This window comes from Pseudomonas sp. PKS (assembly GCF_051913525.1).
In the GTDB taxonomy this organism is placed as follows: domain Bacteria; phylum Pseudomonadota; class Gammaproteobacteria; order Pseudomonadales; family Pseudomonadaceae; genus Aquipseudomonas; species Aquipseudomonas guariconensis_D.
Genome location: NZ_JBEGDO010000029.1, coordinates 1 through 57671, shown reverse-complemented (window position 1 = coordinate 57671; position 57671 = coordinate 1). Strand labels below are relative to the sequence as shown.

At 61.1% G+C, this 57671-nt stretch carries 50 protein-coding genes (1 of these 50 running past the window's edge); 34 read left to right on the top strand and 16 right to left on the bottom strand.

What is annotated here, in order from left to right:
* Nucleotides 1–1359: the 3' portion of a GMC family oxidoreductase gene (locus tag ABOA88_RS21945; protein WP_196168945.1), read on the top strand. The gene continues 429 nt to the left of window position 1, outside the view; 1359 of the gene's 1788 nt are visible here — the last part of the coding sequence; its start codon lies off the left edge, out of view; it ends in the stop codon at nucleotides 1357–1359.
* A gap of 10 nt (nucleotides 1360–1369) precedes the next feature.
* Nucleotides 1370–2683 (top strand): cytochrome c, encoded by a 1314-nt coding sequence (locus ABOA88_RS21940; RefSeq protein ID WP_196168946.1) that lies wholly within the window; start codon nucleotides 1370–1372, stop codon nucleotides 2681–2683.
* A gap of 86 nt (nucleotides 2684–2769) precedes the next feature.
* On the opposite strand, the gene ABOA88_RS21935 is transcribed toward ABOA88_RS21940, so the two are convergent.
* On the bottom strand, nucleotides 2770–3255 hold the full coding sequence (locus tag ABOA88_RS21935) for a hypothetical protein (RefSeq protein WP_367851222.1): 486 nt from the start codon (nucleotides 3253–3255) through the stop codon (nucleotides 2770–2772).
* Nucleotides 3256–3473: 218 nt separating this feature from the next.
* Between ABOA88_RS21935 and ABOA88_RS21930 the strand changes: the two genes are divergently transcribed.
* A complete protein-coding gene (locus ABOA88_RS21930; RefSeq protein WP_196168947.1) occupies nucleotides 3474–4472 on the top strand; it encodes a diguanylate cyclase in 999 nt (332 codons plus the stop codon).
* Nucleotides 4473–4599: 127 nt separating this feature from the next.
* On the opposite strand, the gene lpdA is transcribed toward ABOA88_RS21930, so the two are convergent.
* The 4 genes from lpdA to ABOA88_RS21910 are packed head-to-tail and all read right to left on the bottom strand — an operon-like array spanning nucleotide 4600 to nucleotide 9552.
* A complete protein-coding gene (gene lpdA, locus ABOA88_RS21925) occupies nucleotides 4600–5979 on the bottom strand; it encodes a dihydrolipoyl dehydrogenase (protein WP_367851223.1) in 1380 nt (459 codons plus the stop codon).
* 2 nt (nucleotides 5980–5981) lie between these two features.
* Nucleotides 5982–7259 carry a dihydrolipoamide acetyltransferase family protein gene (locus ABOA88_RS21920; RefSeq protein ID WP_196168949.1) on the bottom strand — a complete coding sequence of 426 codons (1278 nt, stop codon included), beginning with the start codon at nucleotides 7257–7259 and terminating at the stop codon, nucleotides 5982–5984.
* Nucleotides 7260–8318 carry an alpha-ketoacid dehydrogenase subunit beta gene (locus tag ABOA88_RS21915; protein WP_196168950.1) on the bottom strand — a complete coding sequence of 353 codons (1059 nt, stop codon included), beginning with the start codon at nucleotides 8316–8318 and terminating at the stop codon, nucleotides 7260–7262. It lies immediately after the preceding gene.
* A 1-nt stretch (nucleotide 8319) separates the two neighbouring features.
* Complete coding sequence (locus ABOA88_RS21910) at nucleotides 8320–9552, bottom strand: 3-methyl-2-oxobutanoate dehydrogenase (2-methylpropanoyl-transferring) subunit alpha (protein WP_196168951.1); 1233 nt, start codon at nucleotides 9550–9552, stop codon at nucleotides 8320–8322.
* A 197-nt stretch (nucleotides 9553–9749) separates the two neighbouring features.
* Here ABOA88_RS21910 and bkdR point away from each other — a divergent pair, with 197 nt between their 5' ends.
* From bkdR to ABOA88_RS21895, 3 genes are all read left to right on the top strand, one after another.
* A complete protein-coding gene (gene bkdR, locus ABOA88_RS21905; RefSeq protein WP_043210945.1) occupies nucleotides 9750–10235 on the top strand; it encodes a Bkd operon transcriptional regulator BkdR in 486 nt (161 codons plus the stop codon).
* Nucleotides 10236–10618: 383 nt separating this feature from the next.
* Nucleotides 10619–11860 (top strand): glutamine synthetase family protein, encoded by a 1242-nt coding sequence (locus ABOA88_RS21900; RefSeq protein WP_196169150.1) that lies wholly within the window; start codon nucleotides 10619–10621, stop codon nucleotides 11858–11860.
* A gap of 131 nt (nucleotides 11861–11991) precedes the next feature.
* Nucleotides 11992–13335 (top strand): MFS transporter, encoded by a 1344-nt coding sequence (locus tag ABOA88_RS21895; protein ID WP_196168952.1) that lies wholly within the window; start codon nucleotides 11992–11994, stop codon nucleotides 13333–13335.
* A gap of 78 nt (nucleotides 13336–13413) precedes the next feature.
* Here the strand turns inward: ABOA88_RS21895 and ABOA88_RS21890 are convergent, their stop codons facing one another.
* The 4 genes from ABOA88_RS21890 to flgA all read right to left on the bottom strand — a co-directional run bounded on the left by ABOA88_RS21890 (nucleotide 13414) and on the right by flgA (nucleotide 15999).
* On the bottom strand, nucleotides 13414–14157 hold the full coding sequence (locus ABOA88_RS21890; RefSeq protein WP_367851224.1) for a flagellar brake protein: 744 nt from the start codon (nucleotides 14155–14157) through the stop codon (nucleotides 13414–13416).
* A gap of 80 nt (nucleotides 14158–14237) precedes the next feature.
* The gene (locus ABOA88_RS21885; RefSeq protein WP_367851225.1) at nucleotides 14238–14705 is read right to left on the bottom strand and encodes a flagella synthesis protein FlgN; all 468 of its coding nucleotides are present in this window, start codon (nucleotides 14703–14705) and stop codon (nucleotides 14238–14240) included.
* Nucleotides 14706–14751: 46 nt separating this feature from the next.
* Nucleotides 14752–15060 carry a flagellar biosynthesis anti-sigma factor FlgM gene (gene flgM, locus ABOA88_RS21880; protein ID WP_196168954.1) on the bottom strand — a complete coding sequence of 103 codons (309 nt, stop codon included), beginning with the start codon at nucleotides 15058–15060 and terminating at the stop codon, nucleotides 14752–14754.
* Between the two features lie 186 nt (nucleotides 15061–15246).
* Nucleotides 15247–15999, bottom strand: a complete 753-nt coding sequence (gene flgA, locus ABOA88_RS21875; RefSeq protein ID WP_196168955.1) for a flagellar basal body P-ring formation chaperone FlgA — start codon at nucleotides 15997–15999, stop codon at nucleotides 15247–15249.
* Nucleotides 16000–16062: 63 nt separating this feature from the next.
* Here flgA and ABOA88_RS21870 point away from each other — a divergent pair, with 63 nt between their 5' ends.
* The 16 genes from ABOA88_RS21870 to ABOA88_RS21795 all read left to right on the top strand — a co-directional run bounded on the left by ABOA88_RS21870 (nucleotide 16063) and on the right by ABOA88_RS21795 (nucleotide 36246).
* Entirely contained in the window at nucleotides 16063–16992 is a 930-nt protein-coding gene (locus ABOA88_RS21870; protein ID WP_196168956.1) for a chemotaxis protein CheV, read from the top strand.
* Nucleotides 16993–17043: 51 nt separating this feature from the next.
* Nucleotides 17044–17871, top strand: a complete 828-nt coding sequence (gene cheR / locus ABOA88_RS21865; protein ID WP_043210928.1) for a protein-glutamate O-methyltransferase CheR — start codon at nucleotides 17044–17046, stop codon at nucleotides 17869–17871.
* Between the two features lie 212 nt (nucleotides 17872–18083).
* Entirely contained in the window at nucleotides 18084–18491 is a 408-nt protein-coding gene (gene flgB, locus ABOA88_RS21860; RefSeq protein ID WP_367851226.1) for a flagellar basal body rod protein FlgB, read from the top strand.
* A gap of 2 nt (nucleotides 18492–18493) precedes the next feature.
* The gene (gene flgC / locus ABOA88_RS21855) at nucleotides 18494–18937 is read left to right on the top strand and encodes a flagellar basal body rod protein FlgC (RefSeq protein ID WP_043210925.1); all 444 of its coding nucleotides are present in this window, start codon (nucleotides 18494–18496) and stop codon (nucleotides 18935–18937) included.
* 15 nt (nucleotides 18938–18952) lie between these two features.
* On the top strand, nucleotides 18953–19657 hold the full coding sequence (gene flgD, locus ABOA88_RS21850) for a flagellar hook assembly protein FlgD (RefSeq protein WP_070092466.1): 705 nt from the start codon (nucleotides 18953–18955) through the stop codon (nucleotides 19655–19657).
* A 31-nt stretch (nucleotides 19658–19688) separates the two neighbouring features.
* The gene (gene flgE / locus ABOA88_RS21845) at nucleotides 19689–21044 is read left to right on the top strand and encodes a flagellar hook protein FlgE (RefSeq protein WP_367851227.1); all 1356 of its coding nucleotides are present in this window, start codon (nucleotides 19689–19691) and stop codon (nucleotides 21042–21044) included.
* A 73-nt stretch (nucleotides 21045–21117) separates the two neighbouring features.
* Nucleotides 21118–21303: a hypothetical protein gene (locus ABOA88_RS21840; RefSeq protein WP_367851228.1), complete on the top strand. Its 186-nt coding sequence runs from the start codon at nucleotides 21118–21120 to the stop codon at nucleotides 21301–21303.
* Between the two features lie 179 nt (nucleotides 21304–21482).
* Nucleotides 21483–22223 (top strand): flagellar basal-body rod protein FlgF, encoded by a 741-nt coding sequence (gene flgF / locus ABOA88_RS21835; protein ID WP_367851229.1) that lies wholly within the window; start codon nucleotides 21483–21485, stop codon nucleotides 22221–22223.
* 48 nt (nucleotides 22224–22271) lie between these two features.
* Nucleotides 22272–23057, top strand: a complete 786-nt coding sequence (gene flgG, locus ABOA88_RS21830; RefSeq protein WP_090345426.1) for a flagellar basal-body rod protein FlgG — start codon at nucleotides 22272–22274, stop codon at nucleotides 23055–23057.
* 32 nt (nucleotides 23058–23089) lie between these two features.
* Nucleotides 23090–23785, top strand: coding sequence for a flagellar basal body L-ring protein FlgH (flgH, locus tag ABOA88_RS21825; protein ID WP_090345428.1), 696 nt, complete (start codon nucleotides 23090–23092; stop codon nucleotides 23783–23785).
* A gap of 11 nt (nucleotides 23786–23796) precedes the next feature.
* A complete protein-coding gene (locus ABOA88_RS21820; protein ID WP_090345531.1) occupies nucleotides 23797–24906 on the top strand; it encodes a flagellar basal body P-ring protein FlgI in 1110 nt (369 codons plus the stop codon).
* 12 nt (nucleotides 24907–24918) lie between these two features.
* Nucleotides 24919–26079 (top strand): flagellar assembly peptidoglycan hydrolase FlgJ, encoded by a 1161-nt coding sequence (gene flgJ, locus ABOA88_RS21815; RefSeq protein WP_367851230.1) that lies wholly within the window; start codon nucleotides 24919–24921, stop codon nucleotides 26077–26079.
* A gap of 12 nt (nucleotides 26080–26091) precedes the next feature.
* On the top strand, nucleotides 26092–28137 hold the full coding sequence (gene flgK, locus ABOA88_RS21810) for a flagellar hook-associated protein FlgK (protein ID WP_367851231.1): 2046 nt from the start codon (nucleotides 26092–26094) through the stop codon (nucleotides 28135–28137).
* Between the two features lie 13 nt (nucleotides 28138–28150).
* A complete protein-coding gene (locus tag ABOA88_RS21805; RefSeq protein ID WP_367851232.1) occupies nucleotides 28151–29719 on the top strand; it encodes a flagellar hook-associated protein 3 in 1569 nt (522 codons plus the stop codon).
* 180 nt (nucleotides 29720–29899) lie between these two features.
* Complete coding sequence (locus ABOA88_RS21800; RefSeq protein ID WP_367851233.1) at nucleotides 29900–33472, top strand: glycosyltransferase; 3573 nt, start codon at nucleotides 29900–29902, stop codon at nucleotides 33470–33472.
* A 53-nt stretch (nucleotides 33473–33525) separates the two neighbouring features.
* Complete coding sequence (locus ABOA88_RS21795; protein ID WP_367851234.1) at nucleotides 33526–36246, top strand: glycosyltransferase; 2721 nt, start codon at nucleotides 33526–33528, stop codon at nucleotides 36244–36246.
* Nucleotides 36247–36353: 107 nt separating this feature from the next.
* Here the strand turns inward: ABOA88_RS21795 and ABOA88_RS21790 are convergent, their stop codons facing one another.
* Genes ABOA88_RS21790 through ABOA88_RS21760 form a run of 7 tightly spaced genes read right to left on the bottom strand, consistent with a single transcriptional unit; the run spans nucleotide 36354 to nucleotide 44781 of the window.
* Nucleotides 36354–39869 (bottom strand): glycosyltransferase, encoded by a 3516-nt coding sequence (locus ABOA88_RS21790; RefSeq protein ID WP_367851235.1) that lies wholly within the window; start codon nucleotides 39867–39869, stop codon nucleotides 36354–36356.
* A gap of 2 nt (nucleotides 39870–39871) precedes the next feature.
* Entirely contained in the window at nucleotides 39872–40618 is a 747-nt protein-coding gene (locus ABOA88_RS21785) for a class I SAM-dependent methyltransferase (protein ID WP_367851236.1), read from the bottom strand.
* Nucleotides 40619–40622: 4 nt separating this feature from the next.
* Complete coding sequence (locus ABOA88_RS21780) at nucleotides 40623–41402, bottom strand: phytanoyl-CoA dioxygenase family protein (RefSeq protein WP_367851237.1); 780 nt, start codon at nucleotides 41400–41402, stop codon at nucleotides 40623–40625.
* The gene (locus tag ABOA88_RS21775; protein WP_367851238.1) at nucleotides 41399–41956 is read right to left on the bottom strand and encodes a GNAT family N-acetyltransferase; all 558 of its coding nucleotides are present in this window, start codon (nucleotides 41954–41956) and stop codon (nucleotides 41399–41401) included. Before ABOA88_RS21775 ends, ABOA88_RS21780 begins: the two co-directional genes overlap by 4 nt.
* Complete coding sequence (locus ABOA88_RS21770; RefSeq protein ID WP_367851239.1) at nucleotides 41953–42933, bottom strand: hypothetical protein; 981 nt, start codon at nucleotides 42931–42933, stop codon at nucleotides 41953–41955. Before ABOA88_RS21770 ends, ABOA88_RS21775 begins: the two co-directional genes overlap by 4 nt.
* Nucleotides 42926–43618 carry a WbqC family protein gene (locus ABOA88_RS21765; protein WP_367851240.1) on the bottom strand — a complete coding sequence of 231 codons (693 nt, stop codon included), beginning with the start codon at nucleotides 43616–43618 and terminating at the stop codon, nucleotides 42926–42928. The genes ABOA88_RS21770 and ABOA88_RS21765 overlap by 8 nt, the downstream gene beginning before the upstream one ends.
* 44 nt (nucleotides 43619–43662) lie before the next feature.
* The gene (locus ABOA88_RS21760) at nucleotides 43663–44781 is read right to left on the bottom strand and encodes a DegT/DnrJ/EryC1/StrS family aminotransferase (RefSeq protein ID WP_367851241.1); all 1119 of its coding nucleotides are present in this window, start codon (nucleotides 44779–44781) and stop codon (nucleotides 43663–43665) included.
* Nucleotides 44782–45088: 307 nt separating this feature from the next.
* Here ABOA88_RS21760 and ABOA88_RS21755 point away from each other — a divergent pair, with 307 nt between their 5' ends.
* The 12 genes from ABOA88_RS21755 to fliG all read left to right on the top strand — a co-directional run bounded on the left by ABOA88_RS21755 (nucleotide 45089) and on the right by fliG (nucleotide 57600).
* Nucleotides 45089–46024, top strand: a complete 936-nt coding sequence (locus ABOA88_RS21755) for a ketoacyl-ACP synthase III (RefSeq protein WP_367851242.1) — start codon at nucleotides 45089–45091, stop codon at nucleotides 46022–46024.
* Nucleotides 46025–46313: 289 nt separating this feature from the next.
* A complete protein-coding gene (locus ABOA88_RS21750; RefSeq protein ID WP_367851243.1) occupies nucleotides 46314–47180 on the top strand; it encodes a flagellin domain-containing protein in 867 nt (288 codons plus the stop codon).
* Nucleotides 47181–47250: 70 nt separating this feature from the next.
* Entirely contained in the window at nucleotides 47251–47610 is a 360-nt protein-coding gene (locus tag ABOA88_RS21745; protein WP_367851244.1) for a flagellar protein FlaG, read from the top strand.
* 78 nt (nucleotides 47611–47688) lie between these two features.
* The gene (gene fliD, locus ABOA88_RS21740) at nucleotides 47689–49107 is read left to right on the top strand and encodes a flagellar filament capping protein FliD (protein WP_367851245.1); all 1419 of its coding nucleotides are present in this window, start codon (nucleotides 47689–47691) and stop codon (nucleotides 49105–49107) included.
* Between the two features lie 136 nt (nucleotides 49108–49243).
* A complete protein-coding gene (gene fliS, locus ABOA88_RS21735) occupies nucleotides 49244–49639 on the top strand; it encodes a flagellar export chaperone FliS (RefSeq protein WP_367851246.1) in 396 nt (131 codons plus the stop codon).
* Nucleotides 49640–49654: 15 nt separating this feature from the next.
* Nucleotides 49655–49951 (top strand): flagellar protein FliT, encoded by a 297-nt coding sequence (locus ABOA88_RS21730; protein WP_043210877.1) that lies wholly within the window; start codon nucleotides 49655–49657, stop codon nucleotides 49949–49951.
* A gap of 168 nt (nucleotides 49952–50119) precedes the next feature.
* Nucleotides 50120–51595, top strand: coding sequence for a transcriptional regulator FleQ (fleQ, locus tag ABOA88_RS21725; RefSeq protein ID WP_367851247.1), 1476 nt, complete (start codon nucleotides 50120–50122; stop codon nucleotides 51593–51595).
* Between the two features lie 183 nt (nucleotides 51596–51778).
* A complete protein-coding gene (locus tag ABOA88_RS21720; RefSeq protein ID WP_367851320.1) occupies nucleotides 51779–52996 on the top strand; it encodes a sensor histidine kinase in 1218 nt (405 codons plus the stop codon).
* The gene (locus tag ABOA88_RS21715; protein ID WP_367851248.1) at nucleotides 52996–54357 is read left to right on the top strand and encodes a sigma-54-dependent transcriptional regulator; all 1362 of its coding nucleotides are present in this window, start codon (nucleotides 52996–52998) and stop codon (nucleotides 54355–54357) included. Before ABOA88_RS21720 ends, ABOA88_RS21715 begins: the two co-directional genes overlap by 1 nt.
* 105 nt (nucleotides 54358–54462) lie before the next feature.
* Complete coding sequence (fliE, locus tag ABOA88_RS21710; protein ID WP_196168971.1) at nucleotides 54463–54795, top strand: flagellar hook-basal body complex protein FliE; 333 nt, start codon at nucleotides 54463–54465, stop codon at nucleotides 54793–54795.
* 14 nt (nucleotides 54796–54809) lie between these two features.
* The gene (fliF, locus tag ABOA88_RS21705) at nucleotides 54810–56588 is read left to right on the top strand and encodes a flagellar basal-body MS-ring/collar protein FliF (RefSeq protein WP_367851249.1); all 1779 of its coding nucleotides are present in this window, start codon (nucleotides 54810–54812) and stop codon (nucleotides 56586–56588) included.
* Nucleotides 56581–57600 (top strand): flagellar motor switch protein FliG, encoded by a 1020-nt coding sequence (gene fliG, locus ABOA88_RS21700; RefSeq protein WP_043212764.1) that lies wholly within the window; start codon nucleotides 56581–56583, stop codon nucleotides 57598–57600. The genes fliF and fliG overlap by 8 nt, the downstream gene beginning before the upstream one ends.
* Nucleotides 57601–57671: the final 71 nt, after the last annotated feature.

The window sequence follows — 57671 nt, the reverse complement described above, 5'->3', positions numbered from 1 at the left end:
GTCAGCTACGAAGAGCTCGAGCCGTACTTCGATTTCGCCGAAAAGGTCTTCGGCACTTCCGGCACCGCCTGGTCGATCAAGGGCCAGGTGGTGGGCCGTGACAGAGGCGGCAACCCGTTCGCTGCGGACCGCTCCGATGACTTCCCGCTGCCGGCGCAGAAGAACACCGTGTCGGCGCAACTGTTCGAGAAGGCTGCCCGGGAAGTGGGCTACCACCCTTACAACCTGCCCTCGGCCAACACCTCCGGGCCTTACACCAACCCTTACGGAGCGCAGATGGGGCCGTGCAACTTCTGCGGATTCTGCAGTGGCTACGCCTGCTACATGTACTCCAAGGCATCGCCCAACGTGAACATTCTGCCGGCCCTGCGCCAGGTGCCGAACTTCGAGCTGCGCAACAATGCCCATGTGCTGCGGGTGAATCTCAATGCCGAGAAGAACCTCGCCACCGGCGTGACCTACGTCGATGCCCAGGGCCGTGAAGTGGAGCAACCGGCAGACCTGGTGATCCTCGGTGCGTTCCAGTTCAACAATGTGCGCCTGATGCTGCTCTCGGGCATCGGCAAGCCCTACGATCCGATCCGCAATGAAGGCGTCGTGGGGCGCAACTTCGCCTTCCAGAACCTCTCCACCGTGACGGCGTTCTTCGACAAGAACAGCCACCACACCAACCCATTCATCGGCGCCGGGGGCAATGGCGTGGCGGTGGACGATTTCAATGCCGACAACTTCGACCACGGCCCTGAAGGGTTCGTGGGCGGCTCGCCGTTCTGGGTCAACCAGGCCGGGACCAAACCCATCTCCGGTACCAAGGTGCCGCCGGGCACGCCCAAATGGGGCAGCGCCTGGAAAGCCGCAGTGGCCGATAGCTACAGCCACATGCTGTCGATGGATGCCCATGGTGCGCATCAGTCCTACCGCGACAACTACCTGGATCTGGACCCGGTGTACAAGGACGCCTACGGCCAGCCGCTGTTGCGCATGACCTTCGACTGGAAGGACAACGACGTGAAGATGAACCGCTTCATGGTCGAGCGCATGCGCAAGATCGCCGAGGCCATGGGGCCCAAGGCGATCACTGCGTCGATGAAGGCGTTCGGTCAGCATTTCGACGCCACGGTGTACCAGACCACTCATTTGAATGGCGGGGCGATCATGGGCACCGATCCGAAGACCAGCGCGATCAATCGGTACCTGCAAAGCTGGGATGTCCACAACGTGTTTGTCCCAGGCGCTTCGGCCTTCCCACAAGGGCTGGGCTACAACCCCACCGGGCTGGTAGCGGCGCTGACGTACTGGTCGGCGCGGGCGATTCGCGAGCAGTACCTGAAAAACCCCGGCCCGCTGGTGCAGGCATAGGAGGCCGACCATGAAACGTATTCTGATCGCCGCCCTGAGCCTGGGCGCCAGCACTCTGTTGCACGCCGCCGACATGAGCGACCCGGCCTTGGTCAAGCAGGGCGAATACCTTGCCCGGGCCGGGGATTGCGTGGCCTGCCACACCGCCAAGGGTGGCAAACCCTTCGCCGGTGGGCTGCCCATGCAGACGCCCATCGGCACGATCTATTCGACCAACATCACCCCGGACCCGACCGGCATTGGCGACTACAGCCTCGAGGACTTCGAGCGTGCCGTGCGCCAGGGCATCGGCCTGAACGGCAGCACGTTGTATCCGGCCATGCCCTATCCGTCCTATGCGCGGGTCAGCGACGACGACATCAAGGCCCTGTATGCCTACTTCATGAGCGGCGTGCAGCCAGTGGAGCAGGCAAACAAAGAGAGCGATATTCCCTGGCCGCTGAGCATGCGCTGGCCGCTGGCGTTCTGGCGCGGCGTGTTCGCGCCCGAGGTCAAACCGTTCGACGCAGCAGGGCGTGACCCGGTACTGGCCCGTGGCGCCTACCTGGTCGAAGGCCTGGGCCACTGCGGCGCCTGCCACACCCCCCGGGCTTTGACCATGCAGGAAAAAGCCCTGGATGCCGCCGGTGGGGACGCCTACCTGTCCGGCAGCGCACCGCTGGAAGGCTGGATTGCCAAGAACCTGCGAGGGGATCACAAGGATGGCCTGGGCAGTTGGAGCGAGGCGCAGATTGTCGCCTTCCTCAAGACCGGGCGAAACGAGCGTACCGCGGTGTTCGGTGGCATGAGCGATGTGGTCGAGCACAGCATGCAGTACATGACCGAGGCCGACCTGACGGCCATTGCCCGCTACCTGAAGTCCTTGCCGCCGGTGAATCCGGACGACCAGCCATTCCAGGAGGATCGCCAGGTCGCCGAGGCATTGTGGAAAGGGGACGATACCAAGCCCGGCGCGGCCCTCTACGTGGACAACTGCGCTGCCTGTCATCGCACCGACGGCAAGGGCTACGCGCGGGTGTTCCCGGCGTTGGCTGGCAACCCGGTGCTGCAGAGCGCTGATGCCACCTCGTTGATCCACATCGTGCTCGACGGCTATACCCTGCCGGCCACGGCCACTGCGCCATCGACTTTCACCATGCCGGGCTTCGCCTGGCGTATGAAGGACCAGGAGGTGGCCGATGTGGTCAACTTCATTCGCAGCAGTTGGGGTAACCAGGCGGCGTCGGTGACGGCGAGCCAGGTGGCTGAGGTGCGCACCACGCCACGGCCTGTGCTGAAGGCGGAGTCGCTGGTCGGTGATACGACGGGGATGAAGGAACCGTGAGGTGACAGGGGCCGCGTTGCGGCCCATCGCAGGCGTGGTCAGCTCCCACAAGAGCAGCGCTAGCCTTGTGGGAGGTGGCTGCGCGCTTACAGCTCCACGTCCTGGCGTCCGGCCATCTTCGCCTGGGTCTTGAGCTCCACGTCTTCTTGCATGCGCTGGGCGATCTGCTGGTCGATCTTTTCCTTCTGCTCAGGCGGCAAGGCGTTGTATTCCTCCTCGGTCAGTCCCAGCTCGGCGAGGTACTTTTCCTTGATTTTCTCTTCCGGTGACTTGGCCATGTAGTCGCGGAATGCCTCCAGGGCACCGCTGGTGTCCTGCTCGTTGACGCTGGCTTGCTGGCGCGCGGCGGCGTCGGGGTTCTGCAACATCACCATGAGCTTGGCGAAGGCCTCCTTGCGTCCGTCCTCGGCGTTTTGTCCCGAAGTGCTGCTCTGGCCGTTCTGCTGTGGCGTGGCTGTGGCTGGGGCGACGGGCAGGCGCATCGGCAGCACGGCGGCCAATGGCTGATCGGCGCCGGCGCGGTTGTACTGCTGAACGGCAGTCTGCCAGCCCAGGCCATTAAGAGTGATCATCAGGTTTGCTCCTTGCGAATCAATGACGCCACCGGAGGGGCAAGACCTGTGCCAACGGCCTGAAAAGGCATGAAAACGGCCGTCCTGGCTATCTGGATCCAAGGGGGGTTGCGGCTAAGCTTGCTCTCCAGAGGAACGAGTTTGCCGCTTGGCGGCAATCCACAAGACTGTCAGCAGCCCAGTGCGGCGCAGTTGCTGGACACCAGGAGAGAGCGTCCATGAGTCAGCAGTCCAGGCCGGTGCCTGCCGGCTTCAGTGAGCAGCAACTGCATACCTTGTTCAACCTGATCAGCGACGGTATCTGGGATTGGGATGCCAACTCCGGCTACGTCTACCGCAACCCTGGCTGGTACGCCATGCTCGGGTACGAAAGCCACTCGATGGCCAACACCGTGCTGACCTGGGAGAGCGTGATCCACCCGGAGGACTACCCGCGGGTGATGGCCCACTTCGAGGCATACATCAACCAGCGCAACGAGCGCTATCGCATCGAATACCGCTGTCGCTGCCAGGACGGCAGCTACCTGTGGATCGAGGACAGCGGCCACATAATCGCCCGCAACGAGGATGGGTCGGTGGCGCGCATGCTCGGCGCCCACCGCAACATCGACGCGGGCAAGCGCCTGGTGATCGAGCTGCAGCAGAGGAACCAGTCGCTGGAAACCCAGGTCGCCGAGCGCACCCGCGAGCTGTCCTGGGTCAATCAGCAGCTGCAGCGCCAGCTCGATGAGAATCTCGAGCTGGCTGAGCGCGACGCCCTGACCCGCACCGCCAATCGCTATCGGCTGGAAAAGACCCTACGCCAGGAGTGCGAGCGTGCCCGGCGCTTCCGCCAGCCGTTATCGCTGATCGTCATGGACGTGGACGATTTCAAGCCGATCAACGACCGCTACGGCCATGCCCGAGGCGATGCAGCGCTGGTCGAGGCGGTGGAGCGCGTCCGGGTGTGCCTGCGCAAGCAGGACCTGCTGGCGCGCTGGGGAGGCGATGAGTTTGTCGCAGTCTTACCCCAGACCCCGGTGGAGCAGGCCCTGGAGCTGGCCAGGCAGATCCGCCAAGCGCTGGACGACATGGAGCCGATCGGCGATTGCCGCCTGACCATGAGTTTTGGCGTGGTGCGCTGGCAGGACGATGAAGACCAGCACGGCTTGCTGGCGCGGGCCGACCAGGCGCTGTACCGGGCCAAGGCGGCGGGCAAGAACACCATCTTCGAGTGAGGGGCACCCCTGTTCTTGAGCGTCGTGCGCTCCTACAGGGATCGGCGAAACTCGGGGATTGAGGACAAAAAAAATGCCCGCGGCGCCTGGGGCGCAGCGGGCCAAATCGGCTGTCGCCGCTTCAGTGTCAGATATGCAGTGCGTGGCCCAGGGCCCGCAATGCCGCTTCCTGGACCGTCTCGCCCAGGGTCGGGTGGGCGTGGATGGTGCCGGCGATGTCTTCCAGGCGGGCACCCATTTCCAGGGATTGGGCAAAGGCGGTGGACAGTTCCGAGACCGCCACGCCCACGGCCTGCCAGCCGAGGATCAGGTGGTTGTCACGGCGGGCGACCACGCGCACGAAGCCACTTTTCGATTCCAGGGTCATGGCCCGGCCGTTGGCGGCGAAGGGGAACTGCGCGACGATGCAATCCAGGCCTTGCTGGCTGGCTTGCTCGGGCGTCTTGCCGACCACCACTACTTCCGGGTCGGTGAAGCACACCGCTGCGATGGCGCTAGGCTCGAAGCGCCGCGCCTTGCCCGCGATGATTTCCGCGACCATCTCGCCCTGGGCCATGGCCCGGTGGGCCAGCATTGGTTCGCCCGCCACATCGCCGATGGCCCAGACGTTGCGCATGCTGGTCTGGCAGCGCTCGTCGATGGCCACCGCCGCGCCGTTCATCTTCAGGTCCAGGGACTCGAGGTTGAAGCCTTGGGTGCGTGGGCGCCGTCCTACAGCGACCAGCACCTGGTCGGCTTCCAGGCGTAATTGCCCACCTTGACCGTCCTTGGCCAGCAGGCAGCCGTTTTCGTAACCTTCGACGCTGTGGTCCAGGTACAGGGCGATGCCCAGTTTCTTCACCGAGTCGGCCACCGGCTGGGTCAGTTCGGCGTCATAGGTCGGCAGGATGCGCGCGCGCGCTTCCACCACGCTGACCTGAACGCCCAGTTTGCGGTAAGCAATGCCGAGCTCCAGGCCGATGTAGCCACCACCGACCACCACCAGATGACGGGGCAGGGCTTTGGGGGCCAGGGCCTCGGTGGAGGAAATCACCGCGCCGCCCAGCGGCAGCATGGGTAGTTCCACGCTGGTGGAACCGGTTGCCAGCAGCAGGTGCTCGCATTGGATCTTCTGGCCGTCGACCTCGACGCTCTTGCCGTCGAGGATCTTCGCCCAGCCATGGATCACCTTGACCCCGTTCTTCTTGAGCAAGGCGGCAACGCCGGAGGTCAGGCGATCGACGATGCCGTCCTTCCAGGCGATGCTGCGGGTGATGTCCAGGCGCGGCGAGGACACGCTGATGCCCAGCGCCGATCGTTCATCGTGGTGGCAGGCCTGGTGGAACTGCTCGGCCACATGGATCAGTGCCTTGGATGGAATGCAGCCGATGTTCAGGCAAGTGCCGCCCAGGGCCTGGCCTTCGACCAGCACCGTAGGGATGCCCAGTTGGCCGGCGCGAATAGCGGCGATGTAGCCGCCAGGGCCGCCACCGATGATCAGCAGGGTCGTGTTGAGGATCGGTTGCATGCTTACTCCACGAACAGGCAGGCGGGTTGTTCCAGCAGGCCGCGCACGGCCTGAATGAACAAGGCGGCATCCATGCCATCGACCACCCGGTGGTCGAAGGAGCTGGACAGGTTCATCATCTTGCGCACGACGATCTGGCCATCGACCACGACCGGCCGTTCGACCATGCGGTTGACGCCCACGATGGCCACTTCCGGCGTGTTGACCACCGGCGTGCTGGCGATGCCGCCCAGTGCGCCGAGGCTGGTCAAGGTGATGGTCGAGCCGGAGAGTTCCTCGCGGCTGGCCTTGTTGCTGCGCGCGGCATTGGCCAGACGAGCGATTTCGCTGGCGTTGCTCCACAGGCTGCCGGCTTCGGCATGGCGCAGCACCGGCACCATCAGGCCGTTGTCGCCTTGGGTGGCGATACCCACGTGCACCGCGCCGTGGCGGGTGATGACCTGGGCTTCGTCGTCATAGGTGGCGTTGATCTGCGGGAAGTCGCGCAGGGCCACGACCATGGCGCGCACGATGAACGGCAGCAGGGTCAGCTTGCCGCGGTCTTGGCCGTGCTTGGCGTTCAGTTGCTGGCGCAAGGCCTCGAGGGCCGTGACGTCGATTTCCTCGACATAGCTGAAGTGCGCGACGCGACGCTTGGCGTCCTGCATGCGCTGGGCGATCTTGCGGCGCAGACCGATCACCGGAATCTGCTCGCTGTCGGTGCGCTTGCCGTAGCCACTCGGCGCCTGGCCGGCCGCGCTGTGCGGTTTGCTGATGAAGGCGTCGAGGTCTTCGTGCAGGATGCGCCCGGCCGGGCCGCTGCCATGCACGTAGCGCAGCTCGATACCGGCATCCAGGGCGCGTTTGCGCACCGCCGGGGAGGCCAGGGGCTTGTCGCCCGCCTGGCGTGGCACGATCGGTGCGGCGACGCTGGCGCTGGACACGGGGCTTGCGGCCGGCTGCGGTTCGAGGCGGGGCTCGGCAGCGACCGGGGCGGGTGCGGCTGGCGCGACGGCCTCGACCGGCTTGGCGTGGGGTTCGTCCACGTGGTTGCCGCTGCCTTCGACTTCGATGCGGATCAGCTCGCTGCCGACCGCCATCACCTCACCGGGCTGGCCGCCCAGGGCCAATACCTTGCCGCTGACCGGCGAGGGGATCTCCACGGTGGCCTTGTCGGTCATGACATCGGCCACCACCTGGTCTTCGGCGATCACATCGCCGACCTTGACGAACCACTCCACCAACTCGACCTGTGCGATGCCTTCGCCGATGTCCGGCATCTTGATGACGTGCGTGCCCATTCAGACCTCCATGACCCGTTTCAATGCCGCACCTACCCGCGAAGGACCTGGGAAGTAGGCCCATTCCTGTGCATGGGGATAGGGGGTGTCCCAACCGGTGACGCGCTCGATCGGCGCTTCGAGGTGATGGAAGCAGTGCTCCTGCACCAGCGACACCAGCTCGGCACCGAAGCCGCAGGTACGGGTCGCCTCGTGGACCACCACGCAGCGGCCGGTCTTCTTCACCGATTCGACGATGGTCTCCAGGTCCAGCGGCCACAGGCTGCGCAGGTCGATGACTTCGGCATCGACGCCGGTCTCTTCGGCGGCCACTTGGGACACGTATACCGTGGTGCCATAGGTCAGTACGGTGACATCGTTACCTGGACGGGCGATGGCGGCCTTGTCCAGCGGTACCTGGTAGTAACCATCGGGCACTGCACTTTGCGGATGCTTGGACCACGGCGTCACCGGGCGGTCGTGGTGGCCGTCGAACGGGCCGTTGTACAGGCGCTTGGGCTCGAGGAAGATCACCGGATCGTCGCATTCGATCGAGGCGATCAGCAGGCCTTTGGCGTCATAGGGGTTGGAGGGCATCACGGTGCGCAGGCCGCACACCTGGGTGAACATCGCCTCAGGGCTCTGGCTGTGGGTCTGGCCGCCATAGATGCCACCGCCGCACGGCATACGCAGGGTCAGTGGAGAGATGAACTGGCCGGCCGAGCGATAGCGCAGGCGGGCCATCTCCGAAACGATCTGGTCGGAGGCGGGGTAGAAGTAGTCGGCGAACTGGATCTCCACCACCGGGCGCAGACCGTAGGCGCCCATGCCCACGGCAGTGCCGACGATGCCGCTTTCGGAGATCGGGGCGTCGAACACGCGGGACTTGCCGTATTTGTTCTGCAGGCCTTCGGTGCAACGGAACACGCCGCCGAAGTAACCGACGTCCTGGCCGTAGATCACCACGTTGTCGTCGCGCTCGAGCATGATGTCCATGGCCGAGCGCAGGGCCTGGATCATGGTCATGGTGGTGGTGGACATGGCGGATTCCAGATGGATGCTGTTGTTGTGATCGTTCATCTCAGACCCCCAGTTCCTGGCGCTGGCGGCGCAGGTGGTCGGGCATTTCCTTGTACACGTCCTCGAACATCGAGGCGGCGCTTGGAATGTGGCCATTGCCCAGGGTGCCGTACTGCTCGGCTTCTTTCTGCGCCTTGATGACCTCGGCCTCGAGCTCGGCGGTGACGGCTTGGTGTTCTTCTTCGGACCAGTGGCCGGTAGCGATCAGGTGCTGCTTGAGGCGAGCGATCGGGTCGCCCAGCGGGAAGTGGCTCCAGTCATCGGCCGGGCGGTACTTGGATGGATCGTCCGAGGTGGAGTGTGGACCTGCGCGGTAGGTGACCCATTCGATCAAGGTCGGGCCCATGCCGCGGCGGGCACGTTCGGCGGCCCAGCGCGAGGCGGCGTAGACCGCGATGAAGTCGTTGCCGTCGACCCGCAGGGAGGCGATGCCGCAGCCCACGCCACGGCCTGCGAAGGTGGTGGACTCACCGCCAGCGATGGCCTGGAAGGTCGAGATCGCCCACTGGTTGTTGACCACGTTGAGGATCACCGGGGCACGGTAGACGTGGGCGAAGGTCAGGGCGGTGTGGAAGTCCGACTCGGCCGTGGCGCCGTCGCCGATCCAGGCCGAGGCGATCTTGGTATCGCCCTTGATGGCCGAGGCCATGGCCCAGCCGACGGCCTGGACGAACTGGGTGGCCAGGTTGCCGCTGATGGTGAAGAAACCTGCCTCGCGCACCGAGTACATGATCGGCAGTTGGCGACCCTTGAGCGGATCGCGCTCGTTGGACAGCAACTGGCAGATCATCTCGACCAAGGACACGTCCCGGGCCATCAGGATGCTTTGCTGGCGGTAGGTCGGGAAGCACATGTCGGTGTATTGCAAGGCCAGCGCCTGGGCGCTGCCGATGGCTTCCTCGCCCAGGCTCTGCATGTAGAAGGACATCTTCTTCTGGCGCTGGGCAACGACCATGCGGTTGTCGAAGATCCGCGTCTTGAGCATGGCGCGCATGCCTTGGCGCAGGACCTGCGGGTCGATGTCTTCGGCCCATGGGCCGACGGCATTGCCCTGTTCGTCCAGCACACGGATGAGGCTGTAGGACAGATCCGCAGTGTCGGCGGGCTCTACATCGATCGGGGGTTTACGGACTAGACCGGCGTCGTTCAGACGCAGGTAGGAGAAATCGGTCTGGCAGCCTGGCCGGCCGGTAGGCTCGGGCACATGCAGACGCAGGGGGGCGTACTCGTTCATGCTTTTTACGCTCGCTCGAATGTTGTTTTTGTGAGCTTTGAAGCGGTCGCCGCTGAGTACCGGCTTGTGACTGGTAGGTCAGCGCTAACTACATCATAGGGGGACCGCTGAAGAATTTTTCTCTCAAGTTGATTGCCTTTGCCTGACGGCGCAGATAAACATTCCGCATAAACACAAAAAACCGGTGAATTTGTCTCATGCGCAAACTCGATCGCACCGATATCGGCATTCTCAATAGCCTTCAGGAAAATGCCCGCATCACCAACGCAGAGCTGGCCCGCTCGGTGAACCTGTCGCCTACGCCCTGTTTCAACCGGGTCAAGGCGATGGAAGAGCTGGGCGTCATCCGTCAGCAGGTGACGTTGCTCGCACCCGAGGTGCTGGGGCTGGACGTCAATGTGTTCATCCACGTCAGCCTGGAGAAGCAGGTGGAGCAGGCGTTGCACCGCTTCGAGGAGGAAATCGCCGAGCGGCCTGAGGTGATGGAGTGCTACCTGATGACGGGCGATCCGGACTACCTGCTGCGCGTGCTGTTGCCCAGCATTCAGGCGCTGGAGCGCTTCCTCGACTACCTGACTCGCCTGCCCGGAGTGGCCAACATCCGTTCGAGTTTTGCCCTCAAGCAGGTGCGTTACAAGACCGCGCTGCCGTTGCCGGCCAATGGCATGACCTTGCGTGAATAGGCTGTGTGTGGGCGCTGAGTGCCCCATGAACGCGGGCGGGGCTTTCATCGACGCTTTCGCGGGTGAACCCGCTCCCACAGGCACGGCGTCGGCCCCCAGATGTGCGGGAAATCTGTGGGAGCGGGTTTACCCGCGAAGGCGGTGGCGGGTTCAACGACGCGTTGCGGGTGTTAATAAATTTCCACACTGCTGCCCACTCCGCTTGATATTTTCAACAGCGGACGCCTATGTTGTGCCTATCGCCATTCCCGGCCTGCAAAAACAACAAGAAGGACAGCGTCATGACGACCGAAGCCCCGCGTTCTCTCTGTGAACGTTTGACCGGCATCGACGAGATCGAATGCGTCACCCCCGACCTCAATGGTGTACCCCGCGGCAAGGTGATGACCGCCGAGGGCTTCCTGGAAGGGCGCCGCTTGCAGATGGCTCGGGGGGTGTTGCTGCAATGCATCATGGGCGGTTACCCGCCAGCCCGTTTCTACGGCAGCGATGATGGCGACCTGGCTCTGGTCGCCGAACCTGCCCAGATCCATCGCCTGCCCTGGAGCGACGAGCCGCGGGCGCTGGCCATTTGCGATGCGGTCGAACTCGACGGCGTGGCGTCAGGACTTTCCACCCGGGGCCAGCTCAAGGCCGTGATCGCGCGCTATGCCGCGCTTGGCCTGGCGCCGGTGGTCGCGACGGAGCTGGAGTTCTTCGTCTTCGCGCCGAATACCGATCCGCACCAGCCGTTCCTGCCGCCGGTGGGCAAGGATGGCCGTCGCGAGCTCGGTCACTCGGCGTTCAGCGTCAGCTCCAACAATGGCCTGCGGCCATTTTTCAACGAGGTGTATCAGTGCATGGCCGCCCTAGGCTTGCCCCGTGACACCTTCATGCACGAGATGGGCGTCAGCCAGTTCGAGATCAATTTGCTTCACGGCGATCCGTTGCTGCTGGCCGACCAGACTTTCCTGTTCAAGCACCTGCTCAAGGAAGTCGCACTCAAGCATGGCCTGACCGTGGTATGCATGGCCAAGCCCTTGGCCAGAACACCGGGCAGCTCGATGCACATCCACCAGAGCCTGGTGCGCATCGACAGTGGCCGCAACGTCTTCAGCGACGAGGCTGGGCAGCCGACCGATACCTTCCATCACTTCATCGGCGGCCTGCAGGCCTGCATGGCTGACTTCACCGCGCTGTTCGCGCCTAACGTCAACTCGTACCAACGCCTATGCCATCCGTACGCCTCGCCTAACAATGCCTGCTGGTCCCATGACAACCGTGCCGCTGGCTTGCGCATTCCGGCCAGTTCGCCCGTGGCGCGACGGGTCGAGAACCGTCTACCAGGGGCCGACGCCAACCCGTACCTGGCCATCGCTGCGAGCCTGGCCGCTGGTCTGCACGGCATCGAGCAGCGCCTGCAACCTACGACCGCGATCCAGGGCGAGTTCGAAGTGCCGGAACACCTGAGCCTGCCTTGCACCCTGCATGGCGCATTGGAGCGCCTCAAGCGCAGCGCATTGGCGCGGGAGATGTTCGGGAACGAATTCATCGATGGCTATGTCGCAACCAAGACCTTGGAGCTGACGGATTTCCTCGACGAAATCACGCCCTGGGAGCGACGGGTGCTGGCCGCACAGGCCTGATCGCGACACAACCGACACTGGACACGCCCCCTGGCCGGCTATTTAGCCAATGGGGGCCTGCGCTGCGGCGAATTTGCTTTTATGCTTGCCTGCAAGCCAACGCCACCTGACCAGGGAGCCCGACGGGACGTATGCGAAACATCTGGAAGCCGTTTCAGTCGCTGTATTTCGCTGCCTTGATGATGCTGATCGGCTCGGGCCTGCTCAGCACCTATCTGGCCTTGCGCCTGGCCGCCGATCATGTGGACAGCCTTTGGGTCGGTGCCTTGATGGCAGCCAACTATTTTGGCCTGGCCGTGGGCGGCAAGGTCGGCCACCGGCTGATCGGCCGGGTCGGGCACATCCGCGCCTACGCCACGTGCGCGGGCATCGTCTGCGCGGCGGTGCTCGGCCACGGCATGACCAGCTGGCTCCCAGTGTGGGTAGGGCTGCGGATGATCGTGGGTCTCGGGATGATGTGCCAGTACATGGTCATTGAAAGCTGGCTCAACGAGCAGGCCGATGTGAAGCACCGCGGGGCAGTGTTCAGCGGATACATGATCGCCTCGTACCTGGGCCTGGTGCTTGGCCAGTTGATCCTGGTGGTGCATCCAGAGCTCGGCCCTGAACTGCTGATGCTGGTTGCCATGTGCTTTGCCCTGTGCCTGGTGCCGGTGGCAATGACCCGGCGCATCCACCCGGCACCGTTACGCCCGGCGCCGATGGAGCCGAAGTTCTTCCTCAAACGGGTACCACAGTCGTTGTCCACGGTTCTGGGCTCGGGCCTGATCGTAGGCTCCTTCTATGGTCTGGCGCCGCTGTATGCGGCCAACCAGGGGCTTACCACCGAGCAGATCGGTCTGTTCATGGGTAGCTGCATCTTTGCGGGGTTGGTGGTGCAGTGGCCGCTGGGTTGGCTGTCGGACCGCTACGATCGTGCGGTGCTGATCCGTAGCGTCTCGATCGGTCTGGCGCTGGCTGCATTGCCGCTGGCGGTGCTGCCCAGCGTGCCGCTGGAGTTGCTGTTCGCCATCGGCTTTGTGATTTCGCTGCTGCAGTTCTGCCTGTACCCGCTGGCGGTCGCGTTTTCCAACGACCATGTCGAAAGCGAGCGACGTGTCTCGCTGACGGCCATGTTGCTGGTGACCTACGGCGTGGGGGCCTGTATCGGTCCGCTGGCGGCGGGTGTGCTGATGAAGGTTCTGGGGCCGCAAATGCTCTATGCCTTCTTCCTGTTCTTCGCCTTGGTGCTGGTGTGGCGGATCCGGCCGAAGGCGGTCACCGGCCTGCATCAAGTGCAGGACGCGCCGCTGGGCCACGTGGCCATGCCAGCGGCGGGCTCGCCCTTGTCGGCAGCGCTGGACCCTCGGGTCGATGAGCAGACCGTGCAGGATATGATGCAAGCGCCGGTGGCGGCCGAAGACACCGAAGCCGAGGAGCAAAAGCCCCGGGAAGATACGGGAGTGCCCCACGCCGAGGTCGACAAGTCGGTGTGAGCACTGGTCTTCAAGCAGGCTGCAATGCAATGAAAAACGCCACCCGATAGGTGGCGTTTCTCATGGGGCGTTCGACACTCAATAGTCGTCTTTGTCGAAGCGTCGTGCCTCGCGCTGCAATTGGTAGACGAAGCTCTCGATCTTGCGCTGCATCTGGCCATTGAGGTTGTGGAAGCGCACGCCAGCGAAGGTGGTGTTCAGGCGCTCTTCGAAGTGCAGGTGACGCAGTTCTACCATCGCCTGCGACATGCCCAGCGGATTGCTGGCGGCGAAGCGCTCGTACACCTCACCCAGTTGCAGGCGCTCTTCGATGTTGCCTTCAAAACGCAGCTTGCAGCCTGTGGCGGAGATGTCCAGCAATTTGCCGCGCAGGGCGCCCTTGCCCTTGAGTCGTTCACCGTCGAGCACGATATCGACCAGTTGCGACAGCTTGAGCGCGGCCCGGAAGGCGTTGCGGCGCTGGTGGTAGGTCATCTCGGTTGGCAGGGGAGCACGGTAGCAGCGATGGCCATCGATCTCGGTGATGGTGGTCGCGGTGTTGCATTCCCAGGCGATGCGCACGCCATCATGGAAACCTTCGATGCGGAAGGGTTCGCCATTCTCGATGTACTTTTCACCGTCGCGAGGGATCATTTCGTCCAGCGCCACGGTGTTGGCGTCACGGTCCACATGCACGACGTAGCTCTGGAACCGCTGGCTGCGCTCAGGGAAGGTAATGATCAGCGGATCGTGGCTATCCAGCAATTGGCGCAGATTGGCTGCGATTTCCAAAGGCGTGGTGAGCACCTTGGGTGGCTGGGGAGCATCGGATGCATTGAACACGGGTAATCAATCTCCAGGCAAAAACGACACACGCAAGTAACGGCATTTTGCCAGTATGTACCGTGCCTTGATAGAAATAATCACACTTGGCTGATGGCGCGGGCCTTGGCCATAGGCGAGGTGGCGCCACGGCTGTCATAGAGCGACGGAGAATCGCCACCCATGAGGATTCTGATCTGATTGGCCGTGGCGTGTTGTTGCAACTGGATGATCCGGCCGTTGGTCTCGTTGACCTTCTGGCAGGCGTCCATCAACTGGGTGAGTACTTCGAGTTGTTGCAGCATGACCTCGCCCAGGGAGGATTGCGCGGCCAGGGCCTGCACGCCGGCCCGGTCGGCAGAGAAGCCCAGGCCGACCAGCAGTTGGTTGCGCCGCATACCTTGCTGCTCGAGCAGGACGATCAGGGACTGCTTGCGTGCCAGGATGTTCTCCAGCACCTGCATGTCCCGGCCATGCAGGGCGACGGCTTCTTTCTGAAGCAGTTCGAGCAGTTCCTGCGTGGGCGCGATGTCGTCTTCGATCAGTTGCAGCAAAGTGGTGTCGTGCATGGCTGGCTCTTGGCTCTTGCGTCCTTGAAGTCAGCGCCCCGGAGGGTTAGCGCTGGGCTTCGAAATCAAGCAGTTTGCTGGCGACCCGGCCGGCATCGACCTGATAGCTGCCGTCGGCGATCGCCTGTTTCAACTGGGCCACGCGGGCGCTGTTGACTTCCGGCTGGTCGCGCAGCTTATCGCTGATCTTCTGCAACTGCTGGGCCTCTTGGCTGAGGTGTACCGCTTCTCCGCTGGCAGGCTGTGGCGCTTCGTTGGTTTCGCCGGCTTTCGGGGCGTTACCGGTCGCGGTATTGCTGCGAACGCCGCCCGTGACGGACGGAGAATTATTCAAACGACTGAAGTCGATGACCATGATCAGAAACCTCTGGGAATTTGGACGCTTGCCCTGTTTTCGGCCAACCCGAAAAAAACTTTAGGCACGAATGTATCGCCACCTGTCGGCAAGCGCGCATGACCCGTTTTCTGACACAGTTTAGGAAAACCCGTTCCCCGTCGCTAGTTTTTATCCTGTCCTGCTTGGCAGGGCGCCGCAAATGCCTTACATGGCCACCTCTACCTGTCCAGGCCCAATCACCCGTGCCTTGACCACGCGCTTGGAGTTCAGGTTGCGCACGCGAATCTGCTCGGAGAGCCCGCCTTTGCTCAAGGCCTCGCCAGGCATGCGCACGCTCAGGCTGCCGCTGCGGGCCGTGATCACCACATGATCGCCCTTGCGTACCACCTCGGCCTGCTCCAGATGCTGGGGCGTCAGGACCTGGTCGAGCACCGTCGGGCGCAGCAGCTTCATGCCCACGGCCTGTTCCAGGCTTGTGAGAAAGCCCTGGTTGAGCGTGCCTACGTCGCGCTCGCGCAGGTTGACATCGCCTTCGCCGATCACGCTCTCGCGCCTGAGCGGGCGGGTCATCACCACCACCTCGCGAAACAGCTTTACCTGAGCCGGGACGAACACGGTCCAGGGCGCGCTGCCGTTGCAGCGTACCCGCACCGTGACCCTGCCCAGGGGCTGTGCCGGACTTTCAAGCGAAGCGTCCAGTTGCTGACTGCACAGCGGCATGCGCAGGCGCGGGTCGAGCGGGTTGACCTGGATCTCGTAGCGACCAGTAGTCTGGCTGGTGGCCAGATAATCCTCCACGGTGAATTCAAGAAACCCCTGGGTGACGCCGATAAGTTGTTCAGGCAAGGTAACCGCATCGGCCAGCACGCGTGTGCCGGAGGTCAGCAGGCATAGCGCCATCAGCGAGCCGGTCATCAGGCGCGTCAGGCGTCGGTAAACTGTCGTTTTCGTGTACATGGCGCTCAAAAAAGCAAAGCCCGTGCCGACTCGGTTCACGGGCGAAAACTAGAGGAGTCTGGCATGGCTGGAGTCATGGATTCGGTCAACCAGCGCACGCAACTGGTGGGGCAGAATCGTCTGGAGCTGTTGCTGTTCCGCCTCAATGGCGAGCAGCTCTATGGCATTAACGTGTTCAAGGTTCGGGAAGTATTGCAGTGCCCGGAGCTGACGTTGTTGCCCAAGTCCCACCCGGTGGTGCGTGGGGTGGCCAACATTCGCGGTGCGACCATCCCCATCCTCGACCTGTCGATGGCGACCGGCTTGCCGGGTCTGCAGGAAGAGACGCGCAACAGTTTCGTGATCATCACCGAGTACAACACCAAGACCCAAGGCTTCCTGGTGCATTCGGTCGAGCGCATCGTCAACATGAACTGGGAGGAGATTCATCCGCCACCCAAGGGGACCGGTCGTGATCACTACCTGACCGCTGTCACCCGTGTGGACGGGCGGATGGTGGAGGTCATCGACGTAGAGAAAGTCCTTGCCGAAGTGTCGCCATCGTCAGAGGAAGTGTCCGTGGGTGTGGTCGATGCCGAGGTGCAGGACAAGGCGATGATGCTGCGAGTGCTGACCGTCGATGATTCATCGGTGGCGCGCAAGCAGGTCAGTCGTTGCCTGCAGTCGGTGGGGGTGGAGGTAGTGGCCCTCAACGATGGTCGCCAGGCCTTGGACTACCTGAACAAACTGGTGGAAGAGGGCAAGCGTCCGGAAGAGGAGTTCCTGATGATGATCTCCGACATCGAAATGCCGGAGATGGATGGCTATACCCTGACCGCGGAGATTCGCAGCGATCCTCGCATGCAAAAGTTGCACATCCTCCTGCATACTTCGCTGTCCGGGGTCTTCAACCAGGCCATGGTCAAGAAGGTCGGCGCCGACGACTTCCTGGCCAAGTTCAAGCCGGACGACCTGGCTCAGCGGGTGGTCGATCGGATCAAGGCAACGCATTGAAACGGCCGGGGGGCAACCCCTGGCACCAGGGATTTGAAAGAGGCGGCAGCATTGTCTACGGGTAATTTGGATTTTGAACAGTTCCGGGTCTTCCTGGAGAAAGCCTGTGGCATCTTGCTGGGCGAGAATAAGCAATACCTGGTCTCCAGCCGTCTCAACAAGCTGATGGAGCAGCAGGGCATCAAGTCGCTCGGTGAGCTGGTGCAGCGAATTCAGAGCCAGCCGCGCAGCGGGTTGCGTGAGCAGGTGGTCGATGCGATGACGACCAACGAAACCCTGTGGTTCCGCGACACCTATCCGTTCGAGGTGCTCAAGAACAAGGTGATTCCGGAGTTCATCAAGAACAACCCGGGTCAGCGTCTGCGGATCTGGTCAGCGGCATGCTCCTCGGGGCAAGAGCCGTATTCGATCTCCATGGCCATCGACGAGTTCGAGCGTAGCAACCTGGGGCAGTTGAAGATGGGCGCGCAGATCGTTGCCACCGACTTGTCCGGGTCGATGCTGACCAACTGCAAGACCGGCGAATACGACAGCCTGGCCATTGGTCGTGGCTTGTCCCAGGAGCGCCTGCAGCGCTACTTCGACACCAAGGGGCCGGGCCGTTGGGCGGTCAAGGCGCCGATCCGCAGTCGGGTCGAGTTCCGATCCTTCAACCTGCTCGACAGCTACGCGGCGCTGGGCAAGTTCGACATCGTGTTCTGCCGCAACGTGCTGATCTACTTCTCGGCCCAGGTCAAGAAAGACATCCTCATGCGCATCCACAGCACGCTCAAGCCGGGCGGGTACCTGTTCCTTGGGGCTTCCGAGGCGCTCAACGGGTTGCCGGACCACTACCAGATGGTCCAGTGCAGCCCGGGGATCATCTACCAGGCTAAATAAACCCAGACAGGGGCCGCATCGCGGCCCCTTTTTTTGCCGGTACCCATTGCCGCTTTGCTGACGCCAAGCGGTAAACCATTGCCGCTTTTCTGGCATTGCCGCCGGCAAGCAGGGCCTCAATGCCCGGTTTTACTGGGGCTTTATCGCTTGGCACAAACCTTGCTCTAGCTTGCTCACGATTCTTCCGGTCAACCTTCGAAGGTTTCCCAGACATGAGCATCAGCTTCGACAAGGCGCTCGGCATCCATGAGCAGGCATTGAGCTTCCGCGCCCAGCGCGCCGAGGTTCTGGCCAACAACATCGCCAACGCCGACACGCCTAACTACAAGGCGCGTGACATGGATTTCTCGGCGGTGCTCGCCGCCGAAGCCGACAAGCAGCAGAAGGGGCGCATTGCCCTGGATCGCACCAATAGCCGCCACATCGAGGCCGAAGGCCTGGCCATGGGCGACGATACCCTCAAGTACCGCACGCCGATGCAGCCGTCGATCGACCAGAACACCGTGGACGCCCAGATCGAGCAGTCCAACTACGCAGAGAACGCCATCGGCTTCCAGGCCAGCTTCACCCTGCTCAACAGCAAATTCAAAGGGCTGGTTTCGGCCCTGCGTGGAGAGTGACCATGTCCCTTGCCAGTGTCTTCAATATCGCCGGTAGCGGCATGAGCGCGCAGAACACTCGCCTCAATACCGTCGCTTCCAACATCGCCAACGCCGAGACCGTTTCCTCGAGCATCGACCAGACCTATCGCGCGCGCCATCCGGTATTCGCCACCACATTCCAGCAGGCCCAGAACGGCGCTGGCCAGTCGCTGTTCCAGGATCAGGGCGAAGCGGGGCAGGGTGTGCAGGTGATGGGCATCGTCGAGGACCAGAGCAACCTTGAGGCGCGCTACGAGCCCAATCATCCGGCGGCGAACAAGGACGGCTACGTCTACTACCCCAATGTCAATGTGGTGGAGGAGATGGCTGACATGATCTCCGCCAGCCGTGCGTTCCAGACCAACGCCGAGCTGATGAACACCGCCAAGACCATGATGCAGAAGGTGCTGACCCTCGGTCAGTGATAAGGAGTCAGGATCATGGCAGTCAACAGCACCGGCGGTGTGAACCTCAACGACGTTCTGTCGGCGTCGGGTGTCAGCACAGGCACCACCAAGAAGCCTACGACCGAGAACACCGACAAGAACGCCCTGGGCAAGGATGCGTTCCTGCAGTTGCTGGTCACCCAGATGCAGCACCAGAACCCGCTCGATCCTCAGGACAACAGCGAGTTCGTCGCCCAGTTGGCGCAGTTCAGCAGCCTGGAAGGCATCACCACGCTCAACAGCACGGTCAATTCCATTGCCGGTGCCATGGGGTCGTCCCAGGCCCTGCAGGCCTCGTCGTTGGTGGGGCGTTCGGTGATCGTGCAGAACGACAAGGCGGTGGTCGACACCACCCAGAGCTTCAATGGCCAGTTCATCGTCCCGCAGGGTATCAGCGAGGCGAAGATCACCATCAAGGATAAAGACGGCAACACCATCAAGACCATCGAGTTGGGCCAGCAGAAAGCCGGTTACGCCGACTTCATCTGGGATGGCACCAACGACAAGGGTGAAAAGGTCGACCCGGGCACCTACAGCTTCTCGGCGACCACCATGGTCGATGGCAAGTCGACGCAGATGTACACCCTGCTGCCGGCCAAGGTCACCAGCGTCAGCATCAACCCCAATGGCGAGATGATGCTCAACCTTGCAGGGCTCGGGAAAGTTTCTCTGTCCAGCGTGCAAACCATTGGTATCTAAGGCCGGCTAGAGCGGCACAAGGAGCGAATTCATGTCTTTCAACATCGGTCTTAGTGGTCTGTACGCTGCCAACAAGCAGCTGGATGTCACCGGTAACAACATCGCCAACGTCAACACCGTTGGCTTCAAGTCGTCGCGCGCCGAGTTCGCGGACGTCTATGCAGGTGCCAACCGCCTGGGTGTCGGCAAGAACCAAGTGGGCAACGGTGTGCGTCTGGCTGCCGTCTCCCAGCAATTCAGCCAGGGTGACATCAACAACACCGGCAACGTACTGGACATGGGTATCCAGGGGCAGGGCTTCTTTGTGCTGTCCGATAACGGCTCGATGGTCTACACCCGTGCCGGTGCCTTCCAGACCAACAAGGACAACTATGTGGTCACCTCGGACGGCCTGCGCCTGCAAGGCTATGCCGCTGACTCGACCGGCAAGATCCAGAAGGGCGTGCTGACCGACCTGAAGATCGACACCTCCGCTCTGGCGCCTAAGGCTACTTCCCTGATCGACCAGGGCATCAACCTGAATTCCTCGGCCACCGACATTCCGCTGATGGTCGACGACGGTACCGGTACCATGGTGCCGAACAAGCCGTTCGACCCTGCTGACGAAACCACCTACACCAAGTCGTTCCCGACCAAGGTGTACGACAGTCAGGGCAACGAACACACCATGGAGCAGTTCTATCGCAAGACCGGCACCAACCAGTGGACCATGTACACCTTGGTCGATGGTCGCAACCCGTTCAATCCGGCCAGCACCACGCCGCTGAGCGGCACCATCTCGTTCAACAGTGATGGTTCGGTCAATGCGATGACGGCCAACAACACCGGTCTGCCGGCCGGCTCCTCGTTCACCGTCAGCAACAATACCTTCACTATGACCGGCTGGATTCCGGCGGCGAAGAATGCGGCCGGTAACTGGGCGGCCAATGGCGCGGCGGGCAACCCTGGTGGCATGCGTCTGGCGATGAACAGCACTACCTCCTACAACACCGAGACCGCGCGTATGTCGCAGTCCCAGGACGGTTATGCCACCGGCATCCTGTCGAGCCTGAGCATCGACTCCACTGGTGTGATGTTCGCCAGCTTCAGCAACCAGCAGTCCCGCGCCATCGGCCAGGTGGCCATTGCCAGCTTCGCCAACGAGCAGGGTCTGCAACAGGTCGGCGGCACTCGCTGGACCGAAACCTTCTCCTCCGGCATTCCGGGCATCGACGCACCCAAGACCGGTACCCTGGGTAGCGTGGAGTCCAACTCGCTGGAAGCTTCCAACGTCAACCTGACCCAGGAGTTGGTCGAGCTGATCAAGGCGCAGAGCAACTACCAGGCCAACGCCAAGACCATCTCCACCGAAAGCACCATCATGCAGACCATCATCCAGATGACCTGATGGTCGCTGGCCGGTCGAGTGCGTGCGAACCCCTTTCCTGGTAAAGGGGTTCGTCGTTTTCGAGGTAAGGCTCATGAAGAAATGGATCGTCACGCTCGCCGCAGCGCTGTGCCTGCTCCAGGCCCAGGCGGCTACGGCGCCCTGGTGGCGCTGGGAGAGCCAGGCCGACGGGCGCCTGGTGTGTTCGCAGTGGTCGCCGGGGGAGGGGTGGAAGCGCTTCGCCGGGCCCTACTACAACGCCGGTTGCCGCGAGCCATAGCTAATTGCCGTCAGCGGCAAGATGGCGCCGGATATCCGGCGTTGCCCAATCCAAAGGCTTCCCTCAAAGCCCGTATTCACGGGCTTTTTCATACTTTTCAAAAGTTGGTTCGGAACTTGCTTTAGTGCCTGCACAGCAACGTCGGCGGCAATCGCTCGTCAGTGCAGTGGAGAATGACTGTGGACAAAATGCTTTACGTGGCCATGACCGGTGCCAGCCAGAATGCGCTGGCCCAGCGGGCCCATGCCAACAACCTGGCGAACGTTTCCACCAACGGTTTTCAGCGCGATCTGGAGCAGGCGCGCTCGATGCCGGTGTTCGGTGACAGCTTTCCGGCGCGCGCCTTCGCCATGAGCGAACGCCCGGCCACCGATTTCACTGCTGGCGCGATGATCGAAACCGGTCGCGAACTGGACGTGGCGGTCACTGGTGATGGCTTTATCGCCGTGCAGGCGCCGGACGGCAGAGAAGCCTATGTGCGCACCGGTAGTCTCAATATCGATGCCTTGGGCGTACTGCGTGCCGGCAACGGAATGCCGGTGATGGGCAACGGTGGCCCGATCGCGATTCCACCGGAGCAGAAGGTGGAGATCGGCGAAGACGGCACCATCAGTATTCGTGCCATGGGCGAGGACCCGCGGGTCATGGCCGAGGTCGACCGTATCAAGTTGGTCAATCCGGACACCAAGAACCTGACCAAGGGCCTGGACGGCATGATCCACACCAAGAACGGCCAGCCCGCCGATGCCGACGTCAACGTGCGGGTGGCGTCGGGCTTTTTGGAGTCGAGCAACGTCAATGCCGTCGAGGAAATGACCTCGGTGCTGGCGCTGTCCCGTCAATTCGAACTGCACGTCAAGATGATGACCGCGGCCAAGGAAGGCGATGAAGCCATGGCGCGTGTTTTGCAAATCGGCTAATCACTTTTGAACGGGTGCCGTAAAACAGGCGCACGAGGAGAACACTGAATGCTTCCGGCTCTTTGGGTCGCTAAGACCGGCCTGTCCGCCCAGGACACCAACCTGACCGTCATCTCCAACAACCTGGCGAACGTCTCGACCACCGGCTTCAAGCGTGATCGCGCCGAGTTCCAGGACCTTTTGTATCAGATCAAGCGTCAGCCGGGTGCCCAGTCGACCCAGGACAGCGAGCTGCCTTCGGGCCTTCAGGTCGGTACCGGTGTGCGCATTGTCGGTACCCAGAAGAACTTCCAGACCGGCAGCCTGCAGACCACTGAGAACCCGCTGGACATGGCCGTCAACGGTCGCGGTTTCTTCCAGGTGCTGCAGCCTGATGGCACTGTTTCCTACACCCGTGACGGCACCTTCCACCTGAACTCCGACGGCCAGATCGTCACTGCCAACGGCTTCGCCCTGGAGCCTGCGATCGTCGTGCCGCCGGATGCCCAGACCTTCACTGTTGGCCAGGACGGCACCGTGTCGATCACCACCGCCGGCAACCCGGCCGCGCAGATCATCGGCAACATCCAGACCGCCGACTTCATCAACCCGGCAGGCCTGCAAGCCGTCGGCAATAACCTGTTCCTCGAGACTGCAGCCAGCGGTGCGCCACAGATCGGCACCCCGGGCCTGAACGGCTTCGGCACCACCCTGCAGCAGACTCTGGAAAACTCCAACGTCAGCACCGTGGAAGAGTTGGTGAACATGATCACCACCCAGCGCGCCTACGAGATGAACTCCAAGGTCATCTCCACCGCCGACCAGATGCTGTCGTTCGTCACCCAGCAGCTGTAAGACCCAAGCCCGTTACACGTGAGGTAAGCGTCATGAATCGTCTGTTGTCCGTCTTCGCCCTGGGGGGCGCGGTGTTGTTGGCCGGTTGCGTCGGGCCGACGCCAAAGCCAAACGACCCGTACTATGCGCCGGTCGTGCCGCGTACCCCGCTGCCGGCGTCGGCGGCCAATGGCTCGATCTATCAGGCTGGCTTCGAGCAGAACCTGTACACCGATCGCAAAGCGTTCCGCGTGGGTGACATCATCACCATCACCCTCAACGAGCGCACCTCAGCGAGCAAGAACGCAGGTTCCCAGATCCAGAAGAACAGCAAAGCCAACATCGGCCTGAGTTCACTGTTCGGTACGGTGCCGAACACCAACAACCCGTTCGGCAGTGGCGACCTCACGCTGGAGGCGGGGTACAGCGGCGATCGCGCCACCAAGGGCGACAGCAAGGCTACCCAGGGCAACACCCTGACAGGTTCGATCACCGTCACCGTAGCTGAAGTGTTGCCAAACGGCATCATCGCCGTGCGCGGTGAAAAGTGGATGACCCTGAACACCGGCGAAGAGCTGGTGCGCATCGCAGGTCTTGTCCGTGCCGATGACATCGCTACCGACAACACCGTGCCATCCACCCGCGTGGCTGATGCACGTATTACCTATTCGGGCACAGGTTCCTTCGCCGATGCCAGCCAGCCTGGTTGGCTGGACCGCTTCTTCACGAGCCCGCTTTGGCCCTTCTGAGTCGGATGACCATGTTCAACGTAAGGCAGCTGATTGCCGCGACCCTGCTCCTGTCCTGCGCGTTCGGTGCTCACGCCGAACGCCTGAAGGACATCGCCAGCATTTCTGGCGTGCGTACCAACCAGTTGATCGGCTATGGCCTGGTGGTGGGGTTGAACGGTACGGGTGACCAGACCACCCAAACCCCGTTCACCCTGCAGACCTTCAACAACATGCTGTCCCAGTTCGGCATCAAGGTGCCGCCGGGGTCGGGCAACGTGCAGCTCAAGAACGTCGCCGCGGTATCGGTGCACGCTGATCTGCCGGCCTTCGCCAAGCCCGGCCAAGTGGTGGACATCACCGTTTCGTCGATCGGCAACTCCAAGAGCCTGCGCGGCGGCAGCCTGCTGATGACCCCGCTCAAGGGGATTGATGGCAACGTCTATGCCATCGCCCAGGGCAACCTGGTAGTGGGTGGCTTTGACGCAGAGGGGCGAGACGGCTCCAAGATCACCGTCAACGTTCCGTCGGCTGGTCGTATCCCAGGTGGGGCCACCGTCGAGCGCGCCGTGCCGAGCGGCTTCAACCAGGGCAACAGCCTGACGCTGAACCTCAATCGCCCGGATTTCACCACCGCCAAGCACATTGTCGACAAGATCAACGACATGCTCGGCCCAGGTGTGGCCCAGGCCGTCGATGGCGGCTCGGTGCGTGTCACTGCGCCCATGGACCCGAGCCAGCGTGTGGACTACCTGTCGATCCTCGAGAACCTGGAGATCGACCCAGGCCAGGCCGTGGCCAAGGTCATCATCAACTCGCGCACCGGCACCATCGTCATTGGCCAGAACGTCAAGGTCTCGCCGGCGGCAGTCACCCATGGCAGCCTGACCGTGACCATCACCGAAGACCCGATCGTCAGCCAGCCTGGACCGTTCTCCAATGGCCAGACCGCTGTAGTGCCGCGCTCGAAGGTCAATGCCCAGCAGGAAGCCAAGCCAATGTTCAAGTTCGGCCCGGGCACCACCCTGGACGAGATCGTGCGTGCGGTGAACCAGGTGGGCGCGGCGCCCAGCGACCTGATGGCGATCCTCGAAGCCCTGAAGCAGGCCGGCGCCTTGCAAGCCGACCTGATCGTGATCTGAGGACGCCAGCCCATGAATTCCAAGAGCCTGGTTTCCGGACACGCCGACAGCGGTGCCTACACCGACCTCAACCGCTTAAGCTCGCTCAAGCACGGTGATCGCGACAGCGATGCCAACGTGCGCAAGGTGGCCCAGGAGTTCGAGTCGTTGTTCATCAGCGAGATGCTCAAGGCCTCGCGCAAGGCCAGTGACGTGCTGGCCGACGACAACCCGATGAACAGCGAGACGGTCAAGCAGTACCGCGACATGTACGACCAGCAGTTGGCCGTGAGTATGTCCCGCGAAGGCGGCGGTATCGGCCTGCAGGATGTGCTGGTGCGTCAGCTGTCCAAGAACAAGCCTGCGCCGGTCAACACCAGCCCGTTCCCGCGTGTCGAAGGGCATGCCCCGGCGCTGTGGGGCAGCAAAGTGGCCGAACCCATGCATTTCAGTGAAACGGCCGGCACCCGCAACGACGTGGCTGCGCTCAACTCGCGGCGCCTGGCCCTGCCGGGCAAGCTGACGGATCGTTTGCTGGCCGGCATCGTGCCGTCGGCGAGCACCACCAATACCGCTGCCGTGCCGGCCCGCGAAGGACAGCAGGTGGCCAGCGCCGCCCGCGCCTTCGCTGCGCCGGATGGGACGCGCATTCTTGGCCGCGCCGTGGCTCAGCCACCGCTGGCGCCGAAGAAGGCCTTCACCGACAGCGACCAGTTCGTCGCCACCATGCTGCCGATGGCCGAGCAGGCCGCCAAGCGTATCGGTATCGACCCCCGTTACCTGGTAGCCCAGGCTGCCCTGGAAACCGGTTGGGGCAAGTCGGTCATGCGCAATGCCGATGGCAGCAGCAGCCACAACCTGTTCGGCATCAAGGCCACCGGTAACTGGCAAGGTGGGCAGGCGAGGGCGATCACCAGTGAGTTTCGTGGCGGGCAGTTCGTCAAGGAGACTGCGGCGTTCCGTTCCTACGATTCCTACCAGGACAGCTTCCATGACCTGGTCAGCCTGTTGCAGAACAACGCGCGCTATCAAGATGCGGTGAAGTCGGCCGATAACCCGGAACAGTTCGTGCGAGAGCTGCAGAAGGCCGGGTACGCCACCGACCCGAACTACGCCAGCAAGATCTCGCAGATCGCAAGACAGATGAAGTCGTACGAGAGCTACGCGATGCTCGGTACCACAACGAAACTTTAAGGGTTTGGAACCATGGCGAGTTTGATCAATATTGGCATGTCGGGGCTGGGCGCCGCGCAGTCGGGGATGTACACCCTGGGTAACAACATCGCCAACGCCGATGTCGACAGTTATTCTCGCCAGCAGATCGTGCAGAAGACCAAGGGCTCGCAGCAGTATGGCCAGGTCTTCATCGGCAGTGGTACCACCCTGGCCGATGTGCGTCGGGTGTACAACGCCTTCCTGGAAAACCAGCTGCGCACCACCACGTCGCTGTCCAGCGACGCCACTTCCTACCTGAACCAGATCACCCCGCTGGACACCGCCCTGTCGAGCGCCGATACCGGCATCACCGCTGCGCTCAAGAGCTTCTTCGGCGCCATGCAGGACGCCTCGGCCAAGCCCAACGAGGACGCCTCACGCCAGTTGTTGCTGACCAGCGCCCAGACCTTGGCCAAGCGCTTCAACACCCTGTCGGCGCAGTTGAACCAGCAGAACACCAACATCAACACCAACATGGCCTCGATCGCCGACCAGGTGAACAAGCTCACCTCGACGATCGCCGAGTACAACGACCAGATCTCACGGATCTCGGCGGTACAGGGCCAGCCCAACGACCTGCTCGACCAGCGCGATGGCGCCGTGCGCGAGCTGACCGCGTTGATCGGTGCCGAGGTGGTGGAGCGCGAAGGCAACTACGACATCTACCTGAAGAACGGCCAGGCCCTGGTGTTGGGCAAGACCACCCAGACCCTGGGTGTCGAGCCGAGCCAGACCGACCCGACCCGCATGAACCTGGTGCTCAATCGCGGCACCACCAAGATGGACATCACCAACAGCACCACCGGCGGTGAGCTCGGTGGCCTGCTGCGTTACCGCCGCGAGACCCTCGACCCTGCGCTCAACGAGCTGGGCCGTGTGGCGCTGGTGGTGGCCGATGCCATCAACAGCCAGCTGGCCCAGGGCATCGACAAGAACGGCGAATTCGGCGCGATCCTGTTCGGTGACATCAACAGCGCCAAGGCCATGAGCGAGCGCAGCGTGCCCAAGCTGGGCAACAGTGCTGGCTCCGGCAACCTCGATGTGAACATCAAGGACACTGGCAAGCTGAGCACCAGCGACTACCAGGTGACCTTCACCAGCGCCACCGCCTACACCGTGCGCAAGCTGCCCGAAGGCACCGAGATGGGCTCGTACGACCTTGCTGACGATCCAGCCCCGGTAATCGATGGCTTCACCCTGTCGCTCAAGGGCGGTGCGGTGAGCGCCGGTGACAGCTTCAAGATCACCCCCACCCGTAATGCTGCCGCGGGCATGGAATCGGTGCTGACCGACCCCAACCGCCTGGCCATGGCTGCCCCGCTGACCAGCACCAACGGTGCCGGCAACAAGGGCACAGGCGCGGTCACCCCGCCGACCCTGACCTCCGAGCTGGACATCTACGATGCAGCCCAGCGCGCCGACCTGCAGACGGGCCTTAAGTACTCCACCCCGGTCAAACTGGTGTTCGGCGACGACAGCACCTCGCCCCAGGCCTACACGATGTACGACGCCAAAGGCAACAACATCGGTAGCGGCACCATCATTCCGGGCCAGGAAAACAAGCTGCAGCTGTCGGTGCCGATGGTCGATGGCAGCGGCAACCCGATCATGGACGGCGCCACTCAGAAGACCTTCACTTTCGAGATGAGCGTTTCCGGTGCGCCGAAAAGCGGTGACAACTTCACCGTGTCGCTGACCGGCGCGGGCTCTGCCGATAACCGCAATGCCCAGTCGGTGCTCGGCCTGCAGACCAAGGGCACCGTGGGTGTTGGTGCCGACGGCAAGGGCATCAGCTTCACCGACGCTTATGCCAAGCTGGTGTCCAACGTCGGCGGCAAGACCGCCCAGGCCACCATGGACGGCAATGCCACCAACGCCCTGCAGCAGTCCGCGTTGGACGGCCGCAACTCGGTGTCGGGCGTGTCGGTCGACGAAGAGGTCGGCAACCTGGTCAAGTTCCAGCAGTACTACACCGCGTCGTCGCAGATCATCAAGGCGGCCCAGGAAACCTTCGCCACCTTGATCAACAGTCTTTAAGGAGCCGTAGACCGTGCGCATCTCCACTTCGCAGTTCTACAACACCAGCAGCGCCAACTACCAGCGCACCTTCTCCAACGTCAACAAGACGAGCCAGGAGGCCAGCGACTTCCTGCGCATCCGCACCGCCGCCGACGATCCGGTGGGTGCTGCACGCCTGCTGCAGTTGGAGCAGCAGCAGAACATGCTGGAGCAGTACAGCGACAACATCGTCAACGTGCGCAATGCGTTGGGGACTGCTGAGAGCACGCTCAACGCCATTGGTACCATCCTGCAGCGCGTCAACGAGCTGGCGGTGAGCTCCGGTAACGGTGGTTTCACAGATGCTGACCGCAAAGCAAACGCCGATGAACTGGCGTCGCTTGAGGAGCAACTGTTCTCGCTGATGAACAGCAAGGATGAGAACGGCAAGTACCTGTTCTCCGGCTCCAAGGGCGACACCCCGCCCTATGTGCGCAATTCTGACGGCACCTACACCTACCAGGGCGACCAGGGCAAATTGAATCTGCAAGTGGGCGACATGCTCAGCCTGGCGGCCAACGAGACCGGCTACGACGCGTTCGAGCAGGCGCTGAACACCAGCCGTAGCGAGACCCACTTGACAGTTCCTGCGATCGACGATGGCCGTATCAGCCTGTCCAATGGTCAAGTCTCCGGTAGCGCGACCTACAACGACCGTTTCCGCAGTGGCGAGCCGTACAGCATCGAGTTCACCAGCAGCACTCAGTTCAAGATTCTCGATGCCAATGGCACCGATGTGACCCTGGAGGCCAGCCAGGGTGGAACCTTCAACCCTAATGGCGATAACAGCAGCATCAGCTTCCGTGGTGTCGACCTGCGCTTGAAGGTCACCTTCCAGCCAGGTGATGAGGCGAACCCGGATGCTGCCTTGGCCGGTCATACGTTCAGCCTGAGTTCCAAGGCTGACTCCATTGCCGGCACCCGTAGCCCGGGTAATACCTCTACTGCACAGATCACCGGCGCCAGCGTCAGCAATGACACTGCCTACAAAGCGGCGTTCCCGGGTGGTGGTGCAGTGCTCAAATTCACCAGCGCCACGGACTTCGAACTTTATGCGGCGCCTGTTACAGCCGATAGCCGACCAATCTCCAACGGCACGCTGAGCGGCACCACCGCGACAGCTGCCGGGGTGGACTTCGAACTCTCCGGCACGCCGAATGCCGGTGATTCGTTCGCAGTGAAGGTTGATACCCACCAGACCCAGAACGTGCTCGAGACCATCGGGCAACTGCGCAAGGCATTGTCCACGCCGCAGGATGGCGATCCGGTGGCGCGGCAGAATTTCCTCGCCTCGCTGGATTCGGCGATCGGCAACATTGCCAGTGCGACCAATCAGGTGTCCTCGTCGATTTCCTCGATCGGTGGACGCGGGCAAGCGCTCGATGTCCAGGCTGAGACCAACGAGGCGCTCGGTACCGAGAACAAGAAAACCCAGAGCTCGATTCGCGAAAGCGATCCGGGTGAAGTGATGCTTCGGTTGGAGATGCAGAAGAACATGCTGCAGGCTTCGATGCAGTCGTATGCCAAGATCGCTGGGTTGTCGCTGGTCAATTACATCTGATCGGTACTCAATAACATGCAAGGCGGTCCATGTATGCGCACCGCCTTGTCATCCAGGGCGGCGCAGGAGGCACCTGTGTCGTACGCCAGGTTCGTGACGCTGGACTTGTGACGGGGGCACCCCCTGCTATAGGGTTCGGGCGCGCATGAATAGAACGCCTCTTCGTGTAAGTGAGCATCCGTGAGTACACCACCCCTCGTCAGTATCGCTATTCCTGCGTTCAACCCGGACTTTTTCCGTCGTACGTTGGCCAGTGCGCTAATGCAGGATTATCCGAACCTGGAGGTTGTCATCTGTGATGACAGTGCCACTGGCGAGATTGAGGCGATCTGTGAAGAACTGCGCAGTACCACCCTTCATAACCTTCGATACCTGCGTAATCCCCAGCGATTGGGTTTTGCCCGCAACTTGATGGCATGCCTCACTCACTCCTCGGGTGCGCTGATCAAATTCTTGTGTGATGACGATACGCTGCTTGGCCACTGTGTCGGTCTTCAAGCCAAGATCCTGAACGAGTGGCCGCAGGTCAGCATGGTTATTAACCAGCGTCTGGTTTGCGCCGCCGATGACGTGCTGCTGCCGTCACGGCCATTGAATTTTGTGATCTCTCCCGGAAGTGCAGTGCTCAAGGGCACGGACCTGCTCGACAGCATCGCAGACAACGCGCCGAACTTGTTCGGTGGCATCAGTCATGCCTTGTTCCGTCGAGCCCAGGTTGAGGAGTACCTCAGCTCACTGGTACAGGACGGTCACGGTTTTGTTGCGCGCCTGGACCTGGCGTTGTACGCATGCTTGCTGCGCCGAGGTGACTTGTGCAGCCTGCAAGAAGTTCTGAGTCTGGAGCGCGTGTATCCGGGAAGGCTAAGCCATCAGTCCTTTATGACCGAAGCGTTCAAGATCGAGACCGAGTGGCTGCTGCAAATGCTGGCAGCACGCACGGGGGAGGCAGCGCCCTCGGCTGGCTGGGTGCGTTATCTGCCCCTGTCAGAATATTTCGGCGGGGAAGGGCAAGTCTGGGAAGAGATGGACATGCGCTCCGCGTTCTCCAAACAGATTGCCAATTTCTACCAACAAGTAGGCACACACAGCCTCGATTTCGCAGAGTTGTATGCCCAGTGGCTGGATTGCCGGGAGCTAGCACCTGGTCAGTTGCGTCTATTGCCCAAGCGTATCGAGCAATGGCCACGTTTGCCGCGCATCGTGCCGGCGATCGTCTGTGACGAAGGCGATGAGCGAGCCTTGCGTGTCACATTGGACAGTTTGGCCGTGCAGTCCTATGCGGCCAGCCAAGTCTTGATCGTGGGGCCGGCTTCTCTACGCAGTTGCGCGAGAGAATCGCAGTTCATCCTTCGTGATGAAGATGAGTTCACTACGCTCAATCATTGGCTGAGCAACGATGAGCAGGCCGATTGGGTGTTCCTGCTGCGTGCCGGTGATCGCTTGCATGCGCATGCACTGGTGATCATGGCCGAGCGCATGGCGTTGCGCGACGATTGCATGTGTCTTTACAGCGATGAAGGCACCCACGATACCCTGGCGCCGTCTCGTCCGATCTTCAAGCCAGATTTCAATCTGGATCTGATGCGCAGCATGCCCTATGTGGGCCGCCTGCTCGTATTCCGGAGGGATGCGCTACATAGTCTGGGCGGTTTCGATACGACGTTCGGAATGCTGGCTCCGCACGATGCGCTCTGGCGGTTGGTCGAGGCTTGTGGATTGCAGGCGGTGGAGCATATTGCCGAAGTATTGGTGCATTGCGAGCAGACCTATGCCGATTGGCAGGAGGATCCACGGGGTCATGTCCAGGCCGCACGTGTGGTGCAGGCTCACCTCCGGCGCTTGGGCGTGGATGCTCAGGTAGAGGGGCTGCAGGGTAGTCAGGTGTCCCGCATCACCTACTTGCATGAACGTGCTGCAAGTGTCTCGATTTTGATTCATGTCGGGACGCAGTTGAATGCGTTGATGCGTTGTGTCCAATCGCTGTTGGCCAATACGTCCTATAACGATTTTGAGGTTTTATTGGTCGCCGATGAGGATACGCCCACGCAAATCCTGAATTGGCTGGCGGCAATGGCCGATGTAGGAGGCGAGCGGTTGCGCAGCGTGCAGGTTCCCGCCCAAGGGCCTGCAGCCAGTCTGAACCAGGCCAGTCTTCATGCGCGTGGCGAGTATCTGCTCGTACTCAATAGCAGATGTGTGTTGTTCGACAACCAATGGCTGTGGGAGCTGATGCAGCATGCCCAGCGTCCTGAGGTCGGGTTGGTAGGCCCAAAGCTTTTCTCCAATGATGGACGAGTCGTTTCCGCGGGAATGGTGCTCGGGCTCAACGGTGGTGTCGGAAGCCCATTACTCGGTTGTGCGGTGAATGCCGACAGTTACATGAATCGGCTGCGCCTGGTGCAGGACTGGACCGCGCTGAGCCTGGATTGTCTGGTGATACGTCGTCAGTTGTTCACCGAACTGGAGGGGTTGGATACCACCCACCTGAAACAGACGTTTTTCGAAGCTGATCTGTGTTTGCGTGCGCGTGAGCAGGGTTTCCTCTCAGTGTGGACGCCGTTTTCGAAGGTTGTGATCTTCCCGGCTGAAGATGCTCAGGCATTGACTGGAAACGTGGAAATGGCTGATCGCGAAGTGTTTTTCGAGCGGTGGCTGCCTTTGATCGCCAGAGATCCAGCATACAATCCTAATCTCAGTCTTAAACTGGCGAACTTCAATTTCGAGCCTGGTCTGCGCAGCGGCTGGGACCCCTTTATTGCGCGTGCGATGCCTTCGGTGCTGGCGTTACCCAGCAACACTACGGCCATTGGACACTATCGAGTTGTGCAGCCATTCAATGAGCTTGAGCGCGCAGGCTGGATTCAGGGTCGTATCAACTACAGCACGCCTGAAGTGATTGAGCTGGAGCGGGAAAGACCTGACGTTGTCATCCTGCAGTGCCGCTACATGCCGTTCAATCTCAAGGAAATCAGCCAGTTCAAGCGTTTCTCCAATGCCAGGCGGATCTATGAACTCGATGATTATGTCATTGAGCCTTCGAAGAAAAATGACCATGTCCGTAATTTGCCAAGCAATATTCGCGAAGTGGTAAGGGAGGGGATTGGCCTGTGTGATCGTGTGGTGGTTTCGACTGAGCCATTGGCAGATGCGTTGGCAGACATGCATCACGACATTCGCGTCGTCCCGAACATGCTCTCGGCCCCTTTATGGACGGGGCTTGGTAGCCAGCGCCAGACCAGTGCCAAGCCGCGCGTGGGATGGGCAGGTGGAACCAGCCATCGCGGTGATCTGGAGTTGTTGCTGGAGGTGATCAAGACGTTGGCCGATGAGGTCGATTGGGTCTTCTTCGGCATGTGTCCAGAAATGCTCCGGCCGTATGTGAAGGAATATCACACGGGTATCTCGTTCGCTGGTTATCCGCGCAAGCTGGCCAGCCTCAACCTCGATCTGGCGCTGGCGCCGCTCGAGCAGAACCTGTTCAACGACTGCAAGAGCAATTTGCGGCTATTGGAATACGGGGCGTGTGGGTATCCGGTGATCTGCACGGATACGAAGGCCTACGCCGGCTACTTGCCTTGCACAAGAGTCAAAGAAAACACGACGCAGCAGTGGCTCGAAGCGATCCGTATGCACCTTGCCGACCCGCAGGCCAGCTACCGCCAGGGTGACGCTCTGCGAGAGATGGTCCTGCGTGACTACGTTTTGACATCACATCATCTACAGCATTGGGCCAATGCCTGGCTGGCGGACTGAATCTCACCACCCGGCAGTGCTGGGTGGCGAATCGACATTTTACAGAGGGCTCTATGGTCGATATCGCGACTACACCGTGCAATGAAGTGACTGTCGTTCTGCTAGGGCAGGGAGAGATCGGGCATCGTGCCCGTGCACAGTATTACTATCAGCAGGCGGGCATTCCTTGCCTGTCGTTGGAGCCATTGCAAGCAAGCAGTGCTGGTGAGGTGTGCCGTCAGCGTCTGGAGCAGGTGCTGCAGCAGGTTGCCACACCGTTCGTGGCGCTCGCTCTGGACGCCGACTTCGTTCTGGCCTCGGCCCTGCAGCGTGCCGCGGCCTGCCTGCATGAGCAGCCAGACGCCATCGCAGCACAGGGGTATGCGTTGGGTTACGTAGCGGGCAACGCCGAGGTGATGTACTACAAGCTCGGTGCGAGCCTCCCGGAACGCGACGAGGACGGCGCGCGTGCACGTTTGCACCAGTACGGCCTGGCAGGTCGACAAGCCTGGCGCGCCGTAGTCCGCGTGCCCGCCTTACAGGCGGCACTGGCCGCCATGCCGATTGGCTCGGATTTCGCTGCTTTCCGGTTGGGGGTGTCCTATGCCGTCCTGGCTCAGGGCCTGGTTGTCGAGGTAGAGCAGACTGATGTGGTCTGTGCTCGTGAAGCTGCCGTGAACGCTGTCCTTCAGGGCGAGCAACTGAACGAGGCCCTGCGCAACGTGCGTGAATGGGATAGCGAGCATCTGAAATTGTGCTCCAGTGAGGCGGGGTTTGCCGTGCTCAACCGTTTTGTTCGCGATACCTATGGCCAAGGTGATGCGCCTTTGTTGTTCACCTCCACTTGGGTAAGTGTGAGCGATGAGCCGGAGCGGCGTTTCGAGCCGCGCCAATACATTGAAATGCCTTACTACAACAAGGCATTGTTCGGACAGTTGACCGCCCTTGAGTTCCTTTGCCATGCCTGGCCGGCGGGGCACGCTCAGTATCAGGCTTTGGAAGGTTGCTGGGTGCGCCAGCGGGACTTGTTGCGAGTCCATCCCAATGACACTGCCGATAGCCTGCAGCTACGTCACTGGGAAGCTTTGGCGCTGGGCTTGTTCGATCCACAAGTCTGTCGGGAATTGGTAGGTGCCCTCACCGGTCCGGACGATGCCGCGCGTGCAAAAGAGCTTGCCGATTGGCTTGAGCGCCTTGAACAAATCCCAGGTATCGAACAGCAACAACGTTTGCACGCCACGCCATCGGGTTATGTTCTTGCAGCGCTTGAAGCGGCTACTCCGGACAGTGCTGCGATTCAGCAAGTAAATGCCCATCTGGATAAGCGTCCAGCCGGACAGATCGCGTTCGTGGTCCTTGATCTGGGGAATGACGATAAGGCGTTGCAAGCTACCTTTGACAGTCTGCTGGCCAGTGGTATTCGCAACTTCAAGCTGGTGGTGCTCAAGGGCGGTCAGCCTCCGGCGATTACCACTGCTCGGGATATCTTGCATTTTATCCAGGTGAATGACGGCAATTGGCTGGCGCATTTGAACCAGGTTGTGCGCCAGTTGCCCTGCGAGTGGTTGATGTTGCTGCAGGCAGGAGACGAGCTGTGCAAGGGAGGGCTTCAGCATCTGCTTGTCGAACTGGCCGAGTCGCCTGCATGCCAAGCAATCTGTGCCAATGAGGTCCAGCGGGACGAGCAGGGCAGACTGCACGCTGTTGTCCGGCCAGGGGCAGATCTGAACCTGTTGCGCAGCCAGCCGGACTTGATGTCGCGACATTGGGTGATACGGCGCCAGGCAGTTCTGGACCTGGGCGGGTACAGCGAAACACATCGCCAGGCGCTGGAGTTGGATCTGCTGCTGCGCCTGGCTGAGACACAAGGGCTCGGTTGCCTTGCTCATTTGGACGACTACCTGGTTGTGGGTGAGTGCGCATCGAAAGCCTTGATTGAACAGGCCACAGCTGTCGTCAACCGTCACCTCACGCAGCTGGGGTATCGCGCACAGCTCAGGGAGCAGCAGGATGCCGGTTTGGTCATCGATTTCCGTCATGCAGCGACGCCGCTGGTGAGCATCCTGATAGCCAGTGACGGTGACAGTGACCAACTCGAGGCATGCCTGACCAGCGTCATCCAGCGAACCCGCTATCCGCGCTATGAGGTGCTGGTGGCCTGTGCTGACGAAGAAATGACTGCCCTAGTACGCTTTGGCGGTCGGGTGCGCCTGCTCAGCGCAGATTCCAGGACTCCGCTTAATACCAAGTTGAACCTTGCGGCCAGCCAGGCGCGGGGGGAGTACTTGGTACTGCTTTCGGCACGTTGCCAGGTAACCACGCCAGCTTGGATCGAGGCTCTGCTCAATGAGGCGCAGCGCCCAGAGGTTGGTGTGACGGGGGCGCTCCTGCGCGCCGCTGATGGCACATTGGCCCACGCAGGCTATGTCCTGCAGGAAAATGCAAAGGTCATCTCGCCTTGGCAGGGGTTGTCGCCTGAGGAGTGTGCCCAGATTCGATGGCCACAGGCTGTGCGCAGTTGTGCAGCGGTATCCGGTGACTGCTTGATGGTGCGCCGAGATGTGTTTGAGCACAGTGATTGTTTGCCGCCACAACCTGGCGGCGATATCGACTTGTGCGTGCGCATCGGACAAGCGGGGATGCTGGTCCTGTGGACACCCTTTGCTCAGTTGCTGGACAGTGCTGCGGCTAGCGTGCCGATCATGCAGGAACGCAGGCTCCAGGTTGCCGCGGGATTGTCGATATCCGACGACATATCCCGGGGCAATGCGCTTGGGTGGCTCGAAGGGATCTGAAGTAGTTGTGCGCGTCGCCCAGTCCGTGTGGGTGAGCGACGCTTGTCAGAAGAGTGAACCGATCGCTGCCGTCCTGGCACTGATCGGTTCAAGCACGTGCAGGAGGGTCAGTCGGGCATCCAGGCCGAGCGCCAGAGCTGTAGGTGCGCAGCATCCAATATGCAGCCGTCGCTTACCTGCTTGCGCAATTCCGCGCCTTTGCTTCTCGCTGCTTGCAAGTCATCCAAGTACCGATTGATAGCGTCTTTCCACGCGCTCAGCTCGTTGGCTACGCGGGTGACCTTCAGTTCGTTATGGAAGGCGCCGACGTCGCTGCAGATCACTGGATAACCACAGGCTCCGAGCTGCTTCAACTGCAGTTCACCGGCGCTCGGGTCACAGGCAGTGTTGTGTAATGCCAAGGCAATATCGAGATTGAGCGCTGCCAGCATGCCGGGTGTGAACTGAACGTGGTTGCTATGGAGTTCCCGCGCATGGTTGTGCAGGTAGGGAGGGACATCTCCCCATAGCACCCAGTCCACTTGATCGGCAAAGTGACGTACCAGTGACTGAGCCAGATCAACTGTGTTCGGATCTAGGGTAGTGAACGCGCACCCGACGCGCGGCTTGCCATCCAGGCGTGCCGCAGGCGGCAAGTTGGCCCAACGGTAATCCAAACGGTTTTCGACCACTCGGATATCACTGTGCAGTCCGTCGATGGCTTGCGCCAATGCTTGGGTTGGAACCACGACACGGTCGACCAGCTCGGCTGCCTGACGCAGTACATTGCGGGCTATCGGCGAGTCGAGGGCAAGTGCCGCGCCACTGACGTCCAGTACCTTAAATGCAGTGCTCCAGCGTAGTGTCTGGCGCAGTTGGGCGAGGTGGCGTGCATCATTGCGGTGCTGGATGACAATCACATCTGGCTGCAGGCGTGCCAGTTCCACTGGTGTAAGCAGGCGCTGGCTCAGGCCGCCCTGGATGACCCCTTCGTCACGCATGCTGTCGAACACCGGACGCAGGCGTTCGTCGGCTGTCTGCTTATCTTGCGCCGGATAGCCTAGTACGACCGGGAGAGGGCGCCAGCACAACGGCTTCCAGGTCAGTGCAGGATTGGCTTCGAAGTCAAAGCCACTGCCGCTCCCGCGTAGCGAAAGGTTCTTGTTGTACGCTGGATCATTGGCCAGCGCCGGGAGCCATTTCTCGTAGGCGTTCTGCTGCTCCTGAAGGCATTGTCGACGGACGTCGGGGATTCTCCTGGCATCACGCAAAAGTATTCCGCCGTCGTGCATCAGCAGTGCATGAGGTGTCCATACATTCAGGTAGCCGCGCTCTGCAACTTTCAAACACAGGTCCAGATCGTTGAAAGTGAGGGCGAACAGCTTTTCATCCATACCACCCACTTCAAGATACAGGGCCCTGTTGATCATCAGGCAACCAGCACCTACTGCGCTCACGTTCTGCTCGACCTGCAAGCGTTGCAGATAGCCGGCAGCGTCTGCCTGTTGATCGACGAAAGGGCTGCCAGCCGGGCCGCGCAAGCCTCCGACCAGTCCGGCATGCACGATCATGGCGTTCTGATTGATGAGTTTGGCACCCACGACACCTGTTTCTGGCCGCAAGGCATGGTTCAGCAATTCATCGAGCCATTGCTCGCTGATTGCCATGGTGTCGTTATTCAACAGCACCAGGAATTCACCGCGGGCATGGGTGGCGGCAAGGTTGTAGAGGGCGCTGAGGTTAAGGGGGCCGTCATGATGCAGCACGCGCAGCCGCATCTCGGAGATGCTGGCGATCTCAGCGAGCCAGGCGTGTATCTCCGGGGATTCGCTGTCGTTGTCTACCAGGATGATTTCAAAGTGTGGATAACGTGTCTTCTCCAGCAGGCTTTCGACGCAGCGCTGGAGTAGCGGCAGGTGTTCGCGGCTGGGGATCAGGATCGATACCAACGGTTGCGAAACATGCTTGTACTGAATGTGGTAGTGGCGGGGGAGGTTCTCTACAACTTCTGCCTGGGGGTAGCCCCTATTGGCTAAGTGGCGCAACAGCGTGTCGCGTTCATCAGGGTTATGCTGCAAAGAAGGGGTGTCGCTGACGATCAGCGGCTCCTCCAGATGCGCAATGCCCACAAGTCCTTCGGCTTCGATGAGTCGTAGGATCAGATCGAACTCTAGCGCCTGCGGCGCTCGTGCGTCGTACCCTCCAGCTTGGACAGCCAGGTCCCGGCGGATGAGCCAGTGGGATGCCATCACCAATGGCAGGCTCAGGAGGTAGTCGAGGTTCATACTGGGACGCAGCACGGCGCCTGGTCCACCTTCGGAACGGAAAATGCCGTCGCAATAGATCATCCGGCAACCTTCCGCGCCTGGTAGTTCCAGATCGAGCATCAAGGATCCGGAAGGCAGCACCTCGTCTCCGGCCTCAAGCAACATGATCCAGTCGCTGTCGTCACCTTGCAGTACTTCGTTCAGTTCCGGAGCACCTGGCGAGTCACAGCGCAGCCAATGCACGGTCTCGTGATGGCGGGCATCCATGACCGGTCCCAGGACCACGGTGCGCAATCCGATGGAGGTGTTCGACTGCCACCAGGCAATGCTATCCAGCGTATCGCCGAGTGCTGCCATATCCCCCTTGGAGTCACGTACCAGCAACGTCAAGCGGGTCAGGCCGCGTAATAGCTGACGCCGATCATCCACCAGTGTCTGCTGGCTTGGTGTCAGCTGGCGCAAACTGAGCCATTGTTGAAGTGAAAGCACGCGGCTATCGGCGACATGTTCGCTAGCGGCGCGCTGGGTTTGCTGCAGAAAATTTTGTAGCTGTGGCCAGAATGCTTTCTCGATGTCCAGCCAGCGCATGCGCGCCTGCATCACCGTTGCGCGTGCCCGCTCGAGGCCGCCGGGTTCGTCATACAGTGCGGAGCCGTGATTGCCGAATTGCTCGAGGAATGGTTGGGTGGTTACGTGCCCGCCGGGCATGTAGATCACCGGGCAACCGCACAGCATGGCTTCGGTGCACGTGGCGGAGATTTCATAGCTGTATAGCACGGCCGCGCTACGGAAGATGTGCGCGAGTTGCGCCAGGGTCTTCGGATGGGCCAGGCTAAGGACTTCCACGTCGTCCGGTAACAACGAGTAGTCGATCTTCGAACGATCGATGCGGTTGACGTAAAGATAGCTGCCGCTGCGCTGCACCGGCTCTGAGGGTGGAGAAAAAAGCTCCGAGTCGATCACCGGCAGCAACAGCAGGTTGTCGCTCTGGGCATCGCCGCGGAAGTCCTGGGTGTAATAGAAGAACAGATCGCTGTCCTGGGCGTCGATCGTCTTGCCGGTGAGGAATCCTTCGCGGTTGAGGATGTAGCGGACGACGACTGGCGCGCCAATGGCGTTGCCATCCATTACCTCTGGGTAGACAGCGATCGGAGCTACGCCTATCGATTTATGGTGTTGCCGGAGCTGATCGGTGAGTATCGGGGTGCGCAGGTTCGGGTTGGTCTTGCAAGGTAGGACATACGCCTCGTAGCCCGACAGGTTGAGCGCATGGCAAAGGTAGTGCAGGACACAGATGCCAGATGATGTTTCACGGTAGTCTGGTGCGAATATGTAGTACGGATGGCGCGGCTGACCATGCAAGGACGGAACGTTCATGGTCACGCTCTGGCGTCCGAGGCATGTTCGCAAATGACATACACGCTGGCACACAGGTCAGGGTAAACCATTCCCAATGCCTGGCAGGCATCCATGAAGTGATCATCGATCAGTCCGCTTTGCAGGGCTTTGTCCAATTGGAAGTTGGCCAGCGGTTTGAAGAACACGCCGCCGCGCTGGGTGATGTGCCAGCCGGCTCCACGCGCTTCCTGTTCCAAGGTATCGAGGCTGTAGGTGACCCGGTGGCCATGCAATCTTTCGCCCTCGGTGACGGCGCTATTGTGCTCGATCAATCCCATTTTTACGGCGATCTGCCGCGATGGAGCGTTGGCGTTGGGAACGGCAATGAACAGTCGTCCGCCGGGCGCAAGCCAGTTGCGTACACGTTCGAGCACTTTGCGCCGGTCATCGAGGTGTTCAAGGGTATGGATCAGAAAAATGTTGCTATAGCGAGGCTCAAGCTGCGCCTCTTCGAAGGTGCTGCAGACGAACTTGATCGGCGCGTCGACTCGGCTGCGGGTCACCTCAATGAGATCGCTGGCGGCTTCGATCACCGTCAGGTCATCGAAGCGTTCGGAGAACAATGCAGTGAAGGCCCCTTCGAAGCAGCCCATTTCCAGCGCGGGACCGCTCCGTAGCCATGGTGCAAAAGTTTCCAGCATGTAGCGTCGCAAGCGTGCATCGAAATCGTAGAAGTAGCTACGGTGGGCGTTGTCCTGGAACTCTTGGTTGTAGTCGCGTTTAGACATCGGATTATCCCTGGGTTTTGCGGTAGAAGCGCTGATCTTCAGGCTGATACCACTCGTGAAGGCTTGAAGGGGTGCGTGCATACCAGCCGAGCAGTTGCTGAACGGCAGGGGGTTGTGACAGGCAGAAGTCATCACCCAGCGCACGGCAGTAATCGAATTGCGGTTTGAAGAAGCTGCGCGTGAACGTCAGCGTCAGGCAGCGACGAGATGCTGTCGTGCGATTGATGCCTGCGGCATGCCAGATACGCGAGTCGAACAGGTACACCGATCCGGCGCTACCCAATGCTTTGCGGGCCTGCGCTTCGAACTGTTGGTCGTCCGGTTGGCCAGGTGCGGTGTGCGAGCCGGGAAGGAACAGCGTGGCGCCGTTTTCGGCGGTGAAGTCGTCCAGCAGCACCAGTGCCTGGGCCATCTGCATCGACTCGGCCGACCAAGAGCGGACGTCGCGATGCACATTGCGGACATAGGCATTGGTGCTGTTGCGGTTATCGAGCCCGCCGAACGAGTTGAGTATGGGGACCCCGCCGAGCATGTGCTGCAGATGGTCGACGATACCTCGCTGGCAAAAAAGCTCGAGCAGCCCGACGAAGCAACTGTCCTTGGACAGGATGTGATGGGCAGTCTGCTCTGTCCGGTTGGTGATGCCGTTTTCCAGCTGGACCTGCCGACAATGGGTAATGGCCTTGGCAAGGTCCGTACGCAACTGATCCACACGCTCGGCAGGGATGACATCAGGAAGGCAGGCGTAACCGTTGCGGCTGAGCGCTTCGCGAACCTCGGTCATTGGTCCTGCTCCCGCTGGCCTTGCCATTCGCGGTACTGGTCGGTCGTCACGCCCAGCAGTATCCGGTCCCAGCGGCGTCCCTTGCGGTAGTACCATTGCCGCTGAACCCCTTCGATGACCCATGGCGCCTTGCGGGTATATGTTGCAAGGGAGGGTTCGTTGTATTCGATGATCGTGGTCCACAGACGGCTCAAGCCCAACTCATCGAAGGCGTATCGCATCACCGTCGCGATCACGTCGGTGCCATACCCTTTTCCTCTAAGCGATTGGTCGCCGATCATCATGCCGTGTTCGGCGGTACCGTTCTTCCAGTCGATTCCTACCAGATTGGCGGTGCCAATCAGACCGTGGCCGGCCACTTCGATCCCGAATCGCTGGTTCAGTGAGTCATTGCCCAAGCGCAGCAACCAGTCTTTCTGTGCCTCGCGTGAGACCGGGAAATGCCAGCCGCCCAGCAAGCTCCATAGCGCCTCGTCGTTCGACCAGCGGTGCAGCAAATCTAGGTCGTCGAGTTCAAGTGCCCTGAGCAAGATACGTTGACCTTGAATGCTCATGATGTCCTCTCGTATTGGATGACTGCCTCGGCGAGGCGCTGCATGGCCTCGCAGTCATAGCGTTGGTCTAGGGGGAGCGGCAGCAGGCATTCGGCCAGATGCCGCTCGAAAGGCGGCGCTGTCGGGCTGTCGATCACTTCGCGCCAATAGCACGGCACGTAAATGGTCTGCATGAGCAGGTGCCGACGCAGGCCTGCGGCTTGCTGCGGTGAGTCGAGCAGCAGCGGGTAGCACAGCGCGGGTGGATTGTGTGCAGGCCACGCCGTGAAACGGTTGAGGCCATCCAGTCGTTGCCTCAGCAGTGCCAGGTTGTCGATGCGTCGACGTGCGATGTTGAGATAGTCGATGCTATCGAGTACACGTCGGGTGCTGTCGGACATGGCCTCGATGCCGGCATCCCCCAAGCTGGCTTCGCATGCCTGGTAGGCCGCGTAATGCTCATCCGGCGCTTGCTCCAGACGGCCCAGCAGCGCTGTGAAACGGTGGCGCGACTGTCCCGGGCGCGGTGGCTCGAGATTGCCCGGCGCATTGACCAGCCAGCCACCATCGGCGACACCGACGAACTTGCGAGGTGAGTAAAGTGTGGGAATGCCTGGAGGCGCTTCGCAAAACAGGGCTTGGGAATTATCGATGATCAGTTGTTGGCCATAGCGCTGCGTGAGGTCTTGGTCAATGTATTGGCTCTTGAGCCCGAAATAGTTGACGAAGAGCAGCGCTTCGTCTGTTTTCAGGTTAACCGGTGTGGCGATCTCAAGGCGGGCGTCAAGCCCGTAGGCCTGCACCGAGACGTTCAGGCCCTCAAGGGCTTCGACCAATACTCCACACAGGTAGTACGGCAGATGGACCCGGCGCAGCCCGCGTGCTTGTACCAGTGCGCGGAACGCCCAGCGCGCTGCGTTGAAGGCAGCGGCATGGGGGTAGAGGCTCTGGCCGGTGCGTAACTCCAGCTCAAAATAGCCACCGATGGCCTTAGGCATGCTCGATCACTCCGAGCCTGGCCCACTGCGCCACCACGTGCTTGTCGTTGAACATCAAGGCATCGATGATCGAAAGCCCCGCCACGAACGGTTGGTCATTATCGCCTTGCTGGTAGGGCGGCAAGGTGGCGCTGAGCAACTCAAGGGTGAGGCCTGCCTGGGCGAAAGCATCCGCTTGATAGAGGTGTGCGCCGCCGGCCGGATTGAGGTAGTGGGTTGCACCACAGGCGCTGACGATCTCGATGACACGCTGCTGGCCACTGGAACCACTGTCCAAGCCCAACGCGCTGGAACGTGAGAGGCGTGTGTCGATCTCCAGCAAGCGGCAGCACGCCTTGAGCAGGCGCTCGTTAAGGGTGGCGATGCTGGCCGTGGGTGGCTCGAGCAGCTCGGCCAGCCATGCCAGCACTGTCTCGCGGAATGGGGCCTTGCGATAGGCCGCCTGTAATTTATTGAGGATATCCTGGGGCGCGAAGGTCTCAGCGATACGTTTGTCGAGGATGTGCTGGTTGTGGCTGCTCTTGGCCAGCGCTACGCGAAACCATTTGGGCTCGCCGTCGAGCAGGTAGCGATTGCGCTCGATCCACCCATTCTTGATGAACTGCACGTCATCGTAGAGGACGAAGTGGTCCACGGCTGCGATCAACTGCAGATAGCCAAGGTAGGGCAGGAAATACGGTTGCATGAGCGCCACCCGATGCGCGGGCGTGGTGCTTGTTGGGCAGCGCTTCATGCCGCGCGAGCCTCCAGGAGGATCTCGATGATCCGGCTCTGCTCCTGAGCGCCAAGCTCCGGATAAATAGGCAGGCAAAGCACCTGGCGAGAAACCCCATGCGCCACGGACACATGCTCCAGGGCCGAGCTGGGCATGCCGCGGTACATGGGGAACTCGGTGATCAGCGGATAGAAATAGCGACGCACCAGGATGTTCTGGGCGCGGTAGCGCTCGTAGAGGTCGTCCCGGCTGATGCCCAGGCGAGCGCCGTCGATCAGGATCGGGCAGTAGGCGTAGTTCCACTCCAGCCCTTCGGGTTGCTCAAGCATGCTGATCCCGTCGACGTCACTCAGGGCTTCGCGGTATCGGTCGAAGATCTGTCGGCGCTTGTCCAGCGCGGTATCGATATGACGAAGCTGCAGTACGCCAAAGGCCGCCTGGACTTCGTTCATCTTGCCGTTGATGCCGGTCGCCATGATCGTCGTCTCGTCGACGAAACCGAAGTTCTTCAAGAAGTCGATCCGCCGCTTGAGCTTTTCGTCCTGGCAGATGATGGCGCCGCCCTCGAAGGTATTGAACACCTTGGTGGCATGGAAGCTGAGGATCGACATATCGCCATTGTCGAGAATGCTTTTTCCATCCTGGCGAACCCCGAAGGCATGGGCTGCGTCATAGATGACTTTGAGGCCATAGGTATCGGCGATTTCCTGAATGGCCTCGACATCGCAGGGAATGCCATAGCAATGCACGGGAAGAATCGCCGTAGTGGCTGGCGTGATCGCCTCGACGATGCGCTGGGGATCCAGATTGTTGGTTCGAGGATCGATGTCCACGAACACGGGCTTGAGGTTGTTCCACAGCAGCGAATGGGCGGTGGCAACGAATGAGTAGGGCGTCGTGATCACTTCGCCGGTCACGCGCAGCGCTTGCAGGGCGGTCACCAGGGCCAGGGTTCCATTGGAGAACAACGAGATGTGCTTGACGCCCAGGTACTCGGCCAGCTCACGCTCCAACTGTTCATGGAACGGCCCGGCATTGGTAAGGCGCTTGCTTTCCCAAATGCTTTCCAAATAAGGAATGAACTCTTCAAGGGGCGGCAGAAGAGGGCTGGTAACGGTGATCGGTTTTGCCATGAGGCGCTGCTCGTATTGTCCGGGTGATCGCCATAGGGGTCAGTGACCTGCTGGCGTATAGATACGCGGTGGTTTCGCCATGAAACCGACGGCTGGCGTTAGCTGAATGTGTGATTAGCAAGAATCTGGCCAATTGATAAAATGCGCTCAGGGCTGTTTCCTGCTCGCGCGCAGTCGTGACTTGGCAGTCGAAACGTGCATCAATAATCTATTGACCTAGCGGGCGGCCACATCGGTAAGGCGTGCAGGGCCTTCAATCAAGGTCGCGGAGCCCGTGAAAATCCGCTCTTTCTATCGGGAAGCCACAATGATTGGCATCAAAAGTATCGCGAGTTACGTCCCTGTCGAAGGTATCGACAACTACGCCCAGGGTGCGAAATTCGGCAAGGATCAGGATTTTATCTTCGGCAAGATCGGTTCGACCTTCCTGCCGCGCAAGGAAGCTGGCCAGGAAACGTCCGACCTTTGCGTCGAGGCGGCCAAGGCGCTGTTCGCTGCCAATCCAGCGCTGGACCCGGCATCCATCGATGCCGTGATCGTCGTGACCCAGAATGGCGACGCCGAGGGCCTGCCACATACGGCGGCCATCGTGCAGCACAAGCTGGGCTTGCCCACTCATATCGCCGCCTTCGATATTTCCCTGGGGTGCTCTGGCTATGTGTATGGCCTGTATGCGATGAAAGGTTTCATGGAGGCTGCCGGCCTGAAGAATGGCCTGCTGATCACCGCTGATCCTTACTCCAAGATTGTCGATCCCGAAGACCGCAATACCACCATGTTGTTCGGCGACGCCGCGACGGCGACCTGGATGGGTGAGGGGGCGGCCTGGCAGCTGGGCAAATCCTTGTTCGGTAGCGATGGCGCCGGTGCTGAGCACTTGCGCACGACCGATGGCAAGTTCTTCATGAATGGCCGTCAGGTCTACAACTTTGCCTTGGTCAAGGTGCCGGCCCACCTGCAGCAGTTGCTCGAGGCCAGCCACTTGCAGCCTGAGGATATCGACCTGTACTGCCTGCATCAGGGCAGCGCGGCGATCGTCGATGCGGTGTCCCTGCGTTTCAACGAAGGTGAGCATCGGGCCAGATTCGTCAAGGACATGGTCGAGACGGGCAATACCGTGTCGTCGAGTATCCCGCTGCTTCTGGAAAAGCACGTGCTCGGCTCGCAGTGCAAGCGCGTTGCCCTCAGTGGTTTTGGTGTTGGTCTGTCCTGGGGGTCGGCGATCATCGAGCGTTGCGACTGACGTCGGCATCGTGCAGTGCAAGGCGCCGCCGCTTTCCAGGCGGCGTTGTTATTTGTGGTGGCCCTGCTGCGGTGTTTTTGTGGCAGGAAGAAAGAGGGCGAAGATCGCCTGTATCTTGGCGTCAACTTATTGATTTCGTTGGGCTGGCAGGGTGCCAGCAATTTTTTTTGAAAAAGACCTAAAGCAACCCACCCTCGCGACGATAACTATTACGAAGGTTCTCTGTGCCACCCCCGGGCGAATTGCCAAGGCCGGAAGCCGTAGTACCCAATCCAACGAGGAATTCGTCATGGCTTTGACTGTAAACACCAACACTACCTCCCTGGGCGTTCAGAAGAACCTGAACCGTGCTTCCGACGCGCTGAGCACTTCGATGACTCGCCTGTCCTCCGGCCTGAAGATCAATAGTGCCAAAGACGACGCTGCCGGTCTGCAGATCGCTACCCGCATGACTTCTCAGATTCGCGGTCAGACCATGGCTATCAAAAACGCCAACGACGGTATCTCCATCGCGCAGACCGCTGAAGGTGCGATGCAAGAGCAGACCAACATGCTGCAGCGCATGCGTGAACTGGCTCTGCAAGCACGAAACGACTCCAACAGCTACCTGGATCGTCAGGCTCTGGACGCTGAATTCCAGCAAATGCTGAGCGAAATCAACCGTGTTTCGGCAAGCACTGAGCTCAACGGCAAGAAGCTGCTCGACGGTAGCTCTGGCGTGATGACCTTCCAGGTTGGTTCCAACATCGGCAGTGACAACCAGATCACTATCTCCCTGAGCGCTGGTATGAGCGTTGCTGCAGGTAGCGCCCTGTCGGCCCTGGTGGGTGCAAACATTTCGGCTCTGTCGACCACTACTTCTGCTGCTTATGAAACTCAGTTCAGCAGCGCTATCACTGCAATCGACAATGCTCTGCAGAACATCAACACCACTCGTGCTGCTCTGGGTGCCGCCCAGAACCGTCTGACCAGCACCATCAACAACCTGCAGAACATCAACGAGAACGCTGAAGCCGCTCGTGGTCGTGTACAGGATACTGACTTTGCTGCTGAAACTGCCCAGCTGACCAAGCAGCAGACTCTGCAGCAAGCTTCGACCTCGGTTCTGGCCCAGGCCAACCAGCTGCCATCCGCGGTACTGAAGCTGCTGGGCTAATCTGTCTGACGGTTGGTGGCGGGGAAGGGCGATTTTGCGCTTCCCCGCTTATGCATTGTGAGGTGGTGAAATGGACATGAGCGTCAAGTTGGGCCTGTCCTATCAGGCCGCACGATCGGCCGAGCAGGTTGCCGAGAAGCCGGTTGTCCAGCCGGTTGATATTTCCGATGAGGGCAATAAAAAAGACGACCCGCTCATGGTGAAGGGGGTCGAGGAAGTTAAAAGTGCCGTAGCGGAAATCGAAAAGTTTTTGAAAGAGACGCGACGTAACCTGGAGTTCTCAACAGATGAGGAGTCAGGCAGGATCGTGGTCAAGGTCATCGCGAGTGATAGTGGGGAGTTGATTCGTCAGATCCCTTCGGAAGAGGCGCTGCGAATCGCCCACAGCTTGAGCGATGTCAAGAGTATTCTGTTCGACGCCAAGGCATGATTGGTGGCGAGCGCCAATGATGTAAATCGTGTTGGTCCTGTGGTAGCGGGATTGGCGCGTTAACGAGAGGGACAACACATGGCAAGCCCGATTACTCCGTCCATTGGCCTTGGGTCCGGTCTCAATATTTCCGAGATCGTCAAGGCGTTGGTAGAGTCCGATACCGCCGCTAAGCAGGCGCAGATCAATCGCCAGACTAGCAATAATAGTGCGATGATTTCGGGGATCGGCGCATTGCGCAGTGCCCTCACGGCGTTTCAGGACGCCATGAAAAAGCTCAACGATAAGAATGCTCCGTCGTTCAACGCCTATGCTGCCAAGTCAGCCAATGAGGCGATCGTCAAGGTTACCTCCAGCAATACTGCGGTGGCGGGGAGCTATGACATCGCGGTCAAGCAGTTGGCGACTAGTTCCAAGGTGGCTAGTCAGCGCTTTGTTGGCGGCGCCGAGAGTGCCATTTCTGATGGTACCCTGACCATTAGTCAGGGGGCCAAGACCTATAACCTCAGCGTGCCCACAGGGGCCACGTTGCAGAGCGTCCGAGATCAGATCAACAAGGAAATGGCCATCAATGGTATTTCCGCGAACATCATTAACGAGGAGGGTGGCTCTCGTCTCGTGCTCAGCTCTACCACTACCGGTGCCAAAACCGATATCAAGTTGGGCGGTATTGCTGAGTTGACTGTCGATGGTACGCTTCCCATGGTAGGCACCGGAGGTGGCTATATCTCCGCACGGCCGCAGGATGCTGAACTGACCATCGATGGTTTGACCGTCAAGAGTTCTACCAATACCGTCAAGAATGCCATCAGTGGTATGACTCTGGAATTGACGGGGGTAAGTGCTTTGGCTGCCGATGGTGTAACCCGATCGCCTACGGCGCTGACTGTCACTGCTGATAATGATGGTCTGAAAAAGTCGGTCCAGGGTTTCGTCGATGCCTACAATACGTTGCAAGGTGCAATCACTTCTCTGACGACGGCGAGTCGTGACAAGAATGACAATCTTCTCCTTGGCCCGCTCACCAATGATCCTACGACGCGCTCTCTGCTCAGTGATATGCGCAAGGTGTTGGCGGAATTGGGCGCGGGTGACAGGCTGACCACGCTGGGCCAACTGGGTATCAATACCCAGAAGGACGGTACCTTGGAGTTCAACGCCATCAAGTTCACCGCGGCAATGAACGACAAGAAGCTCGGCCCAGAACTGCAGGAGTTCTTCACGGGCACCAATGGTGTGTTCGAGCGGATGAACAAGGCGATCGAGCCTTACAACGGTGCTGAGGGTAGCCTGGCCTCACGCAAGTCCAACCTCGACAAGACAGCCAAGAACCTCAGTGATCAGCAGGCGGCGCTGGATCGGCGCACCGTTTCCCTGACCGAATCCCTGACCAAAAAGTATGTCGCCCTGGACACCGCCCTGGGCAAGATGAAAGCCCAGGCCGACCAGATCACCTCGATCTTCGAAGCGATCAACGCCCAGGCCAAGAAGTCCTGACCCTTTTAGGCAGGCATTGAAAAGCCCGGCGGCGTCTTATGGACACCCCGGGCTTTTTGCTTGGTGACTAAAGTTCTTTGACGCCGCGACGATACACAGGTATACGCAACCTTTTTCGCTGCAACGAGGTAGATCCATGAACCCGATGTTGGCCCTTCGGCAATACCAGAAAGTCAATGGTGTGGCGCAGACCTCCGAGGCCAGTCCGCACCGTCTGGTACAAATGCTCATGCAGGGCGGCCTCGACCGTCTCGCCCAGGCCAAGGGCGCCATGGCGCGTAACGACATCCCCCAGCGCGGCATCCTGATTGGCAAGGCCATCGACATCATCGGTGGTCTGCGCGAAGGCCTGGACTTGGAGAACCATGCCGACAGCCTCACCGACCTGGACAACCTGTACAGCTACATGAGCCGTCGCCTGATCGACGCCAACGTGAAGAACGATCCGGCGATCATCGATGAGGTGGCGCGTCTGCTCATCACGGTCAAGGAAGGCTGGGATGCAATCGGTGATCAGCAGCCGACAGACTGATTCGGGAGAGGTGCAATGAGCGAGGTGATCGAGCGTATCGAGCAGACCCGTGAGGCGCTGCTAGCGGCATTGGACAGTCGTGATTGGGATGCGATCGGCGAGCTTGACCTGGAGTGCCGAATTTGCGTCGACGATGTGTTGGCCGAGGCCTCGCTCAACGAAGATGCGGTAAAGGGCAGCCTAGAGCAGTTGCTCGGCGTTTATCGGCAACTTATTGATATTGCAAGCGGTGAGCGTCAATCAATAGTCGACGAGATGACACAGATTCGTCAGGCGAAAAATGCCGCAAAGGTATACCATCTCTTCAGTTGACGCTGGAGGGGTGCAAAAAATCGCGCGCCATTAATTTGACTGTGTGCGTTTTTTTGACTTAACTAGTGACTGTTTTCGCAAAATCAGACGTCCGAGCACTGATCATTCAGTCGGAATGATGTCGAGCACGCCTGCGGGCGTCGAAATGACTAGGGAAGTTGCTAACGCATGTGGCGTGAAACCAAGATCCTCCTGATCGATGACGACAGCGAACGCCGCCGCGATCTGGCGGTGGTCCTGAATTTTCTAGGCGAAGAAAACCTTTCCTGCTCCAGCCATGATTGGCAGCAGGTGGTGGCTTCTTTGTCGTCGAGTCGCGATGTGCTGTGCGTACTGATCGGGACCGTGAATGCTCCGGCGGGTGTCCTTGGGCTGCTTAAGACAGTGGCTGCGTGGGATGAGTTCCTTCCGGTTCTACTTTTAGGTGAAATTTCTTCCGCGGACTTCCCGGAAGACCTGCGCCGCCGTGTCCTGTTCAACCTCGAGATGCCGCCGAGCTACAGCCAGTTGCTCGATTCGTTGCACCGTGCTCAGGTCTACCGTGAGATGTACGACCAGGCCCGTGAGCGCGGCCGCCAGCGCGAACCCAATCTGTTCCGCAGCCTGGTCGGCACCAGCCGGGCCATCCAGCATGTGCGCCAGATGATGCAGCAAGTGGCCGATACCGATGCCAGCGTGCTGATTCTCGGTGAGTCCGGCACCGGCAAGGAGGTGGTGGCGCGCAACCTGCACTACCACTCCAAGCGCCGCGAAGCACCATTTGTGCCGGTCAACTGCGGGGCGATTCCAGCCGAGTTGCTTGAGAGCGAGCTGTTCGGGCATGAGAAGGGCGCATTCACTGGGGCCATCACCAGCCGTGCCGGGCGTTTCGAGCTGGCCAATGGCAGGACCTTGTTCCTCGACGAGATCGGCGATATGCCGCTGCCGATGCAGGTCAAGCTGCTGCGCGTGCTGCAGGAGCGCACCTTCGAGCGGGTCGGTAGCAACAAGACCCAGAGCATCGACGTACGCATCATTGCCGCGACCCACAAGAACCTCGAGACCATGATCGAGGAAGGGACCTTCCGCGAAGACCTGTACTACCGCCTGAATGTCTTCCCCATCGAGATGGCGCCGCTGCGTGAGCGAGTCGAGGATATTCCGCTGTTGATGAACGAGCTGATCTCGCGCATGGAGCACGAGAAGCGCGGCTCGATCCGCTTCAATTCGGCCTCGATCATGTCCTTGTGCCGCCACGGCTGGCCGGGGAACGTCCGTGAGCTGGCGAATCTGGTCGAGCGCATGGCGATCATGCATCCGTACGGGGTGATCGGGGTTTCCGAGCTGCCGAAGAAATTCCGTTACGTCGATGACGAAGATGAGCAGATGGTCGACAGCCTGCGCAGCGACCTGGAAGAGCGCGCGGCTATCAACGGCCATGCGCCAAGCTTCTCCAGTAGCGCGATGCTCCCGCCGGAGGGCCTGGACCTGAAGGATTACCTGGGCAATCTCGAGCAAGGCTTGATTCAGCAAGCGTTGGACGACGCCAACGGTATCGTCGCGCGAGCCGCAGAGCGCTTGCGTATCCGCCGCACCACGCTGGTGGAGAAGATGCGCAAGTACGGCATGAGCCGTCGAGAAGGTGACGACCAGGCAGAGGGTTGACGCATTCTCCTCTCGATAAATGGGGCTGCTTTGCAGCCCTTTGCGAAGGCGAGCCCGCGCAGCCGGGTGGTGCAATGCCGCCTTGCGATGAAGGCCACGGCATTTCCCTATACTCGGCACGGCTATTGCTACACCGCTGACAACACACCGGTTTTATGACGGTCAGCCACGCGAGAGAGCATGATGCCCCAGGTCGCCCACATCTCCCGAACCCCCGACGCGCCCGGCCGCACCTCGGTCGAGCAGGAAAGCCGTCAGGGCCTGGAGCAAGCGTTCGCCCTGTTCAATCAGGTTTCCGATCAGCTCAGTGAGTCCTACAGCCTGCTCGAGGCGCGGGTCAGCCAGCTCAAGGGTGAACTGGCTGTGGTCAGCGCCCAGCGCATGGCTGAGCTGGATGAAAAGGAGCGCCTGGCCAATCGTTTGCAGAACCTGCTCGACCTGCTGCCCGGCGGGGTGATCGTTATCGACGATCAGGGGTATGTGCGCGAGGCTAACCCGGCGGCGTGCGAGTTGCTGGGTGAGCCACTGGTCGGTGAACTCTGGCGCCAGGTGATCGCCCGCAGCTTCGCTCCGCGCAAGGATGACGGCCATGAAATTTCATTGCGTGACGGCCGGCGGCTGTCCATAGCCACGCGCTCGCTCGATGCTGAGCCCGGGCAGTTGGTGCTGCTCAATGACCTGACCGAGACGCGCCGCCTGCAAGACCAACTGGCCCGCCACGAGCGTTTGTCCTCGCTGGGGCGCATGGTTGCTTCACTCGCCCATCAGATCCGTACGCCATTGTCGGCGGCGATGCTCTATGCCGGCCATTTGGCCGACGCAGACAAAGAATTGCCCAAGGAAACCCGTCAGCGCTTTGCCGGCAGCCTCAAGGAGCGCCTGCATGAGCTGGAGCATCAGGTCCGCGACATGCTGGTGTTCGCCCGCGGCGAGCTGCCGCTGGGCGACCGCATGAGTCCCAAGGCCTTGTTCCAGGCGTTGCAGCAGGCGGCCCAAACCCATGTCCAAGGCCATAACGTGCGCTGGCAATGCGACAGTCATCTCGGTGAGCTGCTGTGCAATCGCGACACCTTGGTGGGCGCCTTGCTCAATTTGATCGAAAACGCTTTGCAGGCCAGCAGCGGGCCGGCGCGCCTGAAGGTGCACCTGTACTGTCGCGATCAGGCCCTGCACTTGTGTATCAGCGATGCGGGCTGTGGCATCGAAGCTGAGCTGTTGGCGCGCCTGGGCGAGCCCTTCCTGACCACCAAGTCCACCGGCACCGGCTTGGGGCTGGCGGTGGTCAAGGCCGTCGTGCGGGCGCACCAGGGCAGTCTGCGGCTGCGCTCGAAGGTCGGCCGAGGAACGTGTGTGAGCGTGGTGCTGCCGCTGATCGGCGGGCCGGCGATGGGGGAGGTGTGATGACGATCAAGGTGTTGCTGGTCGAGGACGATCGTGTCCTGCGCCAGGCCTTGGGCGATACCCTGGAGATCGGCGGTTTCGCCTATCGGGCGGTGGGCAGTGGCGAGGAGGCGCTCGAGGCAGTGGCTGGCGAGTCCTTCAGTCTGGTGGTCAGCGATGTGAACATGCCGGGCATGGATGGGCATCAGTTGCTGGCTCAGTTGCGTAGCCAGCATCCGCAATTGCCGGTGTTGCTGATGACTGCCCACGCCGCGGTGGAGCGTGCCGTGCAGGCCATGCGCCAGGGCGCTGTCGATTACCTGGTCAAGCCGTTTGAGCCCAAGGCGCTGCTGAGCCTGGTGGAGCGTCATGCCGCCGGGCGCGTGGGCGGTGCCGATGAAGAGGGCCCGGTCGCCTGCGAGCTTGCCAGCCGGCAATTGCTGGAGCTGGCCGCGCGCGTGGCGCGCAGTGATTCGACTGTGCTGATTTCCGGTGAGTCCGGGACCGGCAAGGAAGTGCTGGCGCGCTACATTCATCAGCAATCGCCGCGCGCGGCGCAGCCTTTCGTGGCGATCAATTGCGCGGCCATTCCTGACAACATGCTTGAAGCCACGTTGTTCGGCCATGAGAAAGGCGCCTTCACGGGTGCCATTGCCGCCCAGGCCGGCAAGTTCGAGCAGGCCGATGGCGGCACTTTATTGCTCGACGAGATTTCCGAAATGCCCCTTGGCTTGCAGGCCAAGCTTCTGCGCGTGTTGCAGGAGCGTGAGGTGGAGCGGGTGGGTGGGCGCAAGCCGATTGCCCTGGACATCCGCGTGCTGGCGACCACCAACCGAGACTTGGCCGAGGAAGTCGCCGCCGGGCGATTCCGTGAGGACCTCTACTATCGGCTGTCGGTGTTCCCGCTCGCCTGGCGCCCGCTGCGCGAGCGCAGCGCCGATATTCTGCCGCTGGCCGAGCGCCTGCTGGCGCGCCATGTGGCCAAGATGAAGCATGCCCCGGTGCGGCTGTCCGCCGAGGCGCGAGCCTGCCTGCAAGGGCATCCGTGGCCGGGTAACGTGCGCGAGCTGGACAATGCCTTGCAGCGCGCCTTGATCCTGCAGCAGGGCGGAGTGATCGAGGCGGCGGATTTCTGTCTGGCCGGTGCCATTGCGTTGTCGGTACCGGCGGTGGCCGTAAGCGAGGTGGCTGCCGAATCCGGCGGGCTGGGCGACGACATGCGTCGCCATGAGTTCCAGATGATTATCGACACCCTGCGCGCCGAGCGTGGCCGCCGCAAGGAGGCTGCCGAGCGCTTGGGTATCAGCCCGCGAACACTGCGCTACAAACTGGCGCAGATGCGTGATGCGGGGTTCGACGTCGAAGCCAGCCTGTACGGCTGAAACCAGTTTTAAAGGCCGCAAGCAGGGCTGGCACTCTTGTTGCTAGTTCCAGCCCATTCGCTGCATGAGCGTCAAAAAAATGCGGCCGCCGGAGAGAAGAAGTCCATGACCCAAGGTGTTGAATTCAATCGTCTGATGCTGGACATGCGGGCGATGCAGGCCGAAGCCATGTCCCAGACCAAGGTCGCTGCCGCGACTGAACTGGCCCCTGGCCAGAGCAGCTTCGCCGACATGCTCGGCCAGGCCATCGGCAAGGTCAATGAGGTACAGCAGGCCTCGACCCAGCTGTCCAACGCCTTCGAGATCGGCAAGAGCGGTGTCGACCTGACCGATGTGATGATTGCTTCGCAAAAGGCCTCTGTGTCGTTCCAGGCCCTGACCCAAGTACGTAACAAACTGGTCCAGGCGTACCAGGACATCATGCAGATGCCGGTTTGAGGACAGAGTGAGCCATGGCTGAAGCAGTCGTCGACAATCCCCCCGCCAAGAGTGGTCCGCCAGCGCCCAAGCCGCCGCTGTTCGGCATGTCGTTCCTGGAAAATATCTCGCAGATGCCCATGCTGCGTCAGGTCGGCCTGTTGGTCGGACTGGCCGCGAGTGTGGCGATCGGCTTTGCCGTGGTGCTTTGGTCGCAGCAACCGGACTACCGGCCGCTGTACGGCAGCCTGGCGGGCCTGGATGCCAAGCAGGTCATGGACACCCTGGCCTCCGCGGACATCGGCTACCGCGTGGAACCCAACTCCGGCGCCTTGCTGGTCAAGGCCGACGATCTCTCCCGTGCCCGCCTGAAGCTGGCTGCTGCCGGCGTGGCGCCAAGCGACGGCAACATCGGCTTCGAGATTCTCGATAAAGAGCAGGGCCTGGGTACCAGCCAGTTCATGGAGGCCACACGCTACCGTCGGGGCCTGGAAGGCGAACTGGCGCGCACCGTGTCGAGCCTGAACAACGTCAAGGCCGCCCGCGTTCACTTGGCCATTCCCAAGAGCTCGGTGTTCGTGCGCGACGAGCGCAAGCCCAGCGCCTCGGTACTGGTCGAGCTGTATCCGGGGCGTGCCCTGGAGGCTGGGCAGGTCATGGCCATCGTCAACCTGGTGGCCACCAGCGTGCCGGAACTGGACAAATCCCAGGTGACCGTGGTCGACCAGAAGGGCAACCTGCTCTCCGACCAGTTGCAGGACACCGCCTTGACCATGGCCGGCAAGCAGTTCGACTACAGCCGCCGCATGGAAGGCCTGCTGACCCAGCGTGTGCACAACATCCTGCAGCCGGTGCTGGGCAACGACCGCTACAAGGCTGAGGTGTCCGCCGACGTCGACTTCAGCGCGGTCGAATCCACCTCCGAGCAGTTCAACCCTGATCAGCCTGCGCTTCGCAGCGAGCAGTCGGTCAATGAGCAGCGCTCCAGCAGCCAGCCCCCGCAAGGCGTGCCCGGTGCCCTGAGCAACCAGCCGCCGGCCGGTGCTTCCGCGCCTGAAAATGCCACCGCCTCGGCGCCACCTGCCGGTGCGATCCAGCCAGGGCAGCCACTGGTCGATGCCAATGGCCAGCAGATCATGGATCCGGCCACTGGCCAGCCGATGCTGGCACCATACCCGGCCGACAAGCGTCAACAGACCACCAAGAACTTCGAGCTCGATCGCTCCATCAGCCACACCCGTCAGCAGCAGGGCCGCCTGACCCGCCTGTCGGTGGCCGTGGTAGTGGACGACCAGGTCAAGGTCGACGCCGCCACCGGCGAAGCCACCCGCGCGCCATGGGGCGCCGAGGACCTGGCGCGCTTCACTCGCCTGGTCCAGGACGCGGTGGGCTTCGACGCCAGCCGTGGCGACAGCGTGACCGTGGTCAACGTGCCGTTCTCCGCTGACCGTGGCACGGAATTGGAGGACATTCCGTTCTACTCGCAACCTTGGTTCTGGGACATCGTCAAGCAAGTGCTGGGTGTCGTGTTCATCCTGGTGCTGGTATTCGGTGTGCTGCGTCCGGTGCTCAACAACATCACAGGTGGCGGCAAGCAGGCTGCCACCGACAGCGACATGGAGCTGGGCGGGATGATCGGTCTGGATGGCGAGCTGGCCAACGACCGCGTCACCCTGGGTGGCCCGCAAAGCATTCTGTTGCCGAGCCCGAGTGAGGGCTACGAAGCACAGTTGAACGCAATCAAAGGCCTGGTGGCCGAAGACCCGGGCCGCGTGGCCCAGGTCGTGAAAGAGTGGATCAACGCCGATGAGTGACAACCGAGCCGTTACCGCCAAGCTGAGCCGCGTCGACAAGGCGGCGATCCTACTGCTTTCCCTGGGCGAGACTGACGCCGCCCAGGTCCTGCGACACATGGGGCCCAAGGAAGTGCAGCGGGTCGGTGTGGCCATGGCGCAGATGGGCAACGTCCATCGCGAACAGGTCGAGCAGGTGATGAGCGAGTTCGTCGAAATCGTCGGCGACCAGACCAGCCTGGGCGTGGGCTCTGACGGCTATATCCGCAAGATGCTCAACCAGGCCCTGGGCGAGGACAAGGCCAACGGCCTGATCGACCGCATCCTGCTGGGCGGCAACACCAGTGGTCTGGACAGTCTCAAGTGGATGGAGCCGCGTGCCGTGGCCGATGTCATCCGCTACGAACACCCGCAGATTCAGGCGATCGTGGTGGCTTACCTGGACCCGGATCAAGCCGGTGAGGTGCTGAGCAACTTTGACCACAAGGTGCGCCTGGACATCATCCTGCGCGTCTCGTCGCTCAATACCGTGCAACCGGCGGCACTCAAGGAGCTGAACCAGATCCTCGAGAAGCAGTTCTCCGGCAACTCCAATGCCGCGCGCACCACCCTGGGCGGTATCAAGCGCGCCGCGGACATCATGAACTTCCTCGACAGTTCGGTCGAAGGCCAGCTGATGGACGCGATCCGCGACATCGACGGCGACTTGTCCGAGCAGATCGAAGACTTGATGTTCGTCTTCAACAACCTGGCCGATGTCGACGATCGCGGCATTCAGGCGCTGCTGCGCGAGGTGTCCTCCGACGTGTTGGTCGTCTCGCTCAAGGGCGCCGACGAGAAGGTCAAGGACAAGATCTTCCGCAACATGTCCAAGCGTGCCTCGGAGCTGCTGCGCGACGACCTGGAGGCCAAGGGGCCTGTGCGGGTCAGCGACGTGGAGACGGCGCAGAAGGAAATCCTCACCATCGCACGACGCATGGCCGAGGCCGGCGAGATCGTGCTTGGCGGCAAAGGCGCCGAGGAAATGATTTAAGCCGTTTGCTGATACTGGCGCATCCTCTGTGGGAGCGGGTTTACCCGCGAAGGCGCCAGGCCGGGCAACGA

Bases quoted from the DNA above. Each gene is read 5' to 3' on its own strand.
- ABOA88_RS21885 (WP_367851225.1), bottom strand. From the start codon at position 14,705: ATGCACGACACCACTTTGCTGCAACTGATCGAAGACGACATCGCGCCC.
- flgD (WP_070092466.1), top strand. From the start codon at position 18,953: ATGGCAGTCAACAGCACCGGCGGTGTGAACCTCAACGACGTTCTGTCG.
- ABOA88_RS21785 (WP_367851236.1), bottom strand. From the start codon at position 40,618: ATGTCTAAACGCGACTACAACCAAGAGTTCCAGGACAACGCCCACCGT.
- ABOA88_RS21940 (WP_196168946.1), top strand. From the start codon at position 1,370: ATGAAACGTATTCTGATCGCCGCCCTGAGCCTGGGCGCCAGCACTCTG.
- fliE (WP_196168971.1), top strand. From the start codon at position 54,463: ATGACCCAAGGTGTTGAATTCAATCGTCTGATGCTGGACATGCGGGCG.
- ABOA88_RS21910 (WP_196168951.1), bottom strand. From the start codon at position 9,552: ATGAACGAGTACGCCCCCCTGCGTCTGCATGTGCCCGAGCCTACCGGC.
- flgB (WP_367851226.1), top strand. From the start codon at position 18,084: ATGAGCATCAGCTTCGACAAGGCGCTCGGCATCCATGAGCAGGCATTG.
- ABOA88_RS21895 (WP_196168952.1), top strand. From the start codon at position 11,992: ATGCGAAACATCTGGAAGCCGTTTCAGTCGCTGTATTTCGCTGCCTTG.
- fliS (WP_367851246.1), top strand. From the start codon at position 49,244: ATGAACCCGATGTTGGCCCTTCGGCAATACCAGAAAGTCAATGGTGTG.
- flgJ (WP_367851230.1), top strand. From the start codon at position 24,919: ATGAATTCCAAGAGCCTGGTTTCCGGACACGCCGACAGCGGTGCCTAC.
- ABOA88_RS21755 (WP_367851242.1), top strand. From the start codon at position 45,089: ATGATTGGCATCAAAAGTATCGCGAGTTACGTCCCTGTCGAAGGTATC.
- flgE (WP_367851227.1), top strand. From the start codon at position 19,689: ATGTCTTTCAACATCGGTCTTAGTGGTCTGTACGCTGCCAACAAGCAG.
- flgA (WP_196168955.1), bottom strand. From the start codon at position 15,999: ATGTACACGAAAACGACAGTTTACCGACGCCTGACGCGCCTGATGACC.
- ABOA88_RS21790 (WP_367851235.1), bottom strand. From the start codon at position 39,869: ATGAACGTTCCGTCCTTGCATGGTCAGCCGCGCCATCCGTACTACATA.
- ABOA88_RS21760 (WP_367851241.1), bottom strand. From the start codon at position 44,781: ATGGCAAAACCGATCACCGTTACCAGCCCTCTTCTGCCGCCCCTTGAA.
- ABOA88_RS21775 (WP_367851238.1), bottom strand. From the start codon at position 41,956: ATGAGCATTCAAGGTCAACGTATCTTGCTCAGGGCACTTGAACTCGAC.
- ABOA88_RS21770 (WP_367851239.1), bottom strand. From the start codon at position 42,933: ATGCCTAAGGCCATCGGTGGCTATTTTGAGCTGGAGTTACGCACCGGC.
- fliG (WP_043212764.1), top strand. From the start codon at position 56,581: ATGAGTGACAACCGAGCCGTTACCGCCAAGCTGAGCCGCGTCGACAAG.
- ABOA88_RS21745 (WP_367851244.1), top strand. From the start codon at position 47,251: ATGGACATGAGCGTCAAGTTGGGCCTGTCCTATCAGGCCGCACGATCG.
- ABOA88_RS21795 (WP_367851234.1), top strand. From the start codon at position 33,526: ATGGTCGATATCGCGACTACACCGTGCAATGAAGTGACTGTCGTTCTG.
- ABOA88_RS21780 (WP_367851237.1), bottom strand. From the start codon at position 41,402: ATGACCGAGGTTCGCGAAGCGCTCAGCCGCAACGGTTACGCCTGCCTT.
- ABOA88_RS21900 (WP_196169150.1), top strand. From the start codon at position 10,619: ATGACCGCCGAGGGCTTCCTGGAAGGGCGCCGCTTGCAGATGGCTCGG.
- ABOA88_RS21820 (WP_090345531.1), top strand. From the start codon at position 23,797: ATGTTCAACGTAAGGCAGCTGATTGCCGCGACCCTGCTCCTGTCCTGC.
- flgH (WP_090345428.1), top strand. From the start codon at position 23,090: ATGAATCGTCTGTTGTCCGTCTTCGCCCTGGGGGGCGCGGTGTTGTTG.
- ABOA88_RS21715 (WP_367851248.1), top strand. From the start codon at position 52,996: ATGACGATCAAGGTGTTGCTGGTCGAGGACGATCGTGTCCTGCGCCAG.
- fleQ (WP_367851247.1), top strand. From the start codon at position 50,120: ATGTGGCGTGAAACCAAGATCCTCCTGATCGATGACGACAGCGAACGC.
- fliF (WP_367851249.1), top strand. From the start codon at position 54,810: ATGGCTGAAGCAGTCGTCGACAATCCCCCCGCCAAGAGTGGTCCGCCA.
- lpdA (WP_367851223.1), bottom strand. From the start codon at position 5,979: ATGCAACCGATCCTCAACACGACCCTGCTGATCATCGGTGGCGGCCCT.
- ABOA88_RS21870 (WP_196168956.1), top strand. From the start codon at position 16,063: ATGGCTGGAGTCATGGATTCGGTCAACCAGCGCACGCAACTGGTGGGG.
- ABOA88_RS21930 (WP_196168947.1), top strand. From the start codon at position 3,474: ATGAGTCAGCAGTCCAGGCCGGTGCCTGCCGGCTTCAGTGAGCAGCAA.
- ABOA88_RS21920 (WP_196168949.1), bottom strand. From the start codon at position 7,259: ATGGGCACGCACGTCATCAAGATGCCGGACATCGGCGAAGGCATCGCA.
- ABOA88_RS21730 (WP_043210877.1), top strand. From the start codon at position 49,655: ATGAGCGAGGTGATCGAGCGTATCGAGCAGACCCGTGAGGCGCTGCTA.
- flgG (WP_090345426.1), top strand. From the start codon at position 22,272: ATGCTTCCGGCTCTTTGGGTCGCTAAGACCGGCCTGTCCGCCCAGGAC.
- ABOA88_RS21840 (WP_367851228.1), top strand. From the start codon at position 21,118: ATGAAGAAATGGATCGTCACGCTCGCCGCAGCGCTGTGCCTGCTCCAG.
- ABOA88_RS21750 (WP_367851243.1), top strand. From the start codon at position 46,314: ATGGCTTTGACTGTAAACACCAACACTACCTCCCTGGGCGTTCAGAAG.
- ABOA88_RS21765 (WP_367851240.1), bottom strand. From the start codon at position 43,618: ATGCAACCGTATTTCCTGCCCTACCTTGGCTATCTGCAGTTGATCGCA.
- flgC (WP_043210925.1), top strand. From the start codon at position 18,494: ATGTCCCTTGCCAGTGTCTTCAATATCGCCGGTAGCGGCATGAGCGCG.
- bkdR (WP_043210945.1), top strand. From the start codon at position 9,750: ATGCGCAAACTCGATCGCACCGATATCGGCATTCTCAATAGCCTTCAG.
- ABOA88_RS21915 (WP_196168950.1), bottom strand. From the start codon at position 8,318: ATGAACGATCACAACAACAGCATCCATCTGGAATCCGCCATGTCCACC.
- flgM (WP_196168954.1), bottom strand. From the start codon at position 15,060: ATGGTCATCGACTTCAGTCGTTTGAATAATTCTCCGTCCGTCACGGGC.
- ABOA88_RS21720 (WP_367851320.1), top strand. From the start codon at position 51,779: ATGCCCCAGGTCGCCCACATCTCCCGAACCCCCGACGCGCCCGGCCGC.
- fliD (WP_367851245.1), top strand. From the start codon at position 47,689: ATGGCAAGCCCGATTACTCCGTCCATTGGCCTTGGGTCCGGTCTCAAT.
- flgK (WP_367851231.1), top strand. From the start codon at position 26,092: ATGGCGAGTTTGATCAATATTGGCATGTCGGGGCTGGGCGCCGCGCAG.
- ABOA88_RS21935 (WP_367851222.1), bottom strand. From the start codon at position 3,255: ATGATCACTCTTAATGGCCTGGGCTGGCAGACTGCCGTTCAGCAGTAC.